Origin of the sequence: Bacteroides pyogenes, assembly GCF_014196225.1 — a bacterium.
Classification (GTDB): Bacteria; Bacteroidota; Bacteroidia; order Bacteroidales; family Bacteroidaceae; genus Bacteroides; species Bacteroides pyogenes_A.
The window spans coordinates 57,672-115,342 of record NZ_JACIDI010000010.1; the positions used below are offsets into that span (position 1 = coordinate 57,672).

General features: G+C 47.2%; 39 protein-coding genes, 2 tRNA genes and 1 riboswitch (2 of these 42 cut by a window edge). Of the genes, 11 read left to right on the forward strand and 30 right to left on the reverse strand.

Annotated elements, in window-relative coordinates; translation table 11 throughout:
* The 7 genes from asnS to yaaA form a co-directional block, all read right to left on the reverse strand.
* On the reverse strand, window positions 1-987 hold the 5' portion of the coding sequence (asnS, locus tag GGR07_RS08320; RefSeq protein ID WP_021645284.1) for an asparagine--tRNA ligase. Its footprint begins 417 nt before the window's first position; the window shows 987 of its 1,404 coding nt (coding positions 1-987); the start codon lies at window positions 985-987; its stop codon lies beyond the left edge, outside the window.
* Between the two features lie 102 nt (window positions 988-1,089).
* Window positions 1,090-2,502 (reverse strand): pseudouridine synthase, encoded by a 1,413-nt coding sequence (locus tag GGR07_RS08325; protein ID WP_034543409.1) that lies wholly within the window; start codon window positions 2,500-2,502, stop codon window positions 1,090-1,092.
* A gap of 66 nt (window positions 2,503-2,568) precedes the next feature.
* The gene (gene purB / locus GGR07_RS08330; protein ID WP_021645288.1) at window positions 2,569-3,915 is read right to left on the reverse strand and encodes an adenylosuccinate lyase; all 1,347 of its coding nucleotides are present in this window, start codon (window positions 3,913-3,915) and stop codon (window positions 2,569-2,571) included.
* Window positions 3,916-4,262: 347 nt separating this feature from the next.
* Window positions 4,263-4,340, reverse strand: a tRNA-Val gene (locus tag GGR07_RS08335).
* A 37-nt stretch (window positions 4,341-4,377) separates the two neighbouring features.
* A tRNA-Val gene (locus GGR07_RS08340) sits at window positions 4,378-4,455 on the reverse strand.
* A 403-nt stretch (window positions 4,456-4,858) separates the two neighbouring features.
* A complete protein-coding gene (locus GGR07_RS08345; protein ID WP_122056690.1) occupies window positions 4,859-5,413 on the reverse strand; it encodes a sugar O-acetyltransferase in 555 nt (184 codons plus the stop codon).
* A gap of 4 nt (window positions 5,414-5,417) precedes the next feature.
* Window positions 5,418-6,191, reverse strand: a complete 774-nt coding sequence (gene yaaA, locus GGR07_RS08350; protein ID WP_021645293.1) for a peroxide stress protein YaaA — start codon at window positions 6,189-6,191, stop codon at window positions 5,418-5,420.
* A 128-nt stretch (window positions 6,192-6,319) separates the two neighbouring features.
* On the opposite strand from yaaA, the gene GGR07_RS08355 reads away from it, so the two are divergent.
* Entirely contained in the window at window positions 6,320-8,326 is a 2,007-nt protein-coding gene (locus tag GGR07_RS08355; protein ID WP_122056486.1) for a family 20 glycosylhydrolase, read from the forward strand.
* A 411-nt stretch (window positions 8,327-8,737) separates the two neighbouring features.
* On the opposite strand, the gene carB is transcribed toward GGR07_RS08355, so the two are convergent.
* On the reverse strand, window positions 8,738-11,959 hold the full coding sequence (carB, locus tag GGR07_RS08360) for a carbamoyl-phosphate synthase (glutamine-hydrolyzing) large subunit (RefSeq protein ID WP_021645295.1): 3,222 nt from the start codon (window positions 11,957-11,959) through the stop codon (window positions 8,738-8,740).
* Between the two features lie 346 nt (window positions 11,960-12,305).
* On the opposite strand from carB, the gene trpS reads away from it, so the two are divergent.
* Complete coding sequence (gene trpS, locus GGR07_RS08365) at window positions 12,306-13,403, forward strand: tryptophan--tRNA ligase (RefSeq protein ID WP_021645298.1); 1,098 nt, start codon at window positions 12,306-12,308, stop codon at window positions 13,401-13,403.
* 443 nt (window positions 13,404-13,846) lie between these two features.
* Here trpS and GGR07_RS08370 read toward each other — a convergent pair whose 3' ends face one another.
* The 12 genes from GGR07_RS08370 to tig all read right to left on the reverse strand — a co-directional run bounded on the left by GGR07_RS08370 (window position 13,847) and on the right by tig (window position 32,985).
* The gene (locus GGR07_RS08370) at window positions 13,847-17,689 is read right to left on the reverse strand and encodes a TIM-barrel domain-containing protein (protein WP_395955339.1); all 3,843 of its coding nucleotides are present in this window, start codon (window positions 17,687-17,689) and stop codon (window positions 13,847-13,849) included.
* A gap of 43 nt (window positions 17,690-17,732) precedes the next feature.
* Window positions 17,733-19,637 carry a DNA mismatch repair endonuclease MutL gene (gene mutL / locus GGR07_RS08375; protein WP_021645300.1) on the reverse strand — a complete coding sequence of 635 codons (1,905 nt, stop codon included), beginning with the start codon at window positions 19,635-19,637 and terminating at the stop codon, window positions 17,733-17,735.
* Window positions 19,638-19,646: 9 nt separating this feature from the next.
* On the reverse strand, window positions 19,647-19,949 hold the full coding sequence (locus GGR07_RS08380; RefSeq protein WP_021645301.1) for a hypothetical protein: 303 nt from the start codon (window positions 19,947-19,949) through the stop codon (window positions 19,647-19,649).
* A gap of 3 nt (window positions 19,950-19,952) precedes the next feature.
* The gene (locus GGR07_RS08385; protein ID WP_021645302.1) at window positions 19,953-21,605 is read right to left on the reverse strand and encodes an OstA-like protein; all 1,653 of its coding nucleotides are present in this window, start codon (window positions 21,603-21,605) and stop codon (window positions 19,953-19,955) included.
* Between the two features lie 21 nt (window positions 21,606-21,626).
* The gene (locus tag GGR07_RS08390; protein WP_021645303.1) at window positions 21,627-23,009 is read right to left on the reverse strand and encodes a peptidylprolyl isomerase; all 1,383 of its coding nucleotides are present in this window, start codon (window positions 23,007-23,009) and stop codon (window positions 21,627-21,629) included.
* A gap of 9 nt (window positions 23,010-23,018) precedes the next feature.
* On the reverse strand, window positions 23,019-23,864 hold the full coding sequence (locus tag GGR07_RS08395; RefSeq protein WP_034543347.1) for a hypothetical protein: 846 nt from the start codon (window positions 23,862-23,864) through the stop codon (window positions 23,019-23,021).
* Window positions 23,865-23,921: 57 nt separating this feature from the next.
* The gene (locus GGR07_RS08400; RefSeq protein ID WP_021645305.1) at window positions 23,922-25,466 is read right to left on the reverse strand and encodes a peptidylprolyl isomerase; all 1,545 of its coding nucleotides are present in this window, start codon (window positions 25,464-25,466) and stop codon (window positions 23,922-23,924) included.
* Between the two features lie 104 nt (window positions 25,467-25,570).
* Window positions 25,571-27,049, reverse strand: coding sequence for an IMP dehydrogenase (gene guaB / locus GGR07_RS08405; protein ID WP_021645306.1), 1,479 nt, complete (start codon window positions 27,047-27,049; stop codon window positions 25,571-25,573).
* 87 nt (window positions 27,050-27,136) lie between these two features.
* Window positions 27,137-29,317 (reverse strand): DNA helicase RecQ, encoded by a 2,181-nt coding sequence (recQ, locus tag GGR07_RS08410; RefSeq protein ID WP_021645307.1) that lies wholly within the window; start codon window positions 29,315-29,317, stop codon window positions 27,137-27,139.
* Window positions 29,318-29,490: 173 nt separating this feature from the next.
* On the reverse strand, window positions 29,491-30,735 hold the full coding sequence (gene clpX / locus GGR07_RS08415; RefSeq protein WP_021645308.1) for an ATP-dependent Clp protease ATP-binding subunit ClpX: 1,245 nt from the start codon (window positions 30,733-30,735) through the stop codon (window positions 29,491-29,493).
* A 2-nt stretch (window positions 30,736-30,737) separates the two neighbouring features.
* Window positions 30,738-31,400, reverse strand: a complete 663-nt coding sequence (gene clpP, locus GGR07_RS08420; RefSeq protein WP_021645309.1) for an ATP-dependent Clp endopeptidase proteolytic subunit ClpP — start codon at window positions 31,398-31,400, stop codon at window positions 30,738-30,740.
* Window positions 31,401-31,629: 229 nt separating this feature from the next.
* The gene (gene tig / locus GGR07_RS08425) at window positions 31,630-32,985 is read right to left on the reverse strand and encodes a trigger factor (RefSeq protein ID WP_021645310.1); all 1,356 of its coding nucleotides are present in this window, start codon (window positions 32,983-32,985) and stop codon (window positions 31,630-31,632) included.
* Between the two features lie 809 nt (window positions 32,986-33,794).
* Here tig and GGR07_RS08430 point away from each other — a divergent pair.
* Window positions 33,795-34,646 (forward strand): hypothetical protein, encoded by an 852-nt coding sequence (locus GGR07_RS08430; protein WP_147298127.1) that lies wholly within the window; start codon window positions 33,795-33,797, stop codon window positions 34,644-34,646.
* Between the two features lie 80 nt (window positions 34,647-34,726).
* Window positions 34,727-35,122 (forward strand): hypothetical protein, encoded by a 396-nt coding sequence (locus tag GGR07_RS08435; RefSeq protein ID WP_021645314.1) that lies wholly within the window; start codon window positions 34,727-34,729, stop codon window positions 35,120-35,122.
* Between the two features lie 203 nt (window positions 35,123-35,325).
* On the opposite strand, the gene GGR07_RS08440 is transcribed toward GGR07_RS08435, so the two are convergent.
* From GGR07_RS08440 to GGR07_RS08460, 5 genes are all read right to left on the reverse strand, one after another.
* Window positions 35,326-36,270 carry a sirohydrochlorin cobaltochelatase gene (locus GGR07_RS08440; protein WP_172545173.1) on the reverse strand — a complete coding sequence of 315 codons (945 nt, stop codon included), beginning with the start codon at window positions 36,268-36,270 and terminating at the stop codon, window positions 35,326-35,328.
* An 80-nt stretch (window positions 36,271-36,350) separates the two neighbouring features.
* Window positions 36,351-37,484, reverse strand: coding sequence for a sirohydrochlorin cobaltochelatase (locus GGR07_RS08445; RefSeq protein ID WP_021645316.1), 1,134 nt, complete (start codon window positions 37,482-37,484; stop codon window positions 36,351-36,353).
* Window positions 37,485-37,511: 27 nt separating this feature from the next.
* The gene (locus GGR07_RS08450) at window positions 37,512-39,581 is read right to left on the reverse strand and encodes a TonB-dependent receptor plug domain-containing protein (RefSeq protein ID WP_021645317.1); all 2,070 of its coding nucleotides are present in this window, start codon (window positions 39,579-39,581) and stop codon (window positions 37,512-37,514) included.
* Window positions 39,578-40,270 carry a precorrin-2 C(20)-methyltransferase gene (locus GGR07_RS08455; RefSeq protein ID WP_021645318.1) on the reverse strand — a complete coding sequence of 231 codons (693 nt, stop codon included), beginning with the start codon at window positions 40,268-40,270 and terminating at the stop codon, window positions 39,578-39,580. The genes GGR07_RS08450 and GGR07_RS08455 overlap by 4 nt, the downstream gene beginning before the upstream one ends.
* 7 nt (window positions 40,271-40,277) lie before the next feature.
* The gene (locus GGR07_RS08460; protein WP_034543351.1) at window positions 40,278-42,467 is read right to left on the reverse strand and encodes a TonB-dependent receptor; all 2,190 of its coding nucleotides are present in this window, start codon (window positions 42,465-42,467) and stop codon (window positions 40,278-40,280) included.
* A gap of 62 nt (window positions 42,468-42,529) precedes the next feature.
* Window positions 42,530-42,720: riboswitch (cobalamin riboswitch) on the reverse strand.
* 141 nt (window positions 42,721-42,861) lie between these two features.
* On the opposite strand from GGR07_RS08460, the gene cobM reads away from it, so the two are divergent.
* Window positions 42,862-44,691, forward strand: coding sequence for a precorrin-4 C(11)-methyltransferase (cobM, locus tag GGR07_RS08465; RefSeq protein WP_021645320.1), 1,830 nt, complete (start codon window positions 42,862-42,864; stop codon window positions 44,689-44,691).
* The gene (gene cbiD / locus GGR07_RS08470; RefSeq protein ID WP_021645321.1) at window positions 44,688-46,496 is read left to right on the forward strand and encodes a cobalt-precorrin-5B (C(1))-methyltransferase CbiD; all 1,809 of its coding nucleotides are present in this window, start codon (window positions 44,688-44,690) and stop codon (window positions 46,494-46,496) included. Before cobM ends, cbiD begins: the two co-directional genes overlap by 4 nt.
* 13 nt (window positions 46,497-46,509) lie before the next feature.
* Here cbiD and GGR07_RS08475 read toward each other — a convergent pair whose 3' ends face one another.
* Window positions 46,510-47,400, reverse strand: a complete 891-nt coding sequence (locus GGR07_RS08475) for a helix-turn-helix domain-containing protein (protein WP_021645322.1) — start codon at window positions 47,398-47,400, stop codon at window positions 46,510-46,512.
* Window positions 47,401-47,707: 307 nt separating this feature from the next.
* Here GGR07_RS08475 and GGR07_RS08480 point away from each other — a divergent pair, with 307 nt between their 5' ends.
* Window positions 47,708-48,310 carry a nitroreductase family protein gene (locus GGR07_RS08480; RefSeq protein WP_021645323.1) on the forward strand — a complete coding sequence of 201 codons (603 nt, stop codon included), beginning with the start codon at window positions 47,708-47,710 and terminating at the stop codon, window positions 48,308-48,310.
* Window positions 48,311-48,321: 11 nt separating this feature from the next.
* Window positions 48,322-49,191 (forward strand): pirin family protein, encoded by an 870-nt coding sequence (locus GGR07_RS08485; RefSeq protein WP_021645324.1) that lies wholly within the window; start codon window positions 48,322-48,324, stop codon window positions 49,189-49,191.
* A 223-nt stretch (window positions 49,192-49,414) separates the two neighbouring features.
* On the opposite strand, the gene GGR07_RS08490 is transcribed toward GGR07_RS08485, so the two are convergent.
* The 4 genes from GGR07_RS08490 to GGR07_RS08505 all read right to left on the reverse strand — a co-directional run bounded on the left by GGR07_RS08490 (window position 49,415) and on the right by GGR07_RS08505 (window position 53,315).
* Window positions 49,415-49,861 carry a copper resistance protein NlpE gene (locus GGR07_RS08490; protein ID WP_021645325.1) on the reverse strand — a complete coding sequence of 149 codons (447 nt, stop codon included), beginning with the start codon at window positions 49,859-49,861 and terminating at the stop codon, window positions 49,415-49,417.
* Window positions 49,862-49,978: 117 nt separating this feature from the next.
* The gene (locus GGR07_RS08495) at window positions 49,979-51,046 is read right to left on the reverse strand and encodes an ABC transporter ATP-binding protein (protein ID WP_021645326.1); all 1,068 of its coding nucleotides are present in this window, start codon (window positions 51,044-51,046) and stop codon (window positions 49,979-49,981) included.
* Window positions 51,047-51,073: 27 nt separating this feature from the next.
* Window positions 51,074-52,114, reverse strand: a complete 1,041-nt coding sequence (locus GGR07_RS08500) for a FecCD family ABC transporter permease (protein WP_027324995.1) — start codon at window positions 52,112-52,114, stop codon at window positions 51,074-51,076.
* 10 nt (window positions 52,115-52,124) lie between these two features.
* Window positions 52,125-53,315 carry an ABC transporter substrate-binding protein gene (locus tag GGR07_RS08505; RefSeq protein ID WP_021645329.1) on the reverse strand — a complete coding sequence of 397 codons (1,191 nt, stop codon included), beginning with the start codon at window positions 53,313-53,315 and terminating at the stop codon, window positions 52,125-52,127.
* A 245-nt stretch (window positions 53,316-53,560) separates the two neighbouring features.
* On the opposite strand from GGR07_RS08505, the gene lysS reads away from it, so the two are divergent.
* The 3 genes in view from lysS to GGR07_RS08520 are tightly spaced (at most 47 nt apart) and all read left to right on the forward strand, a layout consistent with a single transcriptional unit that may run on beyond the window.
* Complete coding sequence (lysS, locus tag GGR07_RS08510) at window positions 53,561-55,288, forward strand: lysine--tRNA ligase (protein ID WP_021645330.1); 1,728 nt, start codon at window positions 53,561-53,563, stop codon at window positions 55,286-55,288.
* Between the two features lie 47 nt (window positions 55,289-55,335).
* Complete coding sequence (locus GGR07_RS08515) at window positions 55,336-56,331, forward strand: NAD(P)H-dependent glycerol-3-phosphate dehydrogenase (RefSeq protein WP_021645331.1); 996 nt, start codon at window positions 55,336-55,338, stop codon at window positions 56,329-56,331.
* 36 nt (window positions 56,332-56,367) lie between these two features.
* A protein-coding gene (locus tag GGR07_RS08520) for a glucose-6-phosphate isomerase (protein ID WP_021645332.1) crosses the window boundary here: on the forward strand, window positions 56,368-57,671 show its 5' portion. The gene runs 34 nt beyond the window's last position; 1,304 of the gene's 1,338 nt are visible here — the first part of the coding sequence; its start codon is at window positions 56,368-56,370; the stop codon falls past the right edge of the window.

Sequence of the window (57,671 nt, forward strand, 5' to 3'; positions counted from 1 at the left end):
CTCGAATTTATGCCCATTGGCCACTGCGTCTTCCAAAATCTTAATGCCTTCGGTATATGACAGACGAACGAAATCATCTTTCAGTACTCCCTGTAAACGCTCTACCAATCCCTTATCGAACATGTCGTTCAGGAATTTCACGTCATCGGCACAGTTGTCCAACGCCCATTGCACACAATATTTAATGAATTCTTCCGCCAAATCCATATTGTCGGTGATATCATTGAAAGCCACTTCGGGTTCGATCATCCAGAACTCTGCCAAGTGGCGGGGAGTGTTAGAATTTTCCGCGCGGAAGGTCGGACCGAACGTATAGATAGCCCCTAACGCCGTAGCCGCCAATTCACCTTCGAGCTGGCCTGACACTGTCAAACTTGCCTGCTTACCGAAAAAGTCATCATCATACTTTACAGCCCCCTCTTCCGTCTTTTCCAAATGTCCCATATCCAATGTCGTCACCTGAAACATCTGTCCAGCTCCCTCGGCATCGGAAGCCGTAATAATAGGCGTATGAAAATAGTAAAAACCTTTCTCGTGAAAGAATTTGTGAATAGCAATCGCCATATGGTGACGAATACGGAATACAGCTCCAAACGTATTGGTACGAGGGCGCAAATGAGCTATTTCGCGCAAGAACTCCATAGAGTGCCCTTTCTTTTGCAAAGGATAAGTATTGTCGCAAATACCCAGTACCTCAATTTCCCGGGCTTGCACTTCCACCTTCTGACCGGAACCTACAGACTCCACCATCTCCCCGTTCACACTCAAGCAAGCCCCCGTAGTGATCTGTTTCAGCATCTCTTCATCGAAAGAGGCCAAATCGACTACAATCTGCACATTATTTATTGTAGAACCGTCATTCAGTGCAATAAAGTTGACTTGTTTACTACCTCTGCGGGTGCGAACCCACCCTTTTACGTTGACTTTAGCCCCGAAATCATCACGTTTCAGCAAGTCAACAATTTTTGTTCTACTGATTTTTTCCATAACTATTTCTTATATTAGACACGAGTTGGAAGGCTTCAGATACAAAGCGAAAAGCATTCCGCCGTATCTTCACCCACCAACTCAGAAACTTTAAAATCTTGTTTATTCAAACGACCCCATACGGAGATAGTTTACTTCGGCTTCGGTCAAATAGCGCCAATCGCCGCGACGCAAACCTTTCTTTGTCAAACCGGCAAAGAAAACGCGATCGAGCTTTGTTACTTTATACCCAAGCGATTCGAAAATACGGCGAACGATGCGATTCTTTCCGGAATGAATCTCGATGCCCACCTGATCTTTCTTTACTTCATCCGCATAGCTGATAGCATCGGCATGAATTTCACCATCCTCCAGCTGGATTCCGGCTGCAATCTGTTCCATGTCGGCTTTCGTCAGATTCTTGTCGAGATGAACGTGATAGATTTTCTTTTTCAAGAACTTCGGATGCGTGAGCTTCGAGGCCAAATCACCGTCGTTTGTCAACAGCAACACTCCTGTCGTATTCCGGTCGAGACGTCCCACTGGATAAATACGTTCATTGCAAGCCCCCTTTACAAGATCCATCACCGTCCGGCGCTCCTGAGGGTCATCCGAAGTAGTAACCGTATCTTTCGGCTTGTTGAGCAATACATACACTTTCCGTTCGATGCTTACCGGCTCATCGTGGAATTTCACCACATCCGAACGTTTAATCTTTGTTCCCAATTCCGTCACTACCTCACCGTTCACAGACACGACTCCCGCAGTGATAAACTCATCTGCCTCACGACGAGAGCATATTCCAGCATTGGCAAGAAACTTGTTCAAACGAATCGGTTCGTTAGGATCGACATACTGTTCCTTATACTCGATCTGTTTTTTCTTGCTATATTTCGCATTCGGATCATAATCCGCCGTACGAGGACGCGGACGGTATCCGCCTTGCGAACGATCGTTGTTGAAACGCGGACGACTGCCGCTCTCACCGTAGTTATTATTAAACCGGGGACGACGTGAACGATCGCTGCCTTCACCATAATTATTATTACCACTCAATCGCGGACGATACGGACGGTCGCCACCCTCACGATTGAAAGAAGGACGTTGAGGACGATCGCCATACGAGCGTTGCGAACGGTCGGCCGATTCTTCATTGTTGAATCGCGGACGATACGGGCGGTCGCCACCTTCACGATTGAAGGAGGAACGTTGAGGACGATCGCCATACGAGCGTTGCGAACGGTCGTAGTCTCCTTCGCGGTTTGCATTAAACCGCGGACGATACGGGCGGTCTCCACCCTCACGATTGAAAGAGGAACGCTGAGGACGATCGCCATATGAGCGTTGCGGACGGTCGTAGCTATCTTCGCGGTTTGCATTAAATCGCGGACGATACGGGCGGTCGCCGCTTTCGCGGTTATACGAAGGACGATTGTACCCTCCTTCTCTATTATAAGCTCTGTTACCATCACGGCCGGCGCCTTCATTCTCTTGATTAAAAGAGTCGTCGCGCCATTCTTCATTTCCTGTGTTCATTGTTTTTTATTCGAATAAAATTAAACTTTGGCCTCACGGCCGGAATTCTCAATGTTATATGTAACGTTACACTCCCGTATATGTGTGCGGAGTGATTGTTCTTAATTCATCTTTTATATGCTCGTTCACATCCAGAGTTTCGATAAACTCCCTGATAGACTTCTCGGTAATGGCTTCATTCGTACGCGTCAAGGCTTTCAATGCTTCGTACGGATTCGGATAAGCTTCTCTGCGTAAAATGGTTTGAATAGCTTCGGCAACCACACTCCAGCAATCATCCAAATCACGGTAGATGGCCGATTCGTTAAGCAGAAGCTTTCGCAGTCCTTTCAACGAGCTTTGAATAGCAATAACAATATGCCCGAAAGGCACGCCCACATTGCGCAGCACGGTCGAATCGGTCAAGTCACGCTGCAAGCGCGAAACCGGAAGTTTTACCGCCAAGTGCTCAAGAAGAGCGTTCGCCAGTCCGAGGTTTCCTTCGGCATTCTCAAAGTCTATCGGATTCACCTTATGAGGCATAGCGCTCGAACCTACCTCTCCGGCTTTAATTTTTTGCTTGAAGTATTCCATCGAGATATACTGCCAGAAGTCACGATTCATGTCCACCATCACCGTGTTGATGCGTTTCATTGCATCGAAAACAGCCGACAGGTTATCGTAATTGGAAATTTGGGTGGTATATTCTTCACGTTCCAACCCCAGTTTAGCGGCAACAAAACGGTTGCCGAACTGCTTCCAGTCATATTGCGGATACGCCACATGGTGCGCGTTGTAGTTTCCGGTAGCCCCGCCGAATTTTGCCGTCAACGGGCAAGACTTCAAGATTGCAAGTTGACGTTGCAAACGATAGGCGAACACTTTCACTTCTTTCCCCAAACGCGTGGGAGATGCCGGCTGACCGTGAGTCTTGGCCAACATCGGGATATGTTCCCATTCGGCAGCGTAAGTCTCCAACTGAGCAATCAGCTCTTCCAGCAACGGATAATACACTCTTTCCAAAGCTTCCTTGACAGAAAGAGGAACAGACGTATTGTTGATATCTTGCGAAGTAAGGCCGAAATGGACAAACTCTTTATACGCTTCCATGCTGCCCAGTTTGTCGAACTTTTCCTTAATGAAATATTCCACAGCTTTCACATCGTGGTTCGTCACACTTTCAATATCTTTTACCCGTTGGGCATCAGCTTCGGAAAAGTTCAAATAAATGTCGCGCAGTTTATCGAATACACCTTTTCTCACTCCTTGCAGCTGGGGCAAAGGCAGTTCGCACAAAGCGATAAAGTATTCGATCTCCACCTGTACACGATATTTAATCAGCGCAAACTCGGAAAAATAAGCTGCCAAAGCTTTCGTTTTTCCTCTATATCGGCCGTCCACCGGTGAGACAGCCGTCAACACGTCCAGTTTCATACGTCTTATCAAGATAATTATCAGGTTGCAAAATTAATTCTTTTTATTGACTTATCCGCTCAAAGGAAAGAGAAAGTTTGCATAAAAACAGTAAGAAACAAAAAAGCTTTCAAAAAAACAATAAAGCGAAAGCAGAAACGCATTCTTCTCAAAGAGAAAGCTTGTCAGAAAAGAAGACTTTCAACAGACGAAAACCGAATGGAGTTATAAAATAGTTATAAGAAATAGTTTCTTATTTGCCTCTTTTTAGGGGCAAATAAGCCCTATTCGTACAAAAAAGAGAGCCGACATGAATCGTATGCCAGCTCACAGACAATGTAAAACACGTATTTTCAACCATTTAGGCTTGGTGGGCGTTGACGGATTCGAACCGCCGACCCTCTGCTTGTAAGGCAGATGCTCTGAACCAGCTGAGCTAAACGCCCGTCTTTTATATGATTCGGAAGTGCATCAGGATTTTCTTGGTGGGCGTTGACGGATTCGAACCGCCGACCCTCTGCTTGTAAGGCAGATGCTCTGAACCAGCTGAGCTAAACGCCCGTACACTTCCGTTTCAAAAGCGATGCAAAGGTACGGCATTTTTTGGATCCTGCAAGTATTTTACTTATTATTTTTTCTATTTTTTTGTTTCAAGAAAAAACAGTGTTGATTTTCAGCAGAAAACAAAGTTCTTTTTTTTTGCAAGTCAATAAAGAAGTAAAATGCCACAGCAAGAAGCAGAGTGCCCACAAAGCGAAGCGCAGGTGTTTACAAAACAAAAGCATTTAAAATAAGGCTTTGCTTCGCAATAGCTAACGGATTTGTTTAATGTTTTATTTCGTCTGCCGACCGTGTTTTATTCGTCTCTCGTCTGTGTTTTATTCGTCTGCCGTTCGGGAGACGAATAAAACACAGACGAGAGACGAATTGATTCTTGCAACAAAAGCAATTAAGTATCGTTATTTTAAGGAGTATTCTTGCGAATGACACGGGCAGGGTTTCCTACCGCTACGCTGTCGGAGGGAATGTCTTTCGTCACTACACTTCCCGCACCGATCACGCAACGGTCGCCGATGGTCACTCCGGGACAAATGATCGCTCCTCCCCCAATCCAGCAATCCGCTCCTATGGTTACCGGGAAAGCGTATTCACCGGAGGTTCTCCGTTGCAAATGATCCATCGGATGATGTGGCGTGTAGATTTGTACCGAAGGGCCTATCAGGGTATAACTGCCGACAGTGATGTACGCACCGTCTAAAAAAGTACAATTAGCATTGACGAACACATGTTCGCCCAACTTGATTCCATCTCCATGATCGCAGTAGAAAGGCGGAAAGATAACCGAAGTGGCGGGAATGCCGGGAACCAATTCTTCCAACAGACCGCGATAAGCCTCATCATACGTACTCAGTCCGCGCATTCGTGCCAATAGTTTTTTGGCACGTTCAAAACGTCGCTGCAGTTCCGGGTCGGACATATCCGCCAACTCCCCATTGCGCATTTTCTCCGGTTCAGTCATACCTTCATCCTCCATATCCATTAGTAAATACAAATTCTCGCTCCGACGACAAACGTTCATTATATTCAAAGCCCTCCCAGACGAAACGTTTCAATTCTTCGGGCGATTCAATCCGGTTCTTTAAGATGTAGCGGGCCATTTCACCCCTCGACATTTTGGTATACACCACTACAGTAGCCAACTTGCCGTTTTTCCAGACATGAAACTCGGGAGTGACGACACGCACTTCGCTTTCTACGCGCTTCCAGTCGAACAAGCCTCGCATCTCGTCGCTCGCCAGATTGCAGAGCACCCCTCCCACCCGCTTGATGTCGTCGATAAACACATCAGTCAGACGCTCCCGCCAATAGGCAAACAACGTCCGATTGCCCAACTCAGGCAACACTGCGTCCCCCTCCAACCGGTAAAGCCTGATAGCATCCAGCGGACGAAGCAATCCGTAGCAGAAAGAAGTCAGCCGCAAATGCTCTTGCACATATTCGAAATCATCCGCCGAGAAATCTCTCGGATTCAACCTTTTGAAAACAATCCCCGTATATGCCAGCAAGGCAGGAAGTTCGCGCACTCCCTCGGCATGAAACTGTTGATAACGTTTGTAATTTTCGACAGCAATTTTGGCATTCACCCGCAACAACCGCTCCAGCTCTTGCACGGAAAGCTGCGACATCTGCAGGGCGACTGCGGCAGCCTCTTTCCGAAAGCGGGGCGTGGTGATGAAAGGAGTCTTTTGCTTCGAAGCATCGCTCATCGTTTTGGCGCAAGATAATAGTATCAGCATGATTGGCTATGTTTAAAAAGTTTGAATAGCAAAAATAAGCTAATAATTTCAGCTTCAAATGGCAAGTACCGGAATTATGCCTATTTTAGCCGCTTAATTAATAACAAATAACATTATTCGTTGATTACATGAAAAACCGAAAAACTATTACCAAAGCTTTTATTCTGAGCGTATTTCTCAGCTTTACCGGCAGCCTCGCCTGTGCTGCTGTCAACCCGAAACCTTTTGCCGTCCCCGAACTGAAAGAATGGAAAGGCGGAAAAGGAATATTTACCCCTGCGCCCGAAATGCGTATTGTAGTATCCGGAAAATCATCGGCAGAACTCCTGCGCATCGCTCGCATGCTTTCAGAAGATTACGGGACTATGTTCGGCGTCAAGCCCGGCGTTGATGAAGGGAAAGCCCGTCCCGGAGATATTCTCCTCACACTGACTTCCGACAAGCAGTTGGGCGAAGAGGGTTACCGGATGAAAATAACCGACCGCGTGACTATTTCGGCACCCACCGCACAAGGTGTCTACTGGGGAACCCGCACTTTGCTGCAACTTTCTGAACAAACGGACAATCGGGAACTGCCGCAGGGAGAGATAAGAGACTTTCCCGACTACCGGATGCGTGGTTTCATGATCGACTGCGGACGGAAGTTCATCCCCATGAGCTATCTGAAAGATCTTGTAAAGGTGATGGCGTATTATAAAATGAATACTTTGCAGGTGCACCTGAACGACAACGGATTCAAGCAGTTTTTCAACAACGACTGGGCAAAGACATACGCAGCTTTCCGCCTCGAGTCGGAAACTTATCCGGGACTGACTGCCCGTGACGGTTCATACTCGAAAGCCGAGTTCAAAGAGTTCCAGCACGAAGCGGCGGCGCAATTCGTAGAAATCATTCCCGAAATCGACGTACCCGCCCATTCGCTGGCCTTCACTCACTACAAACCGGAAATCGGAAGCAAGGAATACGGGATGGATCACTTGGATATTTTCAACCCTGAGACATTCAAGTTCGTCGACGGGCTGTTCAAGGAGTATTTATCGGGGCCCGAACCCGTGTTCACAGGCAAGCGTGTACACATCGGAACTGACGAATATTCGAATGCCAAGAAAGAAGTGGTGGAGCAGTTCCGTGCATTCACCGACCACTACATCCGTTATGTGGAAAGTTTCGGCAAGCAAGCGGTGGTTTGGGGAGCGCTCACACATGCCAAAGGAGATACGCCCGTAAAATCGGAAAATGTAGTAATGGGTGCATGGTATAACGGATATGCCGATCCGAGAGAGATGATAAAACAAGGCTACCAGCTTATCAGTATACCCGACGGAATGGTTTACATCGTACCGATGGCAGGATATTATCAGGACTACCTCAACGAAGCCTATCTGTATAAGGAATGGACTCCCGCACGCATCGGCAAAGAGGTGTTCGAAGAAAAAGATCCGAATATTCTGGGCGGCATGTTTGCTGTATGGAATGACCATGCAGGCAATGGAGTATCAGTGAAAGATATTCACCATCGTGTGTTCCCCGCCTTGCAAACTCTCTCGGTGAAGATGTGGACCGGCGCAAAGACCGGCTTGCCCTTCGAAGCGTACGGTGACAAACGACACCTATTGAGCGAAGCTCCGGGAGTAAACCAGTTGGCACGCATCGGTACAGAAAGAAGTTTGGTGTACGAACAGTCTGCCGTTGCTCCGGAAAGCCGGTCGCCATATCCGGAGATAGGCTACAATTACACCGTCAGCTTCGACATTGAAGGGATGGCAGAGCAACCGAGCGCAGAGTTGTTCCGTTCTGAAAATGCCGTATTCTATCTCTCCGACCCCATTCGTGGAATGATGGGATTTGCACGTGACGGTTATCTGGACACGTTTGCCTATAAAGTGAACCCGGGAGAAAAAGCGAACATCCGCATTGAAGGTACCAATAAGGGAGTGACGCTGTTTGTCGACGGAAAGGTGAAAGAGAAGATGGAAGTGGAGAAACGCATTTTCAACGGAGGCAAAGATGCAATGTATTATCTGCCCACACTGGTTTTCCCATTGCAGAAAGCGGGCAGTTTCAACAGTAAAATCAGCAACCTGAAAGTATACAACTACTGCATCGGAAACACTGAAAAGCAAACGGATAAGTAAGGAAGCCGGCATTCATCGACAATCGCCGAAGGCAGTTATCACGCAGGACTTTCTTCATAAAGACTTCGTATAGCAGCTTCGCGGTTAAATAGAGAATGCAACAAAGCTTCTCAGAAGAGAAAACCCGGAAGCCTTTGTCCCTGTCTAAAAGAGAAAATCAGAATCGCATAGAGTAAACTCTTTTTAAAACAACAACCCCCTTGTTTAGCTTTACATGGATTGCAGGTTAAGGCTAAAACAAGGGGATTGTTATATTTCAATCTGCCAAATCACAAGTAAGGCTGTCTCATGTTTCAACTCTGAGACAGCCTACCGATTTTGTGAAAGGAACGTTCAGCACCACTCTTATATTATAAGGAGACTTCCCAAACAGTTCCTTTATGCTCTTTTTTATTGTTCTTGTTTTCCTGACTACTTATACTCTTGCCAGCTCTTAATCTGGATATCCTCCTGCTTCAGTTCACAGAAAGCTTCGATAAAGGCACTCGCCAGACGAGCGTTCGTAATCAGCGGAATGTTATGGTCGATTGCTCCGCGGCGGATACGGTAACCGTTGGTCAGCTCGCGCTTCGTATGATTCTTCGGGATATTGACAATCAAATCAAATTTATGGTCGGCTATCATCTTCATCACATTGTTTTCCGCTCCCGCTTTCTCATCAGGCCAATAAACCGGTGTAGTATCTACGCCGTGGGCATTCAGGAAAGCGGCCGTTCCTGCAGTTCCGTAAATCCGGTAACCTTTGGCGGCAAGCATACGGCTGGCATCGAGCAGATCGACTTTCGACTTCACCGCACCGGAAGAAAACATCACCGCCTTTTCGGGAATGGTGAATCCGGTAGCAATCATGGCATTGAGCAACGCTTCCGAAAAGTCGTCGCCGATACATCCCACCTCGCCGGTAGAAGACATGTCTACACCCAGCACAGGATCGGCATTGTGCAGACGGGAGAAAGAGAACTGAGAAGCTTTCACTCCGATCCAGTCGATATCGAATGCCGATTTATCCGGACGAGTGTAAGGAGCGTCAAGCATGATTCGCGTAGCCGTTTCGATGAAATTGCGCTTCAGTACTTTCGACACAAACGGAAAACTGCGAGAAGCACGCAGGTTGCATTCTATCACCTTCACCTCGTTGTTGCGGGCAAGAAACTGAATATTGAACGGCCCCGAGATATTCAGTTCTTTCGCTATCTGACGGCTGATTTTCTTGATGCGACGGGCAGTGGCGAAGTAAATCTTCTGCGCAGGGAACACCAGCGTGGCATCACCGGAGTGTACGCCGGCAAACTCTACGTGTTCGGAGATGGCATATTCTACCACCTCACCGTTCTGCGCCACGGCGTCGAACTCAATCTCTTTCGTATTTTCGAGGAATTGCGAAACCACCACCGGGTATTCTTTCGACACTTCGGCAGCCATCTTCAAGAAGTTCTCCAATTCTTCGTCATCGTAGCAGACGTTCATCGCCGCACCCGAAAGCACATAAGAAGGGCGAACCAGAACAGGATATCCTACCTTGTCAACAAAATCTTTCACATCTTCGAGGCTGGTAAGCTCCTGCCATGCCGGCTGATCGATACCGAGCTGATCGAGCATCGCCGAGAATTTGTTGCGGTTTTCGGCACGGTCGATAGAGAGTGGAGAAGTTCCGAGCACCGGCACAGACTGGCGATACAGCTTCATGGCAAGATTGTTCGGAATCTGTCCGCCCACAGAAACAATTACCCCACGGGGCTGCTCAAGGTCGATTACATCGAGCACACGTTCGAAAGAAAGCTCGTCGAAATAGAGCCGGTCGCACATATCATAGTCGGTAGATACGGTTTCCGGATTATAGTTGATCATGATCGACTTATAGCCCAGTTTACGTGCGGTTTGCACGGCATTCACCGAACACCAGTCAAACTCAACGGAGCTACCGATGCGGTAAGCGCCGGAACCCAGCACGACTACCGATTTCTCATTTTTATAATAATTCACGTCATACCCTTCCACCGCATACGTCATATACAAATAGTTGGTCAGTTCGGGATGTTCCGAAGCTACGGTGTTGATGCGTTTCACTGCAGGAAGCACACCCAACGCTTTACGATGCGCGCGCACCATCAGGTTTTCCTTTTCCATATTCGTTGCCGGATTCAGCACGAAGCGGGCAATCTGGAAGTCGGAGAAGCCGAGCACCTTAGCCTGACGCATCACGTCAGCCGGTATGTCTTCCACTTTGTTGTAGGCAGACAGCTTCTCTTTATAGTCTACAATGTTTTTCAGCTTGCCGAGGAACCAGGGATCGATCTTCGTCAGCTCGTGGATACGCTCGATAGTATATCCCTCTTCCAACGCCTGCGCCAGAGCGAAAATACGCAAGTCGGTAGGGCATGAAAGCTCTTTCTCCAAATCATCGAAACGCACTCCGTTATTACCTACGAAGCCGTGCATTCCCTGTCCGATCATGCGCAAACCTTTCTGGATGATTTCTTCAAACGAACGTCCGATAGACATGATCTCGCCTACCGACTTCATGCTGGAGCCGATTTCGCGCGATACTCCGGCAAACTTTGTCAAGTCCCAGCGCGGAATTTTGCAAATATAATAATCGAGTTGCGGAGCCACATAAGCAGAATTCGGCGTTCCCATCTCGCCGATCTGATCGAGCGTGTATCCGAGAGCCACCTTGGCGGCGACAAAAGCCAGCGGATATCCGGTAGCCTTCGAAGCCAACGCCGAAGAACGGCTCAGGCGGGCGTTCACTTCAATCACACGATAGTCATCGGTTTCGGAATTGAACGCATACTGAATGTTACATTCGCCTACAATACCCAGATGCCGGATACATTTGGTAGACAATTCCTGAAGCATCTTCAGCTCCTTGTCGTCGAGCGAACAGGTGGGGGCTACCACTATCGACTCTCCGGTATGGATGCCGAGCGGATCGAAATTCTCCATGCTCGCCACCGTGAAGCAATGGTCGTTAGCATCGCGGATGACTTCGAACTCTATCTCTTTCCATCCTTTCAACGACTCTTCCACCAATATCTGTTTCGAAAAAGCAAAAGCGCTTTCCGCCAGTTTGACAAACTCCTCCTTGTCGCGGCAGATACCGCTACCCAGTCCGCCAAGCGCATAAGCCGAACGAACCATCACGGGAAATCCGATACGCTCGGCAGCTTCAATGGCATCTTTCATATTCTCTACCGCTTGGCTGACAGGAGTCTTCATGCCTATTTCATCCAGCTTTTTCACAAACAAGTCGCGGTCTTCGGTATACATAATGGCTTCTACCGAGGTTCCCAACACTTTCACTCCATACTTGTCGAGAACGCCTTTGGTGTAGAGTTCGGCACCGCAATTCAGGGCCGTTTGCCCACCAAACGCCAACAGGATGCCGTCCGGACGCTCTTTCTTTATAATTTCTTCTACGAAATAAGTAGTCACGGGAAGGAAATAAACTTTATCGGCAATCCCCTCCGAAGTCTGAATGGTGGCGATATTCGGATTGACCAATACCGAACTGATACCTTCTTCTTTCAACGCCTTGAGCGCTTGCGAGCCGGAGTAGTCGAACTCACCGGCCTGTCCGATTTTAAGAGCCCCGGAACCTAACACGAGGACTTTCTTCATTTCCTTTTCCATCTTTTTTTGTTATAAATATGTTTTATACCTAAGGTACATATAAAAAAAATGCGTTACCCTTAAAGAAGGACTAACGCATTACCAAAGAACTTACATATCGTTTTTTCAGAAAAAAAGAAGAAGCTTGCCGTATCCGGATAAAAATCGTCCGAATGGAGGTAATACTTACTTCTGACTTCCTGTTGATTCATTCTCAGTTTTTCTTATTCGGCGCAAAGTAACGACTTTTTCCGCACATAGCAAAAAGAAAGCCTTTCTTTTTCGCAAAATGAAGTAAGACAGTTTTGGCGCTTCTTTCACTTTTTATGTCTATCTTTGCGGTTCAATTATATAATAAGGTAATAAAATGAAGAAAGAAAAAATCATATTGACAGGCGACCGCCCTACCGGACGACTTCATATCGGGCACTACGTGGGTTCGCTGAAAGGAAGAGTGGAGCTGCAGAATGCCGACGACTACAGCAAGATGTTTGTTTTCATTGCCGACTCACAAGCATTGACCGACAATATCGACAATCCGGAGAAGGTGCGTCAGAATGTGATTGAAGTAGCCCTCGACTATCTTGCCTGCGGATTGGATCCGGAGAAGGCTACTATTTTCATCCAATCGCAGATTCCCGAACTGTGCGAACTCACCTTTTATTACATGGATCTCGTCAGCGTGTCGCGCCTGCAACGCAACCCGACAGTGAAGACCGAGATACAGATGCGCAACTTCGAAGCCAGCATCCCCGTAGGATTCTTTACGTATCCCATCAGTCAGGCGGCCGACATCACGGCTTTCCGCGCAACAACCGTGCCCGTGGGGGAAGATCAGGAACCGATGCTCGAACAAGCACGCGAGATTGTTCGCCGCTTCAACCATATCTATGGTGAAACATTGGTAGAGCCTGAAATACTGCTGCCTCAAAATGCCGCGTGCCTGCGTTTGCCGGGGACCGATGGCAAAGCGAAGATGAGCAAATCGCTGGGCAACTGCATCTACCTGTCGGATACGGCAGACGAGGTGCAAAAGAAAGTGATGAGTATGTACACCGATCCGGGACACATTCGCGTGCAAGACCCGGGCAAGATCGAAGGAAACACGGTCTTCACTTATCTCGACGCTTTCAGCCGCCCCGAACATTTCGAGCGTTACCTGCCCGATTATCCGAATCTGGCGGAGTTAAAAGCCCACTACCAGCGCGGCGGCTTGGGAGACGTAAAAGTGAAACGGTTCCTGAACGCCATCATGCAAGAGACTTTAGAGCCCATCCGCAACCGCCGGAAGGAGTTTGAAAAAGACATTCCCGCCATTTACGAGATGCTGCGAAAAGGATGCGAAGTGGCGAGAGCCGCTGCCGCCGACACATTATCGGACGTAAAGAAAGCAATGAAGATCAATTACTTCGACGACAAAGAACTGATAGAAGAACAGGCGAGAAGATTCGCGGCAAACCAATAAGATGGGATCTTTCCAAAGCCAGAATAGGGATAATCGACAACCTTTAAAAAATATCGAAAAAAGACTGTCTTCTTAAATGGTTTTGCGGGGCTGCCCAAAAATCGGACAGCCCCATAAATAGCTTTTGGATATATTACTTGTAAATTATAGTATTGTCCGAACTACTCAATATGCAGGAATATCCCGAAGTATATCTGCCAGATCTTTGAAGTAGTCTCCATCATATTCATGTACATGGATCAGGAAGTAGTTCATCCATTTTTATATGACTTTTAAGCAGTGGGATCTCCAGAGAGAATCCCCTTTGCCTTAGCCTTGTATATAATAAATGAGAGCTAAGACAAAGGGAATTTTGTTTCGACCGGCAAATGATATATGAGACTGCCCCATTAACTATTCCGAGACACCATCGGAACCGCTGCTGCTTATCCGGCTATCCTTCTTCAGAAAGCAGAAATACCCAGCCGACGGTCTACCAGCATGCCGTCTGTCGGCTTCCACTCGGCACGCACACGCTTCTTCGCCTTGAACTTCAGGACAAAAAGTTCCACACTTCCCTCGAGCGTCTCCTGCATTCCCAAGTTAACAAAGGTCGGATAGAGGGCCTTCATGCCATTGGTATGCAGCCGGTCGTAAGTTAAATTCTCCATGGCTTTCATCTGCAACGGTTCCACACCTACAAACTCATATTCTTCCTGATCGTAAGGCAGGGCAAAGCTGAGCGCGTTGACTGCTTTCAGATCGATCCCCTTCACACGCACCTCTACCATTTCACCCGCTTGGTATACCTGTTTAGCTGTGCTGACGGAAAGCGTTCCACCAACTTTCTCCTCAGGCTGCGGTTTCACGCCCCCGTTGAGTAAAGTGGCCACCACCGAAATGTCATACGCATCGATCAGCCCGTTCTTGTTGATGTCTCCGTTGCTGATGTATCCTTCGAAATCAGAGTCACCACGACGCAGACCGGTGTAGTTCATGTACGATGTCAGATCGTTCTCGTCAATCTTCCCGTCGTTGTTGATGTCGCCGGGCAAGTAGCTCTCCGTACCGGGCACCTTAAACACATAGAGTTCGCGACCGGAACCGTAATTGCCCACAGCTTCCGTAACCGAGAGCCTGATATAACGTGCCGACGGGCGGGCGGCAAATACAAACTCTTTCGTGTCTCCATTGCGCTTCCATTCAAACGTTCCTGCATCCGTCCATTTGTCTTTATCCATGCTGTAAGCCACCGAGCCTTTGAGTAAGGTTCCGTTTCCGGCGTCCACGCGAGGCAAATACCAGAACTTATCCAACAGATTTACCGTCACCAGATCAACAATCAATTCGAACGGCAGAGCTTTTGTGCCGTACTTCGTATGCCAGAGGTCGCCCGATTCGGCAAAATCGAAGAAGCGGTTCACACCGAATCCCGCCTGATTCTCTACGCTCGTCTCACCTTTGATACCTCGAATGGCAAACTCCAACGGATTGTTTCGGGTCTTTGCCGCCAGCGGCGTCCATGCCGACACCCCGTCTTTGTTGACAGCACGTATGTTAAACAAGTAATTCGTTTCCGGCTTCAGATCTTCGAACAGAAGTTCCGTGTCGCGTATCGTCGTATACAACATACCATTCGCCTCTATCTCATAGAAATCAGCATTTTCCACCTTCTCCCAAATGGGTTTCAACGTATAGGCTCCTGTATTCTCTTCGGTCATCCGCACCAAAGGATCCGCCAAGCTCCCGCTTGCATGCAGGTTACGGTCGGCAGGTTCGAAACGGAATCCCTCCACCGTCAGTTCCTGTGTGACAACCGTTACATCGCTCTTTGCCAGCCTGACGAGCAGTTGCGGATTCTTTACGATTGTTTGCTTGGCAAAGTCGCTGTTTTCTGTGGCAAATCGGTTCAGATTGGGAGCGGCATCATAGAAATACACATTCTCCCCCCGACGGAGATCTTCCACCGTCTTCGTTTCAGTGAGCTTCACACGTTTTCCGTTCACCTTTGCGCGCAGAGTTTTCGGTTTTTCAGTCACGTTGATGCGAAGTTCCGTTGTCTTTTCCTTTACAAATCCCTCAAAGTCTCCTTGAGCGGGATGAATCGTAATATGCACACGCCCCCTCGCATCTACATCCGATTGCAGACGGGTGGTGACATGCTTGCCATACCGATAGGCTTCGGTCGTTCCGTCGTCATCATACTCCGTCATCTCCGAATGGCGATAAGGATACAACTCGTAGATACGCACTGAACGGTCTATCTCGTGCACGTTATTGTTCGGATTTGTCATCGGGATGATGGCTCCGTTTCTTACAAACACGGGAAGTTTCCAAAGAGGTGCTTCCACATTGTTCAAGATACGGTTTCCTTCGTACGTATCGCCTGTGAAGTAGTCTACCCACGAGCCCTCGGGCAAATAAATGCCGTTGCGGACATCGTTTCCTGCCTTGTCTGTCTTAGTCGCCTGAAAGATAGGCGCAACCAGAAAGTCGGGACCGTACATATATTGGTAACGGGTGGCAGTGCCGTGCGTATAATCGTTCGGATAGTCGAGGAACATAGCACGGATAAGCGGCTTACCGTCTACCGCCTCTTTGGCGTAAGTATAAGCATAGGGCAGCAACTCCGATTTCAACTTCAGATACATGCGGTTGATCGAAGTGGCGGGTTCGCCGAGGGCATGCGGATATTTCTCATTCGCTCCCCATCCGTCCATATTGAGCTGCATGGGCGTGAACGTTTTCCACTGGAAGTCGCGGATGTTCACCACCGGATTCTTTCCGCCGAAAATACCGTCCATGTCCGAAGATATATTAGGTTGACCCGAGAGCCCCGAACCGATATAGGTAGGAATATGGAAGCGGATATATTCCCATACACCTCCTGTCTGATCTCCGGACCAGATGGTAGCATAACGCTGCGTTCCCGCCCAGCCGTCGAGCGAAATGATGAAAGGACGAGCCTCGTTGCCATAGTAAGGCATGATATGAGCCACATCCGCCACACCGTTCAGGCCGAACGAATAGCCGGCTCCCACCCATGCCACGTCTGTTTTCAACACACGTACGCCCGCATCGCGCACCTCTTTCACAATGTCGCGCTGCAACAACGGGCTGATGCCTGCTTTCGGATGCAAATCCGACTGTGTCCAAAGCCCGATCTCCACTCCGTTCTTACGGGCATAATCACCCAGACTCCTGAGGTTAGCAATATTTCCGTCGAGAGTTTCCGTCTGTCCGTAACCGGCTCCGTATCCATCATTGGGCAACAGCCAACCCAAAGGCATGTCGTGCTTCTTATAACGGTCGATCACCGCCCGGGCAGAAAACTGATAATTGCCTTTCTCTCCATTGAGTGATTCTTTGATACCACCGTTATCTTTCTGACTCTCTTTGTATCGTTTCCCGTCTTCGAATAGAATACCTTTCTCGTCTTCTTTCCAGAAATCGCGGTTATAAGCGTTCAAGTGTCCTTCGTAAAAGCCGAATTTCGGAATGAGCACGGGATTTCCGGTCAGTTGATAGAAATCGTTCAGCAAAGGCACCGCTCCGTCGTTCACCATATAAAACAGATCGAGATACGGAGATTCATGCGAAAGTCTTACCACACCCGGAGTCTCCGCTCCAAAATCGTAACGTCCTTTCTTAAACGTATAAAACATCACCCCATAACCATTGGTCGACCAGTAGAAAGGGGTTGGCGAAGCTACTCCCCCGTCCGTCCAGCTGTTCTGGTTCTCAATGGAGATGGCTTTTCCTTTGTGTGAGAAACGTCCGTTCTGTACACCTCCTCCATAGAAATATTCACCGGGATGCTCTTTCAGCGTCACGGTCACACTTCCTTCTTCGATGGAGACAGGAACGGTCTCTTCCACCACCGGCCTGTTTGTACGCAAATCGGTTATCTTCATCAACGAAGTTTCTTTGTCTATTTCCACACGAATACGCTGTGTAGCGAGCGTGATCGTACCGACGCTTTCCGACAGGTCAAGACGTGACACCGGACGACGCGGTTCATCGACCAAGATCTGCGCCTCGGGAATGGCTTGCGGATCACGAATAATCCCTCCGGCATCATCTCTGAACATGCGGAAGATGTTTTCACCATAGAAGTCAATCGTCATTCTCCGCCCGCCGGAAAAGATTATTTCGGCAGTCGTCGAGTTCAGCCTCCGCACTCCCGAAACTTTAAACATTTGTTTTTTGTCTATAGAGCTATCCGCTTTTTGTGCGGCCTGCACAGGGAAAAAAGGGAGGGCTGCTACTAAAGAAAACGCAAAAAATAGATTTTTGTACCGCCCTATTACGGCCTGTCATGCTTTTCATGTCTTTTTGTGTTATAATGTTCTACTTAAATAATCGTTCGATATCTTCTTCCTTGATGGTAGTAAGCACAATTTTCCCATCCGGAGTATAATTGGGCGAAGGACAAGCAAACAGGCTGTCGACCAAAGTTCTCATCTCTTCGTTGCTCAACACCTGCCCGTAAACAATTGCCGCTGCGCGTGCCAACGTCAAAGCCAAAATACTTTGCACTTCCTCTTTCACATCACTGCCTTTCTCCATGGCTGTATGAAGCATGCTGCGCACCAACTCCACCGGATTCAATCCTTCAATTCCGGCAGGTACACCGTTGATAGCATAGCTACCGCCTCCCAGATTGCTCAAATCGAATCCCACAGCCGACAAATCGTCGATGATACCTTCCAACACTGCCGCTTCTGAAGCAGGCAATTGCAACATCTCCGGAAAAAGAACCCCTTGGGAAACTCCCTGCTTACGGCTGATTTGTGCCATATAACGATCGAAAAGCACACGAACATGCGCCCGATGCTGGTCGATCAGCATTAGTCCCGATTTCACAGCGATCAGAACAAACCTACCTTTAAACTGTAAATGCTGATTCCCTTTCTCCGTCATCGGCTCATTGGTATACAGAGAAGCCGAAACCGATGAAGCGGCAGAAACAGCCTGTATTCCGAGCTGTTCCATCGTCCCTTCTCCTACCGAAGGCTCTTCCCATTCCGAATCCGGTTCAGGTTGTAATTCATTCATTCTGCTGGCTTTGGTCAGCCCTCCGTACAAATCTTCCCAATCTACTTTGGAACGACTATAAGAGCCTTCTCCGAATCCCGGGCTTGAAGACTTAAAAGGATTAAAGTCCGAATCGTAGTGTACCTTCGGAGGTTCCGGCGGTAAACTTTGTTCAAACACAGGAATGTCAGGCATGTCTTCCGTATCGAAATCGATGGAAGGAATCGCACTGAATTTACCCAACGACTCTTTTACTGCCGCTGAAAGAATCTGCCAGATAGCCTGTTCGTTTTCAAATTTTATTTCAGTTTTTGTAGGATGGATGTTCACATCGATATTCGCAGGGTCGACTTCAAAGTAAATGAAGTAAGAGATCTGTTCGCCAGAAGGAATCAATTGGTCGTACGCTTCCATCACTGCCCTGTGGAAATAAGGATGGCGCATGTATCGGCCATTGACGAAAAAGTACTGATGCGCTCCTTTCTTACGAGCGGATTCAGGCTTTGCCACATATCCTGAAATCTTAATCAGGGTAGTCTCCACCTCTACGTTCAACAATTGCTGGTTCAGCTTTTTACCGAACACAGACAAGATACGCTGCCTCAAAGAGGAAACCGGAAGATTAAATAGTTCGGAATCGTTGCTGTAAAGCGAAAAAGCGACCTCCGGATGTACCAGAGCAATCCGCTCAAACTCCGCCAGGATATTACTCAGCTCCGTAGAGTTCGCTTTCAGGAATTTGCGACGGGCAGGCACATTAAAGAACAGGTTTTTCACCGAGAAGTTACTCCCTTTCGCACACGAAACAGCCTCCTGAATCTCCACTTTCGAACCGGCAATCACCAACCTGGTACCCAATTCTTCAGACTCCGGACGGGTCTTCAGCTCCACCTGAGCCACAGCGGCAATAGAAGCCAGCGCTTCGCCGCGAAACCCCATCGTACGCAAAGCAAACAAATCTGCCGCCTCTTTTATTTTGGAAGTGGCATGACGCTCGAAAGACAAGCGGGCATCGGTTTCAGACATACCTTTCCCGTCGTCGATTACCTGAATCCCGGTCTTACCCGCATCGGTCACCAGCACATGTATATTTTGGGCATCTGCATCGATGGCGTTTTCCACCAACTCCTTAATCACAGATGCCGGACGTTGTATCACCTCACCGGCAGCAATCTGATTGGCAACCGAATCAGGCAATAAATGTATGATATCACTCATAATAAAAAGCTAAAAAGACCAGCTCCCTGTCTGTAGATAATGCCACAGATACAAGAGCAAGGCAATGATAATCAATATGATTCCAAGAGAAACAGGTTTACGCCCGCTCTCCTTCCTCCGCTTCAGGTGTGTAGTTCCCTCTACAAATTTACCGCGAATGTCTTCCGGTTTAATTTCTTTTTCAGGAAGCATTCCCAAATCCCGCTTAGCCTTTTCCTCCATTTCGGCAAGCTTTTCCTTCCGCTCATCCACGTAGATATACTTGTGGTTGAATCTACGGGGTTTCCTCATCGAGTTGAAAAACATTCCCATATTTTACTTCATATTAATTAAATTCCGTTTATCCGTCTTCGGCCTCCGCTCTGTCGTAGACTTCAGAGTTTCTCCGGCACGTTTTCCCCGCCAATTGAAAATATCTTCCTTGTTCAGCGGGCGCACATAGTCGAACCAGGCAAAGGCAGGCAGCCGCAACTTATCCTCCGGTATCTGGTCTAACGGATACATCACTCCGTTCGACTTTCCAATCATTTTCGCCTGCTGCATCTTTCTATCTTTCATATAGATATGAAGCAGACTCCCTTCTCCCGAATTGAAGCCAACCATCGTACTGTCTTTTTCTTCGGGATAAAAGCCGATCAGTACATTTCCGATTACCTCCACTCGGCGCATGTCCCTGTTCTCAAAATAGGCTTTCATCTCTTTCCCAGACACTTGGTTGTAATGAACAGAGTCTTTCATTTCCACCGTGAACGCTTGATTGATGATATGCGCCCAGTCTATCGTACTGTCGTTCATATATATCTTAATCTCCTCGCCCAACAGCTGCTGATTCTCATTCCAAAGAATAGGATCGCGATACATGGTCAGGCAGGAGTCTTTGGAATTATACACCAAAGAATCGCAGACTCCCTGTATATCTGTGCGGTACATCCGTACTTTATGAAATGCTTTCATCAAGCGATACAACGAGTCGGTATTCAAATGATAAGAAACCATCATGAGCGTATCCGCATGCATATAAAGACTGTCTCCCTGAGAATAATCGATAGCTACCGCACGCCTCGTTGCAAAGGCCGAATCCGTAAGCTCATTGTAAAAGCAATAATCTCCGGTCAGCATGCTTTTATTGACAGTGTCGTTCATCTGCACTCGGTCGAATGCCTCACCATATCCCAGTTTCCGGTCGTAAAAAAGACTGTCTCCACTCAATTTCCTTCCCTGATTCGTAAGCACAGAGCGATCGAGCAGCTCCGCCTGTTCCGTAGCGGTATTATAAAACCCTCGCTCCGAATAAATGTGATTATCTTCGTTCACTATGTCCGAAGGTCCCAAGATAGTGGCTATTTTCGAAACCGTATTATATTTCAGCGTATCGGAAGTCAATATAAATTTAGGATTGACCAGTTTTACATCATGGTTGAATACGGCGATCTTGGTAGACGGGCTGTATTCTCCCCAATCCGAAGTCAACACATTCTCCTCGTCCATCAGACTTCCACCTTCGAAATAATAACCGAGATTGTATAGCCGGTCGTAATTGAGGCTGTCCGTCAACAAGGTGGTATTCCGGTTGACCAGCTTCACATTCTCACGAAGTTGGGCAATCTGCGTGATTCCATCATAATAGAGATAATCTCCGTATAAAAACAGCGTATCGCCTTGTTCCATACGTACATTGCTGAAAGCCTCGACAGAATTGGTTTTCTCGAAGATCAGCGCACTGTCGCAATACATGTACATACTATCATGACGAAGCTTTACATTACCGATCAACAATTGTACATCCGGACGGGCAAGTTTGTCGGCCTGACCTTCATCGGCATGAAGCAGGTATACTTTGGTTTTCTTCTTTTCCGGTTTCTTATTAATGTCTTGTGCTGCAATGCATACGCCAAACAGGCATAGAAAGCCAATGAAGAGCCATCTATGCCTGTCGTGTTGTAATGTTTTCTTCTTTTTTCTCAGCATATAAAATCAAGCTGTTAAGGATCAGTCTCTTTTCATCCACCCCGGATACTTGAAATCGCACTTTTGCCAGTTCTCGTTAATACGCACATACGTACTTTTCTGTTTATTCAGAATCCACTTATGCAGTATTTCTTCTCTCCGCTTCTCCATAACAATCGCTTTCAGCTCCTGATAATCTTCTGCTATGGTCGCTTTATGACCGTTTATTTTCTCCTTCAGTTTTACAATCGCACAGACTTCTTTTCCGTCTTTCTCATTAATCATCGGAAAGGCCTTCGATACCTCTCCGACATTCATCCTGTCGACTACCTTCGCTATGTCCTGAGGTAAATCCTGCATTTCGAATCTGGAAGTAGTCACTCCCGTATTCATATTGGTATTCACCATAATGCCGTGATTATTTCTCGTATCCTTGTCATGTGAGATTACAGCAGCAGCCTCATCGAAAGTGAATTTGCTATTACGGATATCATCGGCTATTGAATCCAGACGGGCACAAGTTTCCGTTAATTCTTTTTCCGACACTTTCGGACGAAGCAGAATATGTCGGGTATTCACACGGTCGCCTCTCTTTTCTATCAATTGAATAATGTGATAACCGAATTCCGACTCCACAATCTTAGAAACTTTTTGAGGATCTTGCAAACTAAAAGCCACATTCGCATAAGCCGGGTCCATCATACCGCGTCCCATAAATCCGGTTTCACCACCTTTCAAAGCAGATCCCTTATCTTCGGAATACAAACGTGCCAAGGTAGAGAAATCAATCTCACCTTTCATCACACGATCAGTATAATCGCGTAATCTTCTTTTTACTTCTTCAATCTCCGAAACCGGGATTTTAGGCTGCAAAGTGATAATCTGCACCTCTACCTGAGTAGGAATGTAAGGAATACTGTCTTGAGGAAGATCTTTAAAAAAACGGCGAACTTCAGCAGGAGTCACTTTGACATCACCCACGAGCTTCTGTTGCATTCTTTGCACAGTGAGCCCGTCACGTGCATTCTCACGCAACATTTCCCGAATCTGTGTACTTGTCTTATTGAAATACTCTTCCACTTTTTCTCTCGAACCGATCTCCTGAATATACCAATTTGTCATCTGATCTACCTGACGGATAACATCTCCTTCAGAAACTTCGATACTGTCCAACTTCGCCTGATGCAAAAACAACTTCTGCACGGCAATCTCCTCAGGGATGATGCAATACGGATCGCCATTAAATCTGCGCCCTTTATATAAAGCGTCCAGACGCACCTCTTCCACATCGGATTTCAAAATGGCTTCGTCGCCTACTACCCAAACGACCTCATCAATCACATTGTCCTGCGCATAAGCCGTGCTACCGGCTACCGAAGCAAAAACAAAGGCTACAACGAATCTAAAGTTCAGAAACTTCTTCATTTTTCGTATTTAATAATTATATATAATTCTCTTTTTATCTACGGCCTGCCGATACAAATCGTCCTTCATCCGCTCCATAAACTCCGCCTGCTTCTGATTAACCAGCAAATCCTTTATATCCGCACGGGCTTGTTCATACGGTTTTTCCTCACCTGCTGCGCGGTAATCGTTCACATCCAGAAAGTAAAAGTAGGCCGAATCTTTCAGCTCAATATGGCGGTTATTCTTCACAAAGCTCTCAGGATCTTCGGTTCTCAATGGAAGCATATTCAGTATATCTGCCAACGAAACCCATTTATCATAGAAGTACTCATACTTTACAGCATTCCGCAAACTGTATTTCTCCAGATGCTCCACCGCTTCCTGCTTCCGTGCCTTATACCACTGACGCACCTGATTCAACTGAGGAGAGGTCAACGGCACCTTGACAAACAAACCTTTGATGATCGGATATTCCAATTTGAACAAAGCCCTATTCTTTTCAAAGTAGTCTGCGATCTCTTGCTCCGGAATATCCTTTGTCAGCTTCTGGTGAATCAATTCCTGCTGATAAGCATGCACGACTAAAGCTTTCCGGTAATTTTCCACGAGTTTTTCCACTTCCATATCGGCCGGAATATTATCTTGTGCTTTTTCGTACAACAATACATCTTTCACCCAACCATGAACGTAGTGTTCGGTAAAAAGAATGCTATCGTCTCTTGATAAACCAACCGGAAGCACTGACATCAAATCTTCCTTGTACAGAAAATTCCCCTCCACTTCTACCAAAGGAGTTTTCCCTTTATGGTCGTATTGTTCTTTACACGCCATACAGCAAAAAAGGGTTACCAGCAGGAGAAGTGTCGTTCGCATTTTCAACCGTAATCTTCTTTGTTTCAGGATACGAAGATAATGTAATAATCGGTTACATCAGTCTTTATTAACTGTTTTTAAAACCTCTTGGTTAATTTCAACCTTAGCCGCAGTTCTCAGTTCCCGCTCCCATGATGCAAGAAGAAAAATACGGTAATCTTTCCGAACCGAATCTATTACTTCACGGTAATCGTCCGGCCCTTTTTTCTTCTCGCCCACAACTACAGTAAAAGGATGCGACGCGATAGAGGCAAAATCTCCTTTCCTGAAAACCAACTTGTCTACATATTTATTATCTCCTTCGGAAAAAGTTCCTTGCTCTATCTTTATCTGTTCCGTACCATTCGCATTAAAAGTCTGTTGAAGCAAGGCTGTCCACTCTTCAAATGGCGTTTTTTTCAATACTCTCTTTGCGCGTTTGGCTGTCCTTTTATCTGTGCAATGCAACACCGCCCCTTTATAGCGAGGAGCGTCCCACCGATAATGCGAAGAGTGGAATTTAAAATAAGTAGCCAGCCCTGCCCGATCATTCATTGCCGGTTCATCTATAACTCTGCGAGTTACTTCGCCGATCAGCAAGCTGTCGGCATATTCTTGCAAGACATAGCGCATTTCGGGATATTTCTCGGTCATTCGCCGTTTTTCATCATCCAGCAATGATTTGCAGATAAAACTTTGCAATTGGCGTTTGACAGACTGCGGACGGGAAGAAGCAAATTTCTGAAACATCCGACCGGTATAAGACCGACCATCGATAGCAAACAATTCCTTCTCTGTTTTTCCCTTTATCAGAAGTTCACCAATACCTTCCGGGTTCCGTACAAATCCATTTTCAGATTTCAATTCTTCAGCTCTCGACAGTATTCTTTCCTCCCCCTTTTGACTACGCATCAGACGCTCCACCAGCCAAGCATATACATCCTTATACTCCGGAGTTCCTTTCCGGTCGACAACTTTTACTAAATGAATTCCCTCAGGGGTAAAGAAAGGATGTGAAGTTTCTCCTTTATTTAAAGAAAAAGCCACCTTTTCGAATTCCGAAGTTTCTTGCAAACGCCCGATCCATCTTGTGCGTTTATCATCCGAAAATCGCTCCACTAAATTCTCAAATGCAATATTCGTATTCCTCTTTATTTGTTCGGCTATAGAATCCATGCGCACTTGTTCCATATGCAAATGACGGGATGTCGCGGCCTGAGGCAGATATTTACAAATCTGTATGACTTTTACTTGCTCGCTAAGAGCATGCTTCGTTATATTCCGATACATCTCATGTGTGCCGTCATCCAGAAAATTGCGCCCCAACAAATGGAATCCCAACAGACTCGCCCGGTACGATTCCCGTTGCTTACGAAAATCAAAAACAGTATCGATTCCTTGTGCTTCAGCAGCTTTGACTTTCAGCTGAGAAGCAATAAAAATATCTGCATACTCCTTGACCGACAATCTTACTCCTGCATGTGCGGAATAATGTTTAAAGCCATATTCGAACCGGGAACGGGTAAATTCCCGGCCATTGATGCGCATCAATACGGGATCATTCTGAGAAAAACAGGCTACTCCGAACAGGCAAACACACCCTAAAAGGAAAGCTCTTTTCATAACTCTGCTGTATTTGAAACAAAAACGGTGAACCACGAGCACTTCGCTGCCATTGAGCACAGCCCGTTCAACGTTCACCGCTTACAAATTTTCCTTTTATCCGATTATTCCGGACGGCTGTAATTAGGAGATTCGCTCGTGATTGTCACATCGTGCGGATGACTCTCCATGACTCCGGCATTGGTGATGCGAGTAAACTTCGCGTCGTGCAGTTTCTCTATATCGGCAGCCCCGCAATAACCCATACCGGCACGCAAGCCGCCGGTCAGCTGATAAATCACTTCATACAATGTACCTTTATAAGGAACACGGGCAGCGATGCCTTCGGGAACCAACTTCTTCACATCATTCGTTCCTCCTTGGAAGTAGCGATCTTTCGAGCCATTCTCCATCGCTTCCAATGACCCCATGCCACGATACGATTTGAACTTACGTCCATTGAAGATAATCGTATCGCCCGGCGACTCTTCAGTGCCAGCAACCAGCGAACCGATCATTACAGAACACCCTCCGGCTGCCAATGCTTTCACGACATCGCCCGAATAACGCAACCCCCCATCAGCAATCAAAGGAACTCCGGTGCCCTTCAATGCTTTCGCCACTTCGTACACGGCAGAAAGCTGAGGCACTCCCACACCGGCAACTACACGAGTGGTGCAGATAGATCCCGGTCCGATACCCACTTTCACCGCATCGGCTCCGGCTTCGGCCAATGCTTTCGCAGCCTCTCCGGTAGCAATGTTCCCGACTACAATATCGATACCCGGAAAACGTTTCTTCGCTTCTTTCAATTTCTCGATCACAAACATCGAATGTCCATGGGCAGTATCAATGACAATAGCGTCGACACCCGCATCGACCAAAGCCTGCATGCGATCGAACGTATCATCAGTCACGCCTACGCCGGCGGCTACACGCAAGCGCCCCTTGGAATCTTTGCAAGCCATCGGCTTATCTTTGGCTTTCGTAATATCCTTATAAGTAACAAGCCCGATGAGTTTGCCGTCTTTACCTACGATCGGCAGTTTCTCAATTTTATGCTCCTGCAATATCTGGGCAGCCGACTCCAGATCGGTAGACTGATTGGTAGTAACCAACCGTTCCTTGGGAGTCATTACGTCATCAATACGTTTGCCCATTTCTTTCTCGAAACGCAAATCTCTATTGGTGACAATTCCTGCCAAATAACCTTCAGCATCCACTACCGGAATACCGCCGATTTTATATTCGGCCATTAGCTCCAAAGCATCTTGAACAGTAGAGCCCAGTTTTATAGTCACGGGATCATAAATCATTCCGTTCTCGGCACGCTTGACGATGGCAACCTGTCTGGCTTGCTCTTCAACAGACATATTTTTATGAATCACGCCGATTCCTCCTTCACGAGCAATGGCAATAGCCATTTTCGCTTCAGTAACCGTATCCATGGCAGCCGTAACAAAAGGAATTTTCAACTCGATGTTTTTTGAGAACTTTGTCGTGAGATCGACAGTGCGCGGCAGAACTTCAGAATAAGCGGGGATCAACAATACGTCATCGTAAGTCAACCCATCCATTACAATCTTATCAGCAATAAAAGACATAGGGCTATGCGTTTAAAAATTATTGCGTGCAAATATACGGTTTTTATTCAACACCGCACATTTGCACGCCTTATTTTTTCGCTTTTTTTAATTAGCCATTTCAGAGATAAACTTGATGCGCACCAGACGAACTTCCTCTTCGGTAAATTCGTCGCCCAACTCTTCAAGCGCATCGTAGATTTTGTCTGTGGTAGATTCTTTAAAGTAATCGTATATATCGAGCATATGGTCTTCATCCATAATCTCCTCAAGGAAATAATCGATATTCAATTTAGTGCCGGAATAAACGATAGCCTCTACCTCATCCAACAATTCGCCGAACTCTATTCCTTTGGAAAGCGCGATATCGTCTAAAGCTACCTTACGGTCGATCGCCTGAATGATAGACACTTTCATCTTCGATTTATTGGCAACTGTACGCACACGCAAATCCTCCGGACGCTCTATTTCATTCTCTTCACAATGACGTTTGATCAATTTGCAGAACTCCTCTCCATACCGTTTCGCCTTTCCGGCACCCACGCCGGGAATATTCTGCAGTTCATCCTGCGTAATCGGATAGATAGTCGCCATCGCTTCGAGAGATGGATCCTGAAAAATGACATAAGGAGGAACTTCGAGTTTCTTGGACAGCTTCTTTCTCAAATCTTTCAACATGGAATAAAGCACCGGATCTACGGCACAAGAGCCTCCACTGCGTGCCGGAGTTTCTTCTTCCGCCTCTTCAAAATCATTGTCTTCGGTTATTTTGAAAGAGACCGGTTTTTTCAAGAACTTCTGCCCTGCGGGCGTTACTTTGAGAAGGCCGTAGTTTTCCACATCCTTGCTCAGATAGCCGGCAATAAGCGCTTGACGAATAACGGCATTCCATATTTTATCTTCTTCGCCCATACCTGATCCAAAGACTTCCAGGTCTTCGTGCAGATGGGCTTGCACCTCTGATGTCTCTCTACCTTGCAATATGTCTATAATATAATCTGCTTTGAAATTTTCTTTTACCGCAACAATCGTTTCAATCACGGAACATAATAACTCTTGAGCCTCCACTTGTTTTTTAGGGTTTAAACAGTTGTCACAATTACCACAATTATCTTCCGCATATTCTTCACCGAAATAGTGCAGCAATGATCTGCGACGGCATACGGAAGATTCGGCATAAGCGGCTGTTTCCAACAGAAGCTGCTTGCCTATTTCCTGCTCTGCTACAGGTTTTCCCTGCATGAACTTTTCGAGTTTCTGCAGGTCTTTGTTTGTATAGAAGGTTACGCACTGACCTTCGCCACCGTCTCTGCCCGCACGTCCGGTCTCCTGATAATATCCCTCCAAACTTTTCGGAATATCATAGTGGATCACAAATCTTACATCCGGTTTATCGATTCCCATGCCGAAAGCGATGGTTGCCACGATAACATCGACCTTTTCCATCAGGAAGTCATCTTGATTTTGTGTGCGTGTGGAAGAATCCATCCCCGCATGATAAGCGCGCGCATCAATACCGTTAGCCTGAAGAATTTCAGCCAGTTCTTCCACTTTTTTCCGGCTAAGACAATAGATAATGCCCGATTTCTCGGGATTGTTCCGGATAAACTTGATAATATCCTTGTCGATATTGCTTGTCTTGGCACGAACCTCATAATAAAGGTTCGGACGGTTGAAAGAAGACTTGAAAACCTGTGCCTCCGTAATGCCCAGATTCTTTTGAATATCGTGTTGCACCTTGGGCGTGGCGGTAGCGGTAAGCGCAATCACAGGCGCCTTCCCGATCTCATTGATGATGGGACGTATCCGCCGGTACTCGGGACGGAAGTCATGCCCCCATTCCGAAATGCAGTGTGCTTCATCAATGGCATAAAACGAAATCTTCACCGAATGCAGGAATTCCACGTACTCGTCTTTTGTCAACGATTCGGGAGCTACATAGAGCAGTTTCGTCTTTCCGGCAAGGATATCGGACTTCACCTGATCAATAGCGCCCTTATTCAGCGAAGAGTTGATGAAATGGGCCACTCCGTCCTCTTCACTGAAATTGCGCATCGCGTCCACCTGATTTTTCATGAGCGCAATCAACGGAGAGATGACGATAGCCGTACCTTCCATCAACAGCGAGGGGAGCTGATAGCAAAGAGACTTTCCTCCTCCCGTAGGCATCAATACGAATGTATCGTTTCCGGCGAGCAGGTTCTTCACAATCGCTTCCTGATTTCCCTTGAATTTATCAAATCCGAAATGCTTCTTCAGTTCTTCTGTTAAGTTAGTCTTCCTTGCCATTTTACATAGATGCTTTTATTCAATTGCCTGTTTCAGTTTAAAAAAAGAAAGTTCTTTTTCGCAAAAGAGCCTAAACAAAGTTATAAACAACTTCGTAATATTCAAATAAAAGGCAACTAATATTTTCAGGAAAAACGAAAGCGATCATCGACAAAACCCATTACCTTCTGATTTTAAGCGTTTTGAAGTCTTGCCAAATTTGCTTTTTCGAGCTGATGTTTAGCATAATCCAATGTCACTTCATATTCTTTCCTACCCTCCGACGGTATTTCAAACATGACATCCATCATGATTGTTTCGACGATAGAGCGCAATCCGCGGGCTCCCAACTTATACTCCACAGCCTTGTCGACAATATATTCGAACACCGAATCTTCGAACGAAAGTTTAATATTATCCATTTCAAACAGTTTCATATACTGTTTGATGATCGAGTTTTTCGGTTCGGTGAGGATAGAGCGTAACGCATCGCGATCCAAAGGGTTAAGATAAGTAAGCACGGGCAACCGTCCGATAATTTCGGGTATCAAGCCGAACGACTTCAAATCTTGCGGCGCAATATACTGCATCATGTTGGTTCTATCTATCATGGCGGTGCTGCGCGAAGCGGTATAACCCACCACATGCGTATTCAACCGTTGGGCTATCTTCTTCTCGATGCCGTCGAAAGCTCCGCCGCAGATGAAAAGGATGTTTTTGGTGTTTACCGGAATCATCTTCTGATCAGGGTGTTTCCGCCCTCCCTGAGGAGGTACGTTCACCACCGATCCTTCGAGCAGTTTCAGCAGTCCTTGCTGAACGCCTTCGCCGCTCACGTCGCGGGTGATGGAAGGATTATCCCCCTTACGAGCGATTTTATCGATTTCATCGATGAATACGATTCCCCGCTCCGCTTCGGGCACATTATAGTCGGCCACCTGCAACAGGCGGGTCAGAATGCTTTCGATATCTTCTCCCACATACCCGGCTTCCGTCAACACCGTAGCGTCGACAATCGTGAACGGGACGTGGAGTAATTTGGCAATGGTTCGTGCCAGCAATGTTTTTCCCGTTCCGGTGCTTCCCACCATAATGATATTCGATTTCTCGATTTCCACATCATCGCCATTGTCTTTCTGCAGCAGGCGCTTATAGTGGTTATAGACCGACACGGCAAGGAAACGCTTCGCGTCGTCCTGACCGATGACATATTGATCGAGAAAGTTCTTTATCTCTATCGGTTTGGGCAGTTCTTTTAAGCTCAATTGCTTAGCTCCCGCTTTGCTTGCCGCTCCCCCCGTAGCTTCCTGAGTAATTTCGTAAGCTTGTGTGGCGCAACTGTCGCAGATGTAGCCGTTTATCCCTGTGATGAGAAAACCGACCTCATTCTCTGAACGCCCACAAAAACTGCATTTTTTTCTTGTTTTTGAATCAGCCATTTTTACTTCTTAATCAATACTTCATCAACCATACCGTAGTCTTTGGCTTCCTGAGCAGTCATCCAATAGTCGCGGTCGGAGTCCGCCCATACCTTATCGAAGTCGGTATGCGAATGTTCGGCAATAATGGTATAAAGTTCTTTCTTCGTTTTCTGAATCTCACGGGCGGTAATCTCGATATCCGACGCCTGTCCTTGCGCTCCTCCCATCGGCTGATGGATCATCACGCGCGAATGAGGCAACGCCGAACGCTTTCCTTCGGTGCCCGCCACAAGGAGGACAGCCGCCATCGAAGCCGCCATTCCGGTACAGATGGTGGCTACGTTGCTGGAGATGAACTGCATGGTATCGTAGATACCCAGTCCGGCATACACGCTTCCGCCCGGAGAATTAATATAAATCGATATGTCTTTGCCCTGATCTACCGAATCCAGATAAAGCAACTGTGCCTGAAGCGTGTTGGCCGTGTAGTCGTCTATCGGCGTGCCCAGAAAAATGATGCGGTCCATCATCAAGCGCGAGAATACGTCGAGCTGCGTCACGTTCAATTGTCTTTCTTCGAGAATATAGGGATTCAAATATCCGGCTTGCGATCTGATAACGTCGTCGAACACCATGCCATTCATGCCGAGATGCTTGGTGGCATATTTTCTAAAATCATCCATATTGTAAATCCTTTCTTTATTTAAATAATAAAACCTCTTGATAAACGGGCGAAGCCCGACCTGCCGATTGCCACAACCGTGCAACGGAAGCTTGCGAAAACATGGATTCGCAGAATTGTGAATGCAAAGAAACAAAAAAGAACACAGAGACACAAAAAAACACAGAGTTATAATTGTATAAAAACTCTGTGTTTTCGTATCACGTTATGTTTCGAGCAAACCGGCGGGCTTATTCGAACATTTTGTTGAACTCTTCGATCGAAACGGTTTTGTTTTGCAGTTTCACCTGCGACTTCAAGGCAGCGGCCAGCTTCGCCTCTACCGCGCGGTTTACCAGATTGTTTACCGTTTCTTTTTTCTTCAGCATCTCCTGCGCATAGTTGTCGAGCAGGTCATCGGGAACGGAAAGCATTCCGTATTGGGCAAATTGCGCCTTGGTGGTTTCTTTAGCCATCTTCAGCACGTCGTCTTGCTCCACCTTGATATCGTTAGCTTCTACCAACTGCTCTTTAATGAGATGCCAAGTCAGCTCTTCGATACTCTTGTCGTAGTTTTCAGCCACGAACTCTTCGCCTTTCTCTTCGTTGTTCATCAGCATGATGCGCTTCAACAAGGCATCGGGGAATTCAAGTTTCCCGATCTTATCCGTCAGCAGTTTGCGAACATCGAACAGGAATTTATAATCGCTGTCGGCGGTAAACCGGCCTTCGATTTCCTCTTTGATTTTAGCGCGGAACTCTTCTTCCGTCTTTACCACCCCTTCGCCGAAAGCCTGATCAAACACTTCCTGAGTCAGCTCGCCCGGAACGAAACGAGTCACTTCTTCTACCTGATAGCTGAAGTTGGATTTCACGTCTTTGGCTATTTCCTTGTCGATCTTCAGCAGCGATCCCAGTTCGGCTGCATGCCCGTCGTAAGCCACGTTGGGGTTGAACACCAGCACGTCGTTCACCTTCGCATCGGCAAAGATGGCTTTCTGTTCGTCGTTCTTCATGTAAGAAGGCATCAACACGGCGCCTTCCACCTGAATGCCGGCTTCTTTCGTATTTCCTTCGTCGTCGAGCTGAGCAAGCAGGCCTTTCAGCATATCGCCTTCGCGGTAAGCGTCTACCTGTTCGTATTTTCCGGTGCGCTGGGTGTACATCTTCACCTGATTTTCGATCATCTCTTCAGAGGCTTCGATGGTATAGTAAGCCACCTTGTCCTTTGCGTTTACCTCAGCCTTGAATTCGGGTGCCAGAGCGATGTCGAACACGAATTCGAAAGCATCCATCGTATCGAAATCTATGAGTTTCTGCTTTTCTTCGTTGGGCAGAGGTTCGCCCAGAATGTTGATTTTGTTTTCTCTGATATAACCGTAGATGGCTTCCTGCAACACTTTGTTTACTTCTTCCGCAATCACCGACTTGCCGTACATCTTCTTCACCAGGCTCATCGGAACCATTCCTTTACGGAATCCCGGCATTTGAGCCTTCTGGCGGAGCGACTTCAATGATTTGTCCACCTTCTCCTGATAATCGGCTTTCTCAAGTTTTACAGTAAGCTCTGCGCTTACTTTGTCAATGTTTTGTAATGAAACGTTCATTCTGACAATTATTTATTTGATTTATACTTTGTTCTATACTCAAACGAGGGTGCAAAATTAGTGCTAATCTTTCAAATATCAAAAAACATTGCCGAATTATTTCGAGATACGCTCCGCCTTTTGCTCCGCAATCGGGAAATGGCCGACGCCTATCGGGAGCAAGCGAAGGGTGCATTATCAGGAGTGGGCGAACAGCATATTTGTTTCGTTTAGTTTCCCACTATTGAAACTTTAGTTTCCCACTGGGGAAACTTTATTTTCCCAAGCGGGAAACTTTTGTTTCCCCAGTGGGAAACTTTCCGAAACATACATTGCTTTTTCACAGGCGCTTCATTTCTTTAAAGATCAACATGAATATGTACAATAAATATCGATAGCCAATAAAATGGAACGATAGGGCGATTGAGCATAAACATTTCATCATAGGGATTGTCCATGCTAAGCTGTGGCGCATATTACCATATAGTTCCTTTCACGACTCAAGTAATCACAGAAAACATAACAAAGCCGGCGAAGCGAAGACACAGCACACCATCAAGGTGAATGTCCGGCACATCTTGTTCATGCGGACAGTTTTAAAATCAGATAAGCATAGTTATCCTTCTGCATCGGCAGAAGTTGCAATCCCTCCCCAACTGTTAATAAAAACAAAACAAAGATTCTTTTCAGGGACGTAAATACAAAAAAAACAAAAAGAATTTATTAAATTGGAGCACAAAATAAGTTCGCTCACCGGACTCTAATCCACACGGGTGCATGGATTTGTTCTACTTGCTTTAATACATATACAGACTTTAATAATATATAGTATGAGAAAACAACTGTTATTGTATGTGTTATTACTCTCGGGGATGGCGGCTTGTATAAAGGAGGATGGCCATCCGGAACCCGGCGCATCTGCTCTTTTCCGATGCTCCGACGAACGATTGAAGCCGGTTGTCAATGCATTATGGGCGGTAGAACAAGAAACTTCCTTTATGAGCGAGTTCTGTGAAGTGTACGGTAAACCATTGTGGGATTATGCCGACGTGCTCATAGAAGACGGACAAGTGTGCTACTTCGTGCCGCTGCTCCATGAACGTTTTGGCAAGTCTATCGAAACCATCTGGTTCTTTTACTCGGAAAATGGTATCCTGCACTACGCTCCCATCAGTCGCAATGCAGAGGGCATGGCCGATACCGATCAGATCGGAGTATTCGACGTCAAGAGTTACGATGTGTTTGGCCCAGACAATGCCTCAGGCTTGATCTTTAAGGACCCGCCTGCCGAAACACGGGTGTGGGGCGATCATTATTATGATTGCAGGGCCGCATATGCGGGATACCCCGGCATGGAAGAGTTTAAAGGTATTAGCTGCAAACATACCCGTATTTGGATCAGCCTTCAGAGAGTAATGGAAGAGGAGTGTGGCGGTTCCGGCAGCATTAATGTGGACGGTAATGCAGGGACGGGGCATGGAGGCGGCCATGGCGGTGGAGGCAGCAGTAGCGGTTTCTCTCCATCCACTGCTGCTCCCAAAGCATCTTCCATTTTCAGAAACAGTAAGATGACCGAAACGAACTGGAAGAAGCTGGAGAAGATGATAGAGAAAATAGAAAAAGACTGCGTAGGAGGCAATCTGTACAATGGGTTGAAGCAATTATTGAAGGGAAAACCCTGACTATTCAGTTCGTCCCTCCCAAAGAAGGTTCAAGCTTTTTCTTCGATAGTAATACGGCAGGTATCAAACTCACTACCGATATGGAAAGCAACCAATTGTTTCACGAGATGATGCACGCCTTTCAGGCTTATCAGGAAACGGAAGGCTCGTATAAGGCTTCGCTGATAAACAAGGAGATCGAAGCACGGTATGCACAGTTTCAATATGTGAAGAAATTACCGGAATATCGAGGTAGTAAGTGGGAAGAGCAATATACGAAGACAGATGTTGGGATGGCTATTGCTGATTTAGAAGATATGATTGACGCTAAAGGGGCCCTCCAGCCTAACAGTACAGATGAAACCTTACTGGCCCAAGTGTACACAACAAAAAATGCTATCGAAGCTATGGGCGCATATCCTACCAATCTTTTTGATTATAGTAAATCAGGAGTTCAGAATTTTACTTCTTTACAAAAACTATCTAAAGGCTGTTGATTATGAGAACAATGATTATCTCTTTTATATTGGCTTGCTGTACTATGAATATCGTTTAAGAGAGTATCGCTATGGATAGAATTATTTATCTATCATAGCGATACTTACTTTATTTCGTGGATATTTCAAAAAATGCAGTTCAATATACCTCTTTATGCAATCTGCCTAATCCGGCGTATTGCTTGTAGCAGCCTCATCTTCCCTTATTTGCGAAGCGATGCCAGAGCTTTTCTCATCTGTCCGATCCAATGGCCGACAATCTCCCGGCGGTCTGCCAATCCCTCGATCAGGCAGTTAGCCAACGGACAAGCGTATCCGGCGCGCGTCAGTTCGTAACGCCAACTTCCTTCTTCGGCTTCTTCACCCTCGCCACCGCACATATCGTTGTTGGCATGGTCGCCGGCTACGGAAAGAAGCGGGTAGCAAATGACGCGTCCCGAACGATGGCCTCCATGCTGCATACGACGGATCATGTCTTCCACCAGATTGCCTTCCATATCCACCGTACCGACAAAGTAATTCGGGTGCATCTTCTGCAACGATTCTTCCATCATCGTATAGCGGAAATTGCCGTCGCCCACCGTGTACTTCTCGGGTTTGCCGTGTCCCATCAGCACCACCACACTGCCCGCCTCCACTTCGCTGCGGAATCTTGCGTGCAAAAGTTCCGCCACACGGTTCACGTCGTCACGGGTCTTCAGCAACGGGCCCGCCAAAGCAATCTCCATTTGCCGGGACGAAGCGGCCGGTTCCTTCCGGAAAGCATCGACGGTTCGCTCCACATCGTGGTATTCCTTTCCGGGTATCAGATGAAGCGACTGCACGCCCACCGTCCGGTAGCCCGCCTTCGCGAAAGCTTGCAACCAATGTTCGGGGTCGTGGAAAGCTCCCTTCCCATTCGCCGCGCAACGCTTCCGGCAAATGCCGGAGGTGAAAGAGAGATACACATCCATATCGGGGAAGGCTTGCGCAAACTGCTCTTTCATCCGGCGGTACGTCCGGTGAGGGGCATCCCAACTGCTGCCGAAAGTAACCAGCAGGAGGGCTTTGTCGTGACGCTTCACTGCCTTTATTTCGGCAGCGATGACAGCCGGTTCGCCGTCACCGCCGGGATGAATCGCCTTTTCTCTTTCAACGGTCTGCGCCATACAAGAAGGGATAAAAGCAAACAAGTACAAAAACAGAATAAGCTTCAAATTCCTCATATTTACTGATAATCCTCATCCGTTTATTGATAATCCTCACCTGTTTCCCAAGCTCCTTCGTCATTGTATTTCTTCTTCAGATGATCCAGCCAGATGGCGCGAATGGCCGGATAGTCACCCAAACCTTTGATGGTGCACTTGCCCGTTTCGCCGTGATGGCTCTCCGTCATGTCGATTTTGAATCCCATCTTCTGCAATTTCAGCCTCCAGCTAAATTCAGAGTAAGGAGTAGCTTCGCCCACCTTCTTATCGTCATCTTCAAGCCCCCACATATCGTTGTGAGCATGATCGCCGGCTATAGACATAACCGAAGCAAGATAGATGGTTATATCCGAAGGCTGCAAGTTGTTTTTACTGCAATAGTTTTTCAGTTTCTTATAGATATAAGTATCGGGCACCTTTTCATCTTCAGGAGCATTGTCGCCTTCCTCCACTTCGGGGAAGAAGAGCATATCTCCGTAGTCTACCGTACCGACAAAGACATTCTTGTTGGCAGCCAGCTCATGCATCTCTTTTTCCAAATCCGTATATTTGGTATTGGCGGGAGCATAGCTTTTATCCGGATTTCCGTGTCCCATGAAAAGAACAATGTTCTTCTTGTCGTCGAGTTGTTTTTTATAAGCATCATACAGAACCTTTGCAACTTTTTCCGAGTCATCGTCTTCGGAAAGCAGATTCTCGCTTTTCAGCACCTTCACCTTGGGGTAGCGGCTGATCATAAACTCCTTCTTCACGTAGGTATTCATCAAGCTCAGATACTCTTCTCCCGGAATCACATGGAGCGACTGAACGGCTACTCTCTTATAGCCCGCTTTACCTAATGCCCTCAACCATAAATCGGGCTGATAGCGGTCTATTTTCGTGGCTGCCTTCACACGGTTGACACAAGTGTGCGAAGTGAACGAAAGATAAACATCCGTGTTTGGGAAAGTCGTCTTATAATCTTTTATAATCGCATCGTAAGTTTTGATAGACTCTTCGAACGTGCTTCCGAAAGTGCAAAGAAGAATGGCCGTATCAGACTTTTTAGATTCCATAACAACGGATTCAACCGGGTTCGAAGTGCTCCCTTTTCCGTCGTCATCACCGCAAGAAGACAAACATAGTGCTCCGCAAACGAGCATGCAGGCCGCCAACAAAAAATGTTTCCTTTTCATAATCACATAATTTTACAGGTTATACGTTTATTTATTTTTATTCGTGAATTTAAGAGAGCAAGACAGATAATAAGTTCTTCCGGGATTTGTCGTTCCCCTGTTTCTGCCAAACGGAGTATCGTCGATATAGTTGAACAGGTTGTCTATGCCCGCGTTGAAATCCGCCGTCCACTTCTTGAAACGAAGAAGAGAGTGTGAAGTATTCAGTCTCCACAGCTGATAAGGACTTCCATTACCGTTCGTAATATAGTATTTGGTGGAACGATAGCTGCCGAACAAGCCTACTCCGAGCTTATACCTCTTCCAAGCGTGAGTCCACAACGCTTTCCACGTAGCATTGTGATAAGCCGTCGCGTTGACGGGCAGATACTTCATATACTCCTGACTCTTTATATCGGCTGCGTATTGAGCTTTCGCATCTACGTAGCTATAGCTGCCGCCAATGGCGAGAGCAGGCAGAAGTTGATAGTCGAACGTAATATCCGCACCGGCAGACCGGGCTTTCGACAAATTGTTGTATTGCAACGTCTCCTCCACCTCAAGAAGTTTGTCTTCGGGCGATGTGGGAATCACCGTCAGCTCAATCATATTCCGAAGCCTGTTGTAATATCCCGTTACCGAAGCGCTCAGTTTCTTTCCTTTATATTCTACACCGGCGGAATAATAATGAGAAGTTTGGGGGTTCAGTGCGGTATTCCCGTAATAAGCTTTCAATTTAGTACCCATAATAGCCGTCATATAGTCGTAATAAAGCTCTTTAACGGTAGGCGCTTTGAACCCCAGAGAGTAAGTTGCGCGGAAATTCAAATTACGCCACTTATACATAGCCGCAATTTTCGGAGTCAGTTCCTGCCCGAACTCCTTGTGGTGAACAAGCCTCATCCCCCCGGTGAGTACAAAGTCGGGGACAACCGTCCACTCATCCTGCACATAAGCCGAAAGAGTATATACCGACGCTTCGCCCTTTGCCATCCTTATGGGAGCCACCAGTTTATCCCACATATATTCGATACCCGCATTCAGGATGTTCTTCTCCCCCAAGTAAAACACGCCCTTGGCAAGCCCCAGCACCTTACGCTGCGAGGTTTGCAAGATTCTCATTCCCGGATAATAGATGAGCCGTTGAGGCGGTGTGCTTTGATCGAAAAGACTGGTCGTTTCCGTCTGGGTATAATCGAAATAGTAGTTATAGCGGTCATAAGACAAATCAAAGGTCAGATAATCTCTGTTTCCCCATTGATACTTCGCTCCCGCAGCATAACTCTGATTGCGGTAATGATAGTCGTAACGATTGTATTGATACGGGCCGAACGAACGCTTGATCCACTTCTGGTAGAAAGAGGCGGAAGCCGATAAAGAAATCCTCTCATTAAGCTTGTAAGCCAATTCTTCCGCCAGCGTGTAATGGGTAGACCGACTCACGGTTTTCGAGACACTCCCGTCAAGCAAATCGTAATGAAACCATTCCTTGTCGGTGTTTCTCCATCCGTCGGTATGCTTCAGGTTGACAGATGTTGTGGAATTCAGCTTGCCATGCTTAAGTCCGATTGTATTACTCTGCGAGAGATCGCCGTAACAACCAACCCGTGTCCGGTTGGTAACACTGAACGGATCGCGGTTTTTCTTTGTAATGATATTAATCACCCCCGCAATGGCATCACTCCCATAAAGAGACGATGAGGCACCTTTTACGATCTCGATGCGCTCGATGTTATCGGGGTTAATCATACTCAAGTCGTTCTGTCCGCCAATGTCTCCGTTGATTCGTTTACCGTTCAGCAGAATGAGGATATAATCGTTCGTCATCCCGTTCAGCTGGATATTGCTCCCCATGTCACCCGGGCTGAATCTGAGCGAGGCGCACAAGCCTCCTAACATTTCTTCGAGGCTTCGCCCCGCATATTGGTCGAGCATCTTCCGGCTGATCACTTCCGTCTGCACGGGCGCGTCTTTCAGATAGTGCTCCGTTCCCGTGCCTGTCACCACAACCTCGGGCAGAGAATCCCGAAGAGTCACATGTTGTTGCGCACACGCTTCACTCCTTCCGCACAGCAAAAGGAAACATCCCGTTACAATTGTCAGAACCGGTTTCATCATACGCTTTTTATTATGAGTAAAGAGAAATAAGGAAATGTTCTCTTTGCGATTTGTTCTTTGTCGCAGGTGTAAAACTCTTCATGCGAACCGACATTCTCAAAGTAGTGCCACATTGAATTCTCGCCCGACCGGAGCAATCGTTTGAGTTCGGGCTCGCATTGCGACAACTTCATCACCACAGCCACTTCGCCGCCCGACTCCACGCGGCGAAGCATTTCCGCATCTATTCTCCCCGGATAGACCGTCAGCCGTTCTTCCTGCTCCGTCAACGGCAAGCCGACAGATGCCGCCGCTGCGATAAAAGCCGGGATGCCGGCAATCCGGACAACGGGAATCGCGGCGTTTTTCAGCTTGCCGGACAGATAACGCGTAGAAGAATAGAAACCGGCATCTCCTTCGGCCACCACAGCCACGCACTCCCCTTGAGAGTAACGCGAAACGACCTCTTCGAAAAGACGGTCGTACGCGGCGTAAGCCTGAGCGCGTTCCTTGTTCATAGGAAGCTGATAACAACGGATGCGGCTTTCGTTCACGCCCAGCTTCTTCAGGAAATCCGCAGAACGGGAGCCGGCTTTGGTTTCCGGACAGAAAACGATGTCTGCACGACGCAGTACATCCGCGCCATGCAAAGCAATCAGTCTCGGATCCCCCGGCCCCAAAGAGACAATATAAACCGATCGATGTGTCATGTCATTTTTATTTTCTGAATCGAACAGTCAGGCTGGCATAAAAAGCCCTGCCCGGTGTAACTGTAGCATAAGGCTTACTTGAATTCCAAGGACGGTCGTCTCGCCAATCGAACAAGTTTTCCACCCCCAACCCTGCGTTGAGTATGAGATACTTCAGGTTGAACGTATGACCGGTGTTCAGGTCCCACAGCATAAAACCGGAAGAATGATAATCGTACGTCTCGGAATATCTCTGTCCCTGTCCGCGCCCTACCATATTGATGTTCAGTCCGTACAATCCCCAGTTCTTAGCCCATTGGGCATTCACATTGCCCGCATATTTGATGCTCTTGTCGAGCCTTTTCCCCGTAATCAGGTTCTTTCCGTCTATGAGCGAATATCCGGCGCCGACATTGAATCCCAAACCGAGATAAGCGTTAACATTCACATTCGCCCCTTTGACGCGCACTTTATGAAGGTTGGCGCGTTGCTGCACGGGCGCGTCGAATGTTCCGTACTTCGCAGCCTCTTCATCGCTTATCGGAAGATACCAGAGCATATTCTTCACATTATTGAGGTAACCTGTCAGAGAGGCTGAGAACCATGCCTTTGTATATTCCATGTTTAAAGTGAAGTTTTTGCTCTCTTCGGGATCGAGTTCCAGGTTGCCGATGGTGTAGCGATTCTCTTTCTTCGAATAGTTCGTTCCGTATATCTGCGAAAGTGCCGGAGTGCGGAAGCCTGTCGCAAAAGAGAACCGGGTACGGAACGCTCCTTCCTTATACATCAAAGAAGCGGTGGGCGTAAAATGGTCGCCGAACGTTTCGTTGTAGATGTATCGCATGCCGATAACCGCTTCGAGGCCTTTGGTAATCTTCCATTCGTCTTGTGCGTACAATGCCAACGTATAAAGGGTTTTATCAGACACCTTATCCGACTCGCTCGTCAACTTCTCGTCCAGATATTCCAACCCGGCGGACAGCTTGTTCCATTCGTTCAGCTTCACGATGCTTTTGATATTTCCCCGGTAAAGCGTCACTTCTTTGCGCGTTTCCTTATCGCCTACCTTAAACTCTTTGTCTTCCTTTATATAGTCATAAGAAGATTTATAGTTGTCCGAATAAAAGTCAGCGTCGATATATGCCCGCTTATTCACCATATACTTCATTCCGAATCCGTACGTATAGTTGGTATGATAAAGGTTGTACTTATATTCGCTTACCGGACGCTTCGTCAGGAAGTTATAATACGAGCCTTGAGCGTACAAAGTCGTGCGGTTGTTCGGCGCAAAAGAGAAGTGCTGGCTCATAGTATTGGCATAGAATCCCGTAAAAGCCTGTTTGTCGGTAGGTTTCAGTTCCGTCTCCTTAGTTTTCTTGTTTACCGTTTCCGCCATCGGATTCAGTTGCCAGCCCTCAGACTGCTGCCGCCGATAGGAGGTATATGAAGAAAACTTTCCGGCATTCACATCAAGATTCACCGATTCGGTGAAGCGTCCGTGGTTGCTTACCCGTGTCGTACTCGAAGCGTCGACGGAATTTCTGCTGTCGTCGGTAATAATGTTGACAACACCCCCGATGGCATCGCTGCCATACAAGGCGGATGCCGAACCGTTCAGTATCTCTATCCGCTTTACATTGGCCATATCCACCCGCATCAACGCGTCGTCGCCAATCATCTTCCGGCCGTTCACTAAAATCAATATATAGTTGCTGTTCAAGCCGTTGATGAGCATCTCCGTCCCCATGCCGCTGGTGGAAAAAGAAAACGAAGAAGTCAGTTTGGTCAAAGCCTCCTCCAACGTCCCGATATTGGCGTCGCGAATATCTTTTGCAGTGATTACATTCACCGGAATGGGATTGTCCGCCATTCGCCGGTGCGTTCCGGTTCCGGTAACGACTACCTGACCGAGGTTGTTATGGCTCTCCGTCATTCGGAGCACGACATTCGCCGCGCTCCTGGAAGTGGAATAGCGAAGCGGTTCGTAGCCCACATGGGTAATTCGCAACGTTTGCTTGCCGGCGGGCAAGTCTTTCACCGTAAACTCTCCTTTCGCATTTGTCGTTCCGCCTTTCAAACTATGATCCGCGCGAACATTAACACCCGCCAAAGGCTCTCCTGTCTCGGCATCCAGCACACGTCCTTTCACTGTGACCTGAGCCGACGCCACACAACATACAAAGGCCAACGAAAAGGCCCAAACTGTCTTTTGCAACATTTTAATAATAAATAGAAATCTGAATTAAATTAATAGTCATGTTCTTATCCCCGAGAACAAAATACCACATTTTTATTTTGGCAGGTTTCCTGACTTCATCCCGAAAGTCCGCCTTCCCGTACGAGTGACAGTGGCAGTAGTGAACTTTCGACAAACGGATGTTACAGTAGCGGGCACTGTTCCGGAATTTCACCGGATTCCCTTTATGCACAGCCGGACGGCTGTGAACATCACCAAAACGGAACAAAAATAAGGGTTTTAATTCGTATCTCATAACATATCTAAAAATATTTTCAGCAAAGCGAAAAATAGACGGAACGACCTGTGTCAAAACTAATTATTATTGTATTTTTGCAGGACTACATATTCTCATTGATAACGAATCAGCATTAGAATGAAAAAGAGTATCCGAACAGCCATTGTCGTTATTTCCGAAGCGGGACTTCCCGTAGCCGAAACAATCCGGAGAGAACTGGGCGATTCTGTCATATATATTAAAGGAGAAGTGGAAGGGTGCGAGCCGGTGAGTTCGTACAGCGGCTTCATGAAGGCGCATTTCGCCGACTTCAAATCGATCGTGTTCGTCGGAGCATTGGGTATCTGCGTAAGAAGCATCGCCGACTGCATACGGAATAAGTATGCCGACCCGGCGGTAATCAATGTGGACAGCACGGGGCGCTTCGTTATTCCCGTTCTTTCGGGACATATCGGCGGCGGCAACGAACTGGCGCGTATCATTGCCGGCATAACGGGCGGTGAGGCTGTGGTAACCACCCAAAGCGACAATCAGGACTTGTGGGCATTGGATATGTTGGCTTCGCGCTACGGATGGAAAACCTCTGCCACTCCTGCCGAGATGAACCGGGCGATCTTCCGTTTCGTGGGCAAGCAAAAGACTGCCCTGCTGTTGGAATGTAAGGACAAGGGAACCGATGAACTCGAACGTACCTGTCCGGAACACGTAGATATCTATTATCAGTATGAAAAGATACCGCCTACCGGATACGAACTGCTGATTTCGGTAGGTCCCCGGGAGCGAACATCAACCGTTCCTGTCCTTTGTTTCTATCCGCAGGTGCTGCATATCGGGGCAGGATGCAGGAAAGACTGTTCGCCCGCAGGCGTCGGTTCGTTCGTGAAAGAGACATTGCGGAAAAACGGGCTTTCGCCATTGGCGGTAAAAAGCGTATCGACTATCGAGTTGAAAAAGGATGAGCCGCTGATAGCCGAACTTCATAAAGAGTTTGCCGGCAGCGAGCTGGCCATCTACCGGGCAGAAGAACTGGCGGGAATCGAAGTGCCTCATCCGTCGGATAAGGTCTATGAGGTGACCGGAGTGTACGGAGTGGCGGAAAGTTGCGCCATCCACGCTTCGGAGGGCGGCAGGCTACTGATTGGGAAACAGAAAGGTGTGCTTTCTGAAGGCAACCATTTTACGTTTGCCGTGGCTCTCTCGGCAGCAAACGACCGCAATAACGGGCACATCGAAATAGTAGGAGCCGGACCGGGAGACCCGGAACTCATATCGGTTCGGGGAAAGAAAATGCTCGAAAAGGCAGACCTTATTTTATATGCCGGCAGTCTGGTGCCCCGCGAACTGACACAATATGCCAAGCCCGGAGCTACGGTACGCAGCTCCGCCGACATGACACTGGAAGAACAATTCGACCTGATGAAGAAATTCTACGATCAGGGGAAATTCGTTGTCCGCCTGCATACCGGAGACCCGTGCATATACGGTGCTATCGCCGAACAAATGGCTTTCTTCGACCAATACGGAATGAATTACCACATCACTCCCGGCATCTCTTCTTTCCAAGCTGCGGCTGCTGCACTGCGTTCGCAATTCACCATTCCCGAGAAGGTGCAAAGCATCATCCTCACCCGGGGAGAAGGCAGAACACCGATGCCTGAAAAAGAAAAACTGCATCTGCTAGCACGCTCGCAAAGCACGATGTGCATCTACCTCAGCGCCGCCATTGCAGAACAGGTTCAAGAAGAATTGTTACAGGCTTATCCGCCCGAAACACCGGTGGCAGCCTGCTACAAGTTGACGTGGAAAGAGGAAAAGATATACCGGGGACAGTTGAAAGACCTCGCCCGGATTGTGAAAGAGAATCATCTGACGCTCACGACCCTGCTGGTTGTGGGAAATGCCATCGACCACAGGGAAGGGCTTTCACGGCTTTATTCGCATGAATTTAAACACTTGTTCCGCCCATGATACTGATATTCGGAGGAACAACGGAAGGACGAATCGCCGCCGAAACAGTCGACGAAGCGGAACAACCATTCTTTTATTCCACACGTGGAACGCTTCAGGAAGTCGAAGGACGGAACATGGTACGGCTCACCGGGGAAATGAATCGGGAGGAAATCACATCGTTTTGCAGGGAACACCGCATTCGCCTGATTGTAGACGCCGCGCATCCGTTTGCCGCGCAACTGCATGCCAATATTGACGGTGCGGCGAAAGACACAGACATCCAAGTCGTACGTCTCGAACGTCTTTATCCTCAATTGCCGGAAGACATCATCCGGTGTGAAAGCTTCGACGAGGCGATTCTGCGGATGAAGCGTGACGGAATAAAGAAACTGCTGGCGCTCACAGGCACGCAGACCATCGGCAAGCTGAAACCTTTCTGGCAGGAAAACGACTGCATCTTCCGCATTCTTCGCAGGGACGAATCGGTAGAAACGGCTCTCCGGGAGGGATTCCCCAAAGAAAAGCTGGTTTTCTACCAACCCGAAGAAAGCGAAGAGAAGATACTCGAAGAGACAAATCCGCAAGCCATCATCACCAAAGAGAGCGGTCGGTCGGGAAGATTCGTCGAGAAGATAGAAGCTGCCGCTAAAGCCGGCGTAAAAATATATGTGGTGAAACGTCCGCCAATGTCGGAGAGTTTCATCACCGTCACCGGCAAACACGGATTGCGGCGGGCCATCGAGCAGCGTGTACCCGGTTTCTATCCGTTACGCAGCGGACTCACGACGGGAACATGCGCGACAGCGGCATCGAAAGCGGCGGCGCTCGCCCTGATAGACGAAGTTTTCCCAAAGGAAGCGGAAGTGACCTTGCCGGATGGAGAGCGGATTTCAGTTGCCATCGATCGCGTAGAAAAGACAGATGCGCAGACGGCCCGGGCAGAAGTCGTAAAGGATGCGGGCGATGATCCCGACGTCACGCACGGGCACCGGATTATATCCACCGTGAGCTTCTCCGACGAACCGGGTATTCATTTCCTTCAAGGAAAAGGAGTCGGCAGGGTGACGCTTCCCGGATTGGGACTGCCTGTCGGTGAGCCTGCCATCAACGTGACTCCCCGCAACATGATTGCCGGCGAACTGACGGCCATCTACGGAGGAGGACTCGATGTGACAATCAGCGTCCCCGATGGCGAAGAGCTTGCCAAAAGGACCTTCAATCCCAAATTGGGCATTGTGGGAGGCATTTCCATTATCGGAACATCGGGCATAGTCCGCCCGTTCTCATCGGAAGCATTCGTGGATGCCATCCGCCGCGAAGTGGAAGTAGCCAAAGCCATCGGTGCGGAACGACTGGTAATCAATTCGGGAGCCAAAAGCGAGAAGCACGTAAAAGCGATTTACCCCGATCTTCCCCCGCAAGCGTTCGTGCATTACGGAAACTTTATCGGCGAAACGCTGAAAATAGCCGAAGATACGGGCTTTCAAAAGGTAAGCATGGGCATTATGATCGGGAAAGCCGTGAAGCTGGCGGAGGGACATTTGGATACGCACAGCAAGAAAGTGGTGATGAACAAGGAGTTTCTGAGAAAGACAGCCTTGGAAGCGAGGTGTTCGTCCGCCACTATGGACTTGATCCGGGATATGACTTTAGCACGCGAACTTTGGAACATCCCTGTGCCCGAAGAGAAGGATTCATTCTTCAATAAGATTGTAGCCTTGTGCACTCGCCACTGCCAATCTATTCTCCCCCATGCCGAACTTACATTGCTTTTGATTGACGAAGATGGAAAAGTTTTTAATAAAAAAGTCTCTTCCCAATAAGGGAGCAGACTGCTTATGCGATTGACTTCTTCACATTCCTGTTTCTATACTCTTTCGGAGAAAGCCCTGACAAGCGCTTGAAAAATTTACTAAAGGAAGCCTGATCGTTAAAGCCCAATGTATATGTAATATTTTGTATGTCGGCACTGGAACAAGAAAGCATCTTCTTTGCATCTGAATAAAGGAGTTCGGATATGTGATCATAAACAGTCTGCCCGGTTTCCTCTCTAATCACTCTGGACAAATAAGCTCCTGATATAGCAAGGCGTTCGGCATAAAAAGATATTCTGTGTTCTTGCCGGTAATACTCAAACAGCAGTTTTTTAAACTCATTACAAATAATATTTCGCTGAGAAACGGAAGGATAAGCATCTTCAATGCTCAATAAGAGCATGTCTCCTACATACAACATAAAGGAATCACACAAATGACGGTAAATTCCTTCTTTATGAGAAACATCCTCATCGGGAGAATCATGAAAAAGCCCTATTATCTTTCGCAAATAATCGGCTATATTATCTTTCAGATGTAATGGGAAAGAAGATTTGGAAGTAAATTCACACAATTTACCGTACAAATATTGGCTTGAAGACAAGCTATAGAAAAAAGAAGAATCGAGCATGAGGCAAAACATCGAATAATCGCCGCTAAAGTTCTTAATACTCATTTCCTGTACAGGAGATACGGATATTAAATCATTCTTACCTATTACTGCGGTATTATTCTGCAGATCGCAAAGAGTAGCATTTCCTTCCGATACCAATAAAAAGAAAAATCCTCCCTTACATGTCATTTCCTGCGGAAGTTCTCTATCCTGACCGTGGATACAACCAACATACAATAACTTATCGAGTATACAACTGTCTTCTTTTTGTTTCAGATATTGGTCTAAATGAACATTCATAACATCTTAATATCACAATCATTACACAAAAGTAACATTCTGTTTCGTATTAAACAAATCTCTGCACGTATTTTACAATAGAGCATAAAAATAAATACGTACCTTTGCGTCACGAAAGTTTAGCATCTCATATGATCAAATATTTTCATTAGAAGTATCGATAAAAAGACATTCTATAGTCTGCGTGATGAAAAATATTTCAGCCTATATCGTAGAGAAGCAGGCTTTTGAATAACAAGTATTATAAACATCTGCTGAATGAGAGATATTGAAATCTCAGGTTGAGCTAAAATTAATCATTATAACTATGGAAAGAAATTTTAAAGAAGCGCTAAAGCACCGGAGAAGTTATTATCACATTACAAACACTTCTCCCATCTCTGACGCAGAGATCAAAGAAATAATCGATTGCGCGGTAACCAACGTACCCTCCGCTTTTAATTCGCAATCTACACGCATCGTGCTGTTGCTTGGGGAAAATCATAAGAAATTATGGAATATTACCAAAGAGATATTGAAAAAGATTGTGCCTGAAACCTCTTTTCCGGCTACAGAAGCTAAAATAGACGGAAGCTTTAGAAGCGGATACGGAACAATTCTCTTTTTTGAAGATAAGAGCGTCATAGAACATTTGCAAAACTCTTTCCCTTCATACAAAGATAGATTCCCGATCTGGTCGCAACATACATCCGGAATGCATCAGTTAGCTATTTGGAGCATGTTGGAAGACAAAGGTTTAGGGGCCTCTCTACAACATTACAATCCATTGATCGACGAGGCCGTACAGAAAGAATGGGGAATTTCTTCCACATGGGAATTGATTGCCCAAATGCCTTTCGGCACTCCGACGGAACAACCCGGTGAAAAAGAAATTAAACCGCTTGAGCATCGCATCCTTGTTTTTAAATAAATAAGTATACAATGAAGAAAAGAAAAGTAAACCAAATAGTAAGAGGACAACAATCCATTGATGGCGCAGGCGTACGCTTGCGCCGAGTTTTGGGCCAACAGACCATACAGGCATTCGACCCGTTTCTAATGCTTGACGGCTTCGACTCTACAAATCCGGAAGATTATATAAAAGGTTTCCCGTGGCATCCTCACAGAGGAATGGAAACCGTAACCTACCTCATCAACGGCTCGATGGAGCATAGCGACAGTTTAGGGAATAAGGGAATCATCCACGATATGGGATGTCAGTGGATGACGGCCGGTTCGGGAATCATTCACCAAGAGATGCCTTTTTCATCTCCAAGAATGCTTGGATGTCAACTTTGGATAAATTTGCCGGCTAAAGATAAAATGGCTCCCCCTGCATACAGGGAAATCAAAAAAGAAGATATCAACGTAGTAAAGGAAGAAAACGCGACCGTCAGAATAGTTTCGGGAAGCTATCGAGGGAATCACAGTTCGTTTGAAGGAGAATACATCAAAGTAACTTATCTGGATGTAGAGCTTTCGGCCGGAAGCGTATGGACGTATGGGGAAATTCCGAACGATCATACACTGTTTATATATTTATTGGATGGAACACTTGCCGCCGACGAGAAGTTGAAAGATTTCGAAAAGAAAGGTTGCGCCGTACTGTTCAGAGCTTCAGAATCAGAAGAGAGCGAAAACGAACCGATACAGGTCAAAGCCGGAGATGAAGGAGCACGTTTTGTATTATTGGCAGCCAAACCTCTGCGCGAAACTGTCAGCTGGGGAGGACCTATTGTGATGAATACGAAAGAAGAAGTGCTTGACGCTTTTCAGGAACTAAAAAACAACAGCTTCATTAAACACAAGTAGATCCTCAGCATCAGTATTAATTCATAGTGTCACTCAAATTACGTAAACGCCATCAGCCGTAATCTCAAATCCATTCCCGGAGCATATCGGATAAGGCTATATACTACAAGAGAACGGTATCCATAATAATTGGGGAGTTTTCGCTTTTCACATTAGCGAAAACTCCCCAATTTATGTTTGATAAGGCAATACAGCAAAACGAATCACCTCGTCAATCTTTCAGTTATTGTTTCTTCAGGATATAGTGCTCGGCCAATTCACCGTCGTTAAGCGTACCTTCTTTATCAGACAAGGCAACCGCATTTTCAAGCACTTTGTAATAAGTTTTATCGCCTGAAGAAGGAGTAACCAATTCAATCACATTTCCTTCAAGCAGATTGAAAGTTCCGCTTTCTTCAAACACGCCGTCTTTCTTTTCCAGATACTCGCTACGCAAATCATAAGTAGTATCGTCATTGATCTTCAGCGTAGTCTTGATTCCCGGACAATCCGCACAAGGTAATGTTCCTTCATACGTACCTGCGATATCAGCTACTTTCACTACGGTTTGCGCATCGGTAACTACAACAACACTGTCTTGCTGTGAAGCGTCGGTTTTCTTTTGTGAACCGGTACAACTTGCCATTGCGAACACAACGGCTCCTGCCAAAATTAATTTCATTGCTTTCATAATAATCTTTCTTTTAAAAACGTAATGTGGCAAAGATAACAAATAATAGGCAACCCTTGTTGATAAAAACGTCAAATTATCTAAAATCTGTATAACAAATAAGCTGCAAACCCTTGACTACAAAGCCTCATACGATTCTTTCCGGGAAAAAGAATCACTATTTTCCTCTAAGTCGAAATATGCCGTAACCAACGACAGCAGCCCTTCAATATCGGAAGCCCTGCGCGCTTCTCCACGGGGATAATGCAACACATATCCGTCGGTCTGAAGGTTTCCCGTTTCGATGTAAGCGGAAGATTCCACTTCACGTCCGGCAAGAATTCCGTTGCGCTGCAAGGCTTTCCGCACCATCGCATATTTTTGTCCGTATCCCACAAGATGCATTTTCCCGGAATATTCGTTATCGATACGGAAAAGGCCTGTATTCCGGTCGAACAAAATACCTTTGCGGGAAAAGAAATTACTCAATGTCCCGTTCAGCGAAAGGTCTTCGGGAGTTCCCACCTTTACACCGCTCTCTTTGTCCATCATCCAAACTTTATCCGCTATCTGCAAAGCAAGTTCCAGATCGTGTGTGCTCATAAAAATCGTCTTGCCCGTTTCGCGCGACAGCCGATGAAGCAACTGCATCATCTCCACCTTGCTTGGAAAATCGAGAAAAGCCGTCGGCTCATCGAGAAAGATGACCGGAGTTTCCTGAGCCAGCGCTTTGGCAATCATCACCTTCTGTTTCTCACCGTCGCTCAGCGTATGCATCATCCGATAGGTCAAAGCCTCGATTCCCACACCGGCAATGGCAGCGGCCACAATCTCCTTATCGCCTTTTTTCAGCGTTCCCCAAAAGCCAGTGTACGGACTCCGTCCCAAAGCCACCATCTCTTCAACCGTCATATTGCGCAAATCGCACTTTTCGGTAAGCACCACACTGATCACTTTTGCCATCTCTTCGTCCGAATACTCCCCGATTTTCTTTCCCATAATCTCAATGTCTCCCGACAGTTTAGGGAGAAAACCCGATAACGTATGCAGCAGCGTAGACTTTCCCGCCCCGTTGGCCCCCAACAGGCAAGTCAGTTCTCCACGCTCGATAACGGCGTCGATGTTTCGGGCAACCACGTGAGTCCGGTGTTTTCCCACATAGCCGGTGCTCAACTTCCTGATGACAATTGTTTCATTTCCCTGCATATCTTGATTCGTCTATTTAAACACTCTTTATTCATTGATTTCTCCCTTATGACGGCGGAATAGTACCGACACCACCACCGGCGCGCCGACAAGAGCCGTCACGGAGTTTACGGGCAACGCCCCCTCGAAGCCCGGCATACGCGCAATCAGGTTGCACAAAAGCGCCATTGCCGCACCTACCAGCAACGAAGCGGGCATCAGGATACGGTGGTCGGAAGTGCGGAACAACGTGCGGCAAAGGTGAGGAACAGCCAGACCGAGAAAGATAATCGGGCCGCAATAAGCGGTAACGATAGCCACCAACGCTCCCGAACATGAGATAACCAACAGACGGGCACGCTTGATGTTCAGTCCGAGGCTTCGGGCATAGCTGTCGCCCAACAGCAATAAGTTCAGTGTCTTTATCAAAAGAAAAGAGAGCGGCAGCAACACCGCCATCGTGATTACGAACGGGAAAAGCTGTCCTCCGGAAATACGGGCAAAACTCCCCAGCCCCCAGATCACATAAGCCCGTATATCCTCCTCGACACTGAAATACTTCAGTACCCCGATCACCGCATTCGCCACATAGCCTATCATCACTCCGATGATAAGCAGCGTGACATTTCCTTTCACCTTCTGCGAAGCAAAAGCGATAAGCGCCATGATAGCCAATGCTCCGGCGATGGCGGCAATGGTCAGCGCCAATTCGCCTATCAGTCCCAGCCGGCTCAAAGCAACCCCTCCCAAGCTGCCGGAAAGCAGCACCACAAACGCCACACCCATGCTGGCGCCGGAGCTGATGCCCAGAACGGAAGGACCTGCCAACGGATTCTTAAAAACCGTTTGCATCTGCAATCCGCTCACGGAAAGCCCGGCTCCCGCCACCAATGCCGTAATGGCCTGCGGCATCCTCGACTTCCGGATAATATTCGACCAGATCAGATTCGATTCGTCTCCCAACAAGCAAATATCCCATACCGAGCGGAACGGAATAGAGACCGAGCCTAATACCAGATTCAAGAAGAAGAGGAACAAAATCACCGCCGCCAACAACAGCATCAACAGCCATACGGGAGTCTTTCTCATGCTTTCTTTATTATTTTAGCAATTCGTAATACACAGGAGAATAGTCCGGCAAAAGCTCCGGATGAAACACTTTGATAAAATCCTTCAGCAGCACTTCGGGATGTGTGGGAGCTTCTTCGTAATAAGGTCTTTCTTTCAGGTTGCAATAGATTACCCCCTTTTTCTTAAAAGCTTGGAAGTCGGCATAGCGAGCGTCTTCTCCCTTCAGGGCATCGTACGTAAATGTTCCGTTATAGCTGTTCAGAATACGCCAGTAGTCGGCATTTGCCGCACTGCTGTATACGGTTTCGAAATCGAATGTCACCCCTCCTGTATTCGGGTCGTCTTTCAGGAAATAATCGGCTCCCGCATCACGGAAAAGCTGAGCCAGAAAATTCCGTCCGCCTACGGCATACCAGTTGCCTCCACGCAGTTCGCCGCTAAAGACGACCGGTTTCCGCTCTACCCTTTCGGCAAGCGATTTCAGGCGATTGTATTCCGCCTGGATAGAGTCGAAAAGAAGATTAGCCTTTTGCTCTTCGCCGATGAGCAGTCCTATGAATTTAATCCACTCCGCCTGCCCCAAAGGAGAATTTTCCTTATATCCGAGATGGGGAATGAGCGGAATGCCTACCTCTTTCAACGCATCGTATCCTCCTCGCTTGAAAGGAGAAATCAGAATCAGGTCCGGATTCACTTCCATAATGACCTCGCTGTCAAAATTCCCCTCGATCCCTATCTGTCGGATTTTCTTTTCTTTCAGCCGGGCTCTGACTTCGTTGTTAAATAAATGGCGGGTGCTTGTAATCCCCACCACATGCTCCAGCGCATCGAGTTTGATGAAATTGGAAAGCTGGAGGGAAGTCATGCAGATTACATTCCCGACAGGCGTGGGTTGCATGACATAATCGGCAGGCAAATCGGCATTTTTTTTAAAAGCCTCTCTGTCTCTGACAAAGGCATACCTGTAAACCTCGCCCTTTCCTTTTTCTTTCTGCGGATCCTGAATCGTGACCAGACATCCTCCCTCTACATACTCTACACTAAAGCCTTCGGCATATTGGGGAACGATCATTGCAGTCGAATCGAACGCAACAGACGTTCCACCGTTGGCAACCGCCTGTCTTTTCCCTTTCGAGACACATGAAAAAAGAAGTAATGACAGGCAAACCAGCAGTAACCAAGCTTTGTTTCCCGTACGAATAAGATGATATACATTCATAGCTCTATACCCAAAAAAGTTACGGATTGCCGGAGTCCGACATCATCCGGTAGACGATGCGGACAAAGATACATTTTTTTCGTGTTTTTTCATCAATCTGTTCCGCTTATCGAATAAAATCGTAAAACAAGATTGCCTGAAGAGTAAAGCAAACGACATCCGCCGCACAAAAATGAAAGGGCAATACAATATATATAAGAAAAGTTTCGTATTTTTGCCGGATAATAGAGTTAATACATAACAAGATGAATATATTAGAACTAAGTGAACAGGAAATCATCCGGCGTAACAGCCTGAATGAACTCCGCTCCATGGGCATCGACCCCTATCCCGCCGCAGAGTATGTAACCAACGCTTTCTCCACAGATATAAAAGCCGAATTTAAAGACGACGACGAACCCCGCCAGGTATCCATAGCCGGACGTATCATGAGCCGCCGCATCATGGGAAAGGCCTCGTTCATCGAGCTTCAAGATTCCAAAGGCCGCATTCAGGTGTATATCACCCGCGACGACATTTGTCCGGAAGAAAACAAAGAGCTGTACAATACCGTGTTCAAACGCCTGCTCGACTTGGGCGATTTCATCGGTATCGAAGGTTTCGTATTCCGCACGCAGATGGGCGAAATCAGTGTTCATGCACAAAAACTTACCGTATTGGCCAAATCGATCAAACCGCTGCCGAGCGTAAAATACAAAGACGGTGTGGCATACGACTCTTTCGAAGATCCTGAACTCCGTTACCGCCAGCGTTATGTCGACCTGGCCGTGAACGAAGGCATCAAAGATATATTTGTCAAACGTACCAAAGTGTACAACTCCATGCGCGAGTATTTCAACTCGAAAGGTTATCTCGAAGTGGAAACACCGGTTTTGCAACCGATTCCCGGCGGAGCGGCGGCACGCCCGTTCACTACGCACCACAATGCATTGGATATTCCGCTCTATCTGCGTATCGCCAACGAGTTGTACCTCAAGCGTCTCATCGTAGGCGGATTCGAAGGTGTATACGAATTCTCCAAGAACTTCCGCAACGAAGGAATGGACCGTACGCACAACCCTGAGTTTACGGCGATGGAGGTGTATGTGGCCTACAAAGACTACAACTGGATGATGGAATTTACCGAAAACATGGTGGATAAGATTTGCATGGACGTAAACGGAACGCACGAAGTAAAGGTGGGCGACAACATCATCAACTTCAAAGCTCCTTACAAGCGTGTAACGATGCTCGACTCCATCAAGGAGTTTACCGGCTACGACCTGGCAGGGAAAAGCGAAGAAGAGATTCGCGAGATCTGCAAGAAGCTGAACCTCGAAACAGACGAAACAATGGGTAAAGGCAAACTGATCGACGAGATATTCGGCGAGTTTTGTGAAGGCAACTACATACAGCCGACATTCATCACCGACTATCCGGTAGAGATGTCGCCGCTGACCAAGCGCCACCGCAGCAATCCCGAACTGACTGAACGTTTCGAACTGATGGTAAACGGCAAGGAATTGGCAAACGCATACTCGGAACTGAACGACCCGATCGACCAGTTGGAACGTTTCCAAGACCAGCTTCGCCTGAGCGAAAAGGGAGACGACGAAGCCATGTTCATCGATATGGACTTTGTACGTGCGCTGGAATACGGAATGCCGCCCACTTCGGGCATGGGCATCGGCATGGACCGTCTGGTGATGCTGATGACGGGACAAACAGCCATTCAGGAAGTATTGTTCTTCCCGCAGATGCGTCCGGAGAGGGTGGTGAAAAAAGATGCAGCCGCCAAGTATATGGAACTGGGCATTCCGGAAGCGTGGGTTCCTGTGATTCAGAAAGCAGGATACAACCTCGTGGAAGACATGAAAGATGTGAACCCGCAGAAATTGCATCAGGATATTTGCGGAATCAATAAAAAGTACAAATTGGAATTAGCTGCCCCAAGCGTGAACGACGTGACCGAATGGGTAGGAAAAATCAATTAATATCATAAGAGAGTTAGAAGATAACTCTTTACTTATTTAGTTAGTTTATGAAATTACCCGGTAAGATAGCGATAATGGGCGGCGGAAGTTGGGCTACGGCCATCGCGAAGATGTGTCTGGCACAATCCGATTCGATAAGCTGGTACATGAGGCGTGACGACCGCATCGCCGAGTTCAAGCGGCTGGGACACAACCCTGCCTACCTGACAGGCGTGAAATTCGACACGAAGCGCATCGCGTTCAGCTCCAACATCAACGAGATTGTGAAAGAATCGGATACGTTGATTTTCGTTACCCCCTCTCCTTATCTGAAAGCTCACTTGAAGAAACTGAGAACAAAGATCAGGGACAAGTTTATCATCACCGCTATCAAAGGAATCGTACCCGACGACAATATCATCGTATCGGAATACTTCACGAAAGAGTATGGCGTGCCGCCGGAAAACATCGCCGTACTGGCAGGCCCTTGCCATGCCGAAGAAGTAGCGTTGGAACGCTTGTCGTACCTCACCGTCGCCTGTCCGGATAAGAACAAAGCGCGCGTTTTTGCCCAGCGACTGGGAAGCAGCTTCATCAAAACGTCTGTAAGCGACGACGTATGCGGCATCGAATACAGTTCGGTGCTGAAAAACGTATATGCCATCGCGGCGGGCATTTGCAGCGGGCTGAAGTACGGCGACAACTTTCAGGCAGTGCTTATCTCGAACGCCATACAAGAGATGAACCGGTTCCTCAATACGGTACATCCGCTGAACAGAAACGTGAATGAGTCCGTTTACTTAGGAGACCTGCTGGTGACGGGGTATTCCAACTTCAGCCGCAACCGCACGTTCGGAACGATGATCGGAAAGGGGTATTCGGTGAAAAGCGCCCAAATCGAGATGGAGATGATAGCCGAAGGATATTACGGAACAAAATGTATCAAAGAGATCAACAAACATTATCATGTGAACATGCCGATACTCGATGCGGTATACAACATCTTATACGAACGCATCTCACCCATGATCGAGATCAAATTGCTGACCGACTCGTTCAGATAAAACTTATACATTTGTCAACTTAAACATTATATAGATATGATTAGCTTGAACATTGAAAAGACTTTTGGATTTATCTCCAAAGAGAAAGTTTCTGCCTACGAGAGCGAGGTAAAAGCTGCACAAAGAATGTTAGAAGACGGAACCGGAAAAGGAAACGACTTCTTGGGATGGCTGCATCTGCCTTCTTCTATCGGCAAAGCACATTTGGCCGACTTGAAAGCTACAGCGAAAGTGCTGAGAGAAAATTGCGAAGTAGTTGTAGTAGCGGGTATCGGCGGAAGCTATCTGGGCGCTCGCGCCGTAATCGAAGCGCTGTCGAACAGCTTCGTCTGGTTGCAGGAAAAGAAAGAAAATCCGGTCATCATCTACGCCGGACATAACATCAGCGAAGACTATCTGTACGAACTTACCGAATATCTGAAAGACAAGAAGTTCGGTGTAATCAATATCTCCAAATCGGGAACAACTACCGAAACCGCCCTTGCTTTCCGCCTGCTGAAAAAGCAATGCGAAGACCAGCGGGGCAAAGAAACGGCGAAGAAGGTCATCGTTGCCGTTACGGATGCCAAGAAAGGCGCGGCACGCGTCACGGCAGATAAAGAAGGATACAAGACGTTCGTTATCCCCGACAATGTTGGCGGACGTTTCTCTGTGCTTACTCCGGTAGGTTTGCTGCCCATCGCGGTAGCCGGATTCGACATCGAGCAACTGGTTGCCGGCGCTGCCAATATGGAGAAAGCATGCGGAGCGGATGTTCCGTTCGCAGAAAACCCCGCAGCGGTTTATGCCGCCACACGCAACGAGCTGTATAAAAACGGAAAGAAAATCGAGATTCTCGTGAACTTCTGCCCCAAACTGCATTACGTGAGCGAATGGTGGAAACAGCTTTACGGAGAATCGGAAGGGAAAGAGAACAAAGGAATTTTCCCCGCATCGGTTGACTTCTCCACCGACCTGCACTCTATGGGACAATGGATTCAGGAAGGCGAACGTTCGATCTTCGAAACTGTGATTTCGGTAGATAAAGTAAACCATAAACTGGCAGTGCCTTCGGACGAAGCCAATCTCGACGGACTGAACTTCCTTGCCGGAAAACGGGTGGACGAAGTGAACAAGATGGCGGAGCTGGGCACTCAGTTGGCTCATGTAGACGGCGGTGTACCCAATATGCGCATCGTTCTTCCCGAACTGAGCGAATATAACATCGGCGGGCTGCTTTATTTCTTCGAAAAAGCATGCGGCATCAGCGGTTACCTGCTGGGTGTGAACCCGTTCAACCAGCCGGGTGTGGAGGCGTACAAGAAGAATATGTTCGCCTTGCTGAACAAGCCGGGATACGA

Excerpts from the sequence above, each read along its gene's own strand:
- clpP (WP_021645309.1), bottom strand. The coding sequence starts at position 31,400 with ATGGATGATTTTAGAAAATATGCCACCAAGCATCTCGGCATGAATGGC.
- GGR07_RS08390 (WP_021645303.1), bottom strand. The coding sequence starts at position 23,009 with ATGAAGAAGTTTCTGAACTTTAGATTCGTTGTAGCCTTTGTTTTTGCT.
- GGR07_RS08345 (WP_122056690.1), bottom strand. The coding sequence starts at position 5,413 with ATGACTGAACCGGAGAAAATGCGCAATGGGGAGTTGGCGGATATGTCC.
- GGR07_RS08355 (WP_122056486.1), top strand. The coding sequence starts at position 6,320 with ATGAAAAACCGAAAAACTATTACCAAAGCTTTTATTCTGAGCGTATTT.
- GGR07_RS08385 (WP_021645302.1), bottom strand. The coding sequence starts at position 21,605 with ATGCTGAGAAAAAAGAAGAAAACATTACAACACGACAGGCATAGATGG.
- mutL (WP_021645300.1), bottom strand. The coding sequence starts at position 19,637 with ATGAGTGATATCATACATTTATTGCCTGATTCGGTTGCCAATCAGATT.
- GGR07_RS08490 (WP_021645325.1), bottom strand. The coding sequence starts at position 49,861 with ATGAAAGCAATGAAATTAATTTTGGCAGGAGCCGTTGTGTTCGCAATG.
- GGR07_RS08435 (WP_021645314.1), top strand. The coding sequence starts at position 34,727 with ATGGAAAGCAACCAATTGTTTCACGAGATGATGCACGCCTTTCAGGCT.
- GGR07_RS08460 (WP_034543351.1), bottom strand. The coding sequence starts at position 42,467 with ATGTTGCAAAAGACAGTTTGGGCCTTTTCGTTGGCCTTTGTATGTTGT.
- trpS (WP_021645298.1), top strand. The coding sequence starts at position 12,306 with ATGAAGAAAGAAAAAATCATATTGACAGGCGACCGCCCTACCGGACGA.
- guaB (WP_021645306.1), bottom strand. The coding sequence starts at position 27,049 with ATGTCTTTTATTGCTGATAAGATTGTAATGGATGGGTTGACTTACGAT.
- GGR07_RS08480 (WP_021645323.1), top strand. The coding sequence starts at position 47,708 with ATGGAAAGAAATTTTAAAGAAGCGCTAAAGCACCGGAGAAGTTATTAT.
- GGR07_RS08445 (WP_021645316.1), bottom strand. The coding sequence starts at position 37,484 with ATGAAAAGGAAACATTTTTTGTTGGCGGCCTGCATGCTCGTTTGCGGA.
- GGR07_RS08440 (WP_172545173.1), bottom strand. The coding sequence starts at position 36,270 with ATGGCGCAGACCGTTGAAAGAGAAAAGGCGATTCATCCCGGCGGTGAC.
- carB (WP_021645295.1), bottom strand. The coding sequence starts at position 11,959 with ATGGAAAAGGAAATGAAGAAAGTCCTCGTGTTAGGTTCCGGGGCTCTT.
- cobM (WP_021645320.1), top strand. The coding sequence starts at position 42,862 with ATGAAAAAGAGTATCCGAACAGCCATTGTCGTTATTTCCGAAGCGGGA.
- GGR07_RS08395 (WP_034543347.1), bottom strand. The coding sequence starts at position 23,864 with ATGCGAACGACACTTCTCCTGCTGGTAACCCTTTTTTGCTGTATGGCG.
- clpX (WP_021645308.1), bottom strand. The coding sequence starts at position 30,735 with ATGGCTGATTCAAAAACAAGAAAAAAATGCAGTTTTTGTGGGCGTTCA.
- GGR07_RS08495 (WP_021645326.1), bottom strand. The coding sequence starts at position 51,046 with ATGCAGGGAAATGAAACAATTGTCATCAGGAAGTTGAGCACCGGCTAT.
- GGR07_RS08505 (WP_021645329.1), bottom strand. The coding sequence starts at position 53,315 with ATGAATGTATATCATCTTATTCGTACGGGAAACAAAGCTTGGTTACTG.
- GGR07_RS08450 (WP_021645317.1), bottom strand. The coding sequence starts at position 39,581 with ATGATGAAACCGGTTCTGACAATTGTAACGGGATGTTTCCTTTTGCTG.
- recQ (WP_021645307.1), bottom strand. The coding sequence starts at position 29,317 with ATGGCAAGGAAGACTAACTTAACAGAAGAACTGAAGAAGCATTTCGGA.
- GGR07_RS08430 (WP_147298127.1), top strand. The coding sequence starts at position 33,795 with ATGAGAAAACAACTGTTATTGTATGTGTTATTACTCTCGGGGATGGCG.
- GGR07_RS08380 (WP_021645301.1), bottom strand. The coding sequence starts at position 19,949 with ATGGGAATGTTTTTCAACTCGATGAGGAAACCCCGTAGATTCAACCAC.
- lysS (WP_021645330.1), top strand. The coding sequence starts at position 53,561 with ATGAATATATTAGAACTAAGTGAACAGGAAATCATCCGGCGTAACAGC.
- tig (WP_021645310.1), bottom strand. The coding sequence starts at position 32,985 with ATGAACGTTTCATTACAAAACATTGACAAAGTAAGCGCAGAGCTTACT.
- GGR07_RS08325 (WP_034543409.1), bottom strand. The coding sequence starts at position 2,502 with ATGAACACAGGAAATGAAGAATGGCGCGACGACTCTTTTAATCAAGAG.
- GGR07_RS08500 (WP_027324995.1), bottom strand. The coding sequence starts at position 52,114 with ATGAGAAAGACTCCCGTATGGCTGTTGATGCTGTTGTTGGCGGCGGTG.
- yaaA (WP_021645293.1), bottom strand. The coding sequence starts at position 6,191 with ATGCTGATACTATTATCTTGCGCCAAAACGATGAGCGATGCTTCGAAG.
- purB (WP_021645288.1), bottom strand. The coding sequence starts at position 3,915 with ATGAAACTGGACGTGTTGACGGCTGTCTCACCGGTGGACGGCCGATAT.
- cbiD (WP_021645321.1), top strand. The coding sequence starts at position 44,688 with ATGATACTGATATTCGGAGGAACAACGGAAGGACGAATCGCCGCCGAA.
- GGR07_RS08400 (WP_021645305.1), bottom strand. The coding sequence starts at position 25,466 with ATGAAAAGAGCTTTCCTTTTAGGGTGTGTTTGCCTGTTCGGAGTAGCC.
- GGR07_RS08515 (WP_021645331.1), top strand. The coding sequence starts at position 55,336 with ATGAAATTACCCGGTAAGATAGCGATAATGGGCGGCGGAAGTTGGGCT.
- GGR07_RS08475 (WP_021645322.1), bottom strand. The coding sequence starts at position 47,400 with ATGAATGTTCATTTAGACCAATATCTGAAACAAAAAGAAGACAGTTGT.
- GGR07_RS08455 (WP_021645318.1), bottom strand. The coding sequence starts at position 40,270 with ATGACACATCGATCGGTTTATATTGTCTCTTTGGGGCCGGGGGATCCG.
- GGR07_RS08485 (WP_021645324.1), top strand. The coding sequence starts at position 48,322 with ATGAAGAAAAGAAAAGTAAACCAAATAGTAAGAGGACAACAATCCATT.